The organism is Paenibacillus sp. BJ-4 (assembly GCF_020404765.1).
Taxonomy (GTDB): domain Bacteria; phylum Bacillota; class Bacilli; order Paenibacillales; family Paenibacillaceae; genus Paenibacillus.
Genome location: NZ_JAIVEM010000044.1, coordinates 1 through 57,671 on the forward strand (window position 1 = coordinate 1; position 57,671 = coordinate 57,671).

General features: G+C 46.2%; 43 protein-coding genes and 1 pseudogene (1 of these 44 running past the window's edge). 11 read left to right on the top strand and 33 right to left on the bottom strand.

Annotated features, from left to right (window positions below; translation table 11 throughout):
* Positions 1 to 283: 283 nt before the first annotated feature.
* The 11 genes from LCF57_RS08450 to LCF57_RS08500 all read right to left on the bottom strand — a co-directional run bounded on the left by LCF57_RS08450 (position 284) and on the right by LCF57_RS08500 (position 12,588).
* A complete protein-coding gene (locus LCF57_RS08450) occupies positions 284 to 1,894 on the bottom strand; it encodes an FAD-dependent oxidoreductase (protein WP_226000290.1) in 1,611 nt (536 codons plus the stop codon).
* Between the two features lie 25 nt (positions 1,895 to 1,919).
* Positions 1,920 to 2,849 carry an ROK family protein gene (locus LCF57_RS08455; protein ID WP_226000291.1) on the bottom strand — a complete coding sequence of 310 codons (930 nt, stop codon included), beginning with the start codon at positions 2,847 to 2,849 and terminating at the stop codon, positions 1,920 to 1,922.
* Positions 2,850 to 3,079: 230 nt separating this feature from the next.
* Positions 3,080 to 3,919 (bottom strand): MurR/RpiR family transcriptional regulator, encoded by an 840-nt coding sequence (locus LCF57_RS08460; protein WP_318840640.1) that lies wholly within the window; start codon positions 3,917 to 3,919, stop codon positions 3,080 to 3,082.
* Positions 3,897 to 4,616 (bottom strand): N-acetylmannosamine-6-phosphate 2-epimerase, encoded by a 720-nt coding sequence (locus LCF57_RS08465; protein WP_226000293.1) that lies wholly within the window; start codon positions 4,614 to 4,616, stop codon positions 3,897 to 3,899. The genes LCF57_RS08460 and LCF57_RS08465 overlap by 23 nt, the downstream gene beginning before the upstream one ends.
* Positions 4,617 to 4,620: 4 nt before the next feature.
* Positions 4,621 to 6,162, bottom strand: a complete 1,542-nt coding sequence (locus LCF57_RS08470; RefSeq protein ID WP_226000294.1) for a DUF4127 family protein — start codon at positions 6,160 to 6,162, stop codon at positions 4,621 to 4,623.
* Between the two features lie 94 nt (positions 6,163 to 6,256).
* Positions 6,257 to 8,083 (bottom strand): protein O-GlcNAcase, encoded by a 1,827-nt coding sequence (locus tag LCF57_RS08475; RefSeq protein ID WP_226000295.1) that lies wholly within the window; start codon positions 8,081 to 8,083, stop codon positions 6,257 to 6,259.
* Positions 8,084 to 8,135: 52 nt separating this feature from the next.
* The gene (locus LCF57_RS08480) at positions 8,136 to 9,026 is read right to left on the bottom strand and encodes a carbohydrate ABC transporter permease (RefSeq protein ID WP_226000296.1); all 891 of its coding nucleotides are present in this window, start codon (positions 9,024 to 9,026) and stop codon (positions 8,136 to 8,138) included.
* A complete protein-coding gene (locus LCF57_RS08485) occupies positions 9,026 to 9,907 on the bottom strand; it encodes a carbohydrate ABC transporter permease (protein ID WP_226000297.1) in 882 nt (293 codons plus the stop codon). Before LCF57_RS08485 ends, LCF57_RS08480 begins: the two co-directional genes overlap by 1 nt.
* 64 nt (positions 9,908 to 9,971) lie before the next feature.
* Entirely contained in the window at positions 9,972 to 11,246 is a 1,275-nt protein-coding gene (locus LCF57_RS08490; RefSeq protein ID WP_226000298.1) for an ABC transporter substrate-binding protein, read from the bottom strand.
* A 193-nt stretch (positions 11,247 to 11,439) separates the two neighbouring features.
* Positions 11,440 to 12,003 (bottom strand): DUF420 domain-containing protein, encoded by a 564-nt coding sequence (locus tag LCF57_RS08495; RefSeq protein ID WP_226000299.1) that lies wholly within the window; start codon positions 12,001 to 12,003, stop codon positions 11,440 to 11,442.
* 309 nt (positions 12,004 to 12,312) lie between these two features.
* On the bottom strand, positions 12,313 to 12,588 hold the full coding sequence (locus tag LCF57_RS08500) for a GNAT family N-acetyltransferase (protein ID WP_226000300.1): 276 nt from the start codon (positions 12,586 to 12,588) through the stop codon (positions 12,313 to 12,315).
* A 149-nt stretch (positions 12,589 to 12,737) separates the two neighbouring features.
* Here LCF57_RS08500 and LCF57_RS08505 point away from each other — a divergent pair, with 149 nt between their 5' ends.
* Both LCF57_RS08505 and LCF57_RS08510 read left to right on the top strand, forming a co-directional pair.
* Entirely contained in the window at positions 12,738 to 13,700 is a 963-nt protein-coding gene (locus tag LCF57_RS08505) for an RNA ligase family protein (RefSeq protein WP_226000301.1), read from the top strand.
* Positions 13,701 to 13,811: 111 nt separating this feature from the next.
* On the top strand, positions 13,812 to 14,354 hold the full coding sequence (locus LCF57_RS08510) for a MarR family winged helix-turn-helix transcriptional regulator (RefSeq protein ID WP_226000302.1): 543 nt from the start codon (positions 13,812 to 13,814) through the stop codon (positions 14,352 to 14,354).
* A gap of 130 nt (positions 14,355 to 14,484) precedes the next feature.
* Here LCF57_RS08510 and LCF57_RS08515 read toward each other — a convergent pair whose 3' ends face one another.
* Entirely contained in the window at positions 14,485 to 15,420 is a 936-nt protein-coding gene (locus tag LCF57_RS08515) for a manganese-dependent inorganic pyrophosphatase (RefSeq protein ID WP_269320826.1), read from the bottom strand.
* A gap of 362 nt (positions 15,421 to 15,782) precedes the next feature.
* On the opposite strand from LCF57_RS08515, the gene LCF57_RS08520 reads away from it, so the two are divergent.
* Positions 15,783 to 20,066: a S8 family serine peptidase gene (locus LCF57_RS08520; protein WP_226000303.1), complete on the top strand. Its 4,284-nt coding sequence runs from the start codon at positions 15,783 to 15,785 to the stop codon at positions 20,064 to 20,066.
* Positions 20,067 to 20,148: 82 nt separating this feature from the next.
* Here the strand turns inward: LCF57_RS08520 and LCF57_RS08525 are convergent, their stop codons facing one another.
* Entirely contained in the window at positions 20,149 to 21,639 is a 1,491-nt protein-coding gene (locus tag LCF57_RS08525) for a sensor histidine kinase (protein ID WP_226000304.1), read from the bottom strand.
* Positions 21,636 to 22,322 (bottom strand): response regulator transcription factor, encoded by a 687-nt coding sequence (locus tag LCF57_RS08530; protein WP_226000305.1) that lies wholly within the window; start codon positions 22,320 to 22,322, stop codon positions 21,636 to 21,638. Before LCF57_RS08530 ends, LCF57_RS08525 begins: the two co-directional genes overlap by 4 nt.
* A gap of 289 nt (positions 22,323 to 22,611) precedes the next feature.
* Between LCF57_RS08530 and LCF57_RS08535 the strand changes: the two genes are divergently transcribed.
* Genes LCF57_RS08535 through galU form a run of 4 tightly spaced genes read left to right on the top strand, consistent with a single transcriptional unit; the run spans position 22,612 to position 27,298 of the window.
* Positions 22,612 to 24,891: a glycosyltransferase family 39 protein gene (locus LCF57_RS08535; protein ID WP_226000306.1), complete on the top strand. Its 2,280-nt coding sequence runs from the start codon at positions 22,612 to 22,614 to the stop codon at positions 24,889 to 24,891.
* Positions 24,892 to 24,908: 17 nt separating this feature from the next.
* Entirely contained in the window at positions 24,909 to 26,000 is a 1,092-nt protein-coding gene (locus LCF57_RS08540; RefSeq protein ID WP_226000307.1) for a glycosyltransferase family 2 protein, read from the top strand.
* 3 nt (positions 26,001 to 26,003) lie between these two features.
* Positions 26,004 to 26,426: a GtrA family protein gene (locus tag LCF57_RS08545; protein WP_226000308.1), complete on the top strand. Its 423-nt coding sequence runs from the start codon at positions 26,004 to 26,006 to the stop codon at positions 26,424 to 26,426.
* Positions 26,423 to 27,298, top strand: coding sequence for a UTP--glucose-1-phosphate uridylyltransferase GalU (galU, locus tag LCF57_RS08550; protein WP_226000309.1), 876 nt, complete (start codon positions 26,423 to 26,425; stop codon positions 27,296 to 27,298). Before LCF57_RS08545 ends, galU begins: the two co-directional genes overlap by 4 nt.
* Positions 27,299 to 27,431: 133 nt before the next feature.
* Here the strand turns inward: galU and LCF57_RS08555 are convergent, their stop codons facing one another.
* From LCF57_RS08555 to LCF57_RS08605, 11 genes are all read right to left on the bottom strand, one after another.
* The gene (locus LCF57_RS08555; RefSeq protein ID WP_226000310.1) at positions 27,432 to 28,178 is read right to left on the bottom strand and encodes a glycerophosphodiester phosphodiesterase; all 747 of its coding nucleotides are present in this window, start codon (positions 28,176 to 28,178) and stop codon (positions 27,432 to 27,434) included.
* 95 nt (positions 28,179 to 28,273) lie between these two features.
* Positions 28,274 to 29,335 carry a hypothetical protein gene (locus tag LCF57_RS08560; protein ID WP_226000311.1) on the bottom strand — a complete coding sequence of 354 codons (1,062 nt, stop codon included), beginning with the start codon at positions 29,333 to 29,335 and terminating at the stop codon, positions 28,274 to 28,276.
* A gap of 24 nt (positions 29,336 to 29,359) precedes the next feature.
* The gene (locus LCF57_RS08565) at positions 29,360 to 31,252 is read right to left on the bottom strand and encodes an HSP90 family protein (protein ID WP_226000312.1); all 1,893 of its coding nucleotides are present in this window, start codon (positions 31,250 to 31,252) and stop codon (positions 29,360 to 29,362) included.
* A gap of 417 nt (positions 31,253 to 31,669) precedes the next feature.
* A complete protein-coding gene (locus tag LCF57_RS08570; protein WP_318840641.1) occupies positions 31,670 to 33,184 on the bottom strand; it encodes an alpha-N-arabinofuranosidase in 1,515 nt (504 codons plus the stop codon).
* A gap of 184 nt (positions 33,185 to 33,368) precedes the next feature.
* On the bottom strand, positions 33,369 to 34,955 hold the full coding sequence (locus LCF57_RS08575; RefSeq protein ID WP_226000313.1) for a S8 family serine peptidase: 1,587 nt from the start codon (positions 34,953 to 34,955) through the stop codon (positions 33,369 to 33,371).
* Between the two features lie 146 nt (positions 34,956 to 35,101).
* Positions 35,102 to 35,884, bottom strand: a complete 783-nt coding sequence (locus LCF57_RS08580; RefSeq protein ID WP_226000314.1) for a muscle M-line assembly protein unc-89 Uncoordinated protein 89 — start codon at positions 35,882 to 35,884, stop codon at positions 35,102 to 35,104.
* 97 nt (positions 35,885 to 35,981) lie between these two features.
* Positions 35,982 to 36,257, bottom strand: coding sequence for a peptide maturation system acyl carrier-related protein (locus tag LCF57_RS08585; RefSeq protein WP_226000315.1), 276 nt, complete (start codon positions 36,255 to 36,257; stop codon positions 35,982 to 35,984).
* Between the two features lie 13 nt (positions 36,258 to 36,270).
* A complete protein-coding gene (locus LCF57_RS08590; protein ID WP_226000316.1) occupies positions 36,271 to 37,395 on the bottom strand; it encodes a TIGR04066 family peptide maturation system protein in 1,125 nt (374 codons plus the stop codon).
* An 11-nt stretch (positions 37,396 to 37,406) separates the two neighbouring features.
* The gene (gene ccpM, locus LCF57_RS08595; RefSeq protein ID WP_226000317.1) at positions 37,407 to 38,861 is read right to left on the bottom strand and encodes a Cys-rich peptide radical SAM maturase CcpM; all 1,455 of its coding nucleotides are present in this window, start codon (positions 38,859 to 38,861) and stop codon (positions 37,407 to 37,409) included.
* A 73-nt stretch (positions 38,862 to 38,934) separates the two neighbouring features.
* A complete protein-coding gene (locus LCF57_RS08600; protein ID WP_226000318.1) occupies positions 38,935 to 39,120 on the bottom strand; it encodes a CLI_3235 family bacteriocin precursor in 186 nt (61 codons plus the stop codon).
* A gap of 104 nt (positions 39,121 to 39,224) precedes the next feature.
* Positions 39,225 to 40,967: an ABC transporter ATP-binding protein gene (locus tag LCF57_RS08605; RefSeq protein WP_226000319.1), complete on the bottom strand. Its 1,743-nt coding sequence runs from the start codon at positions 40,965 to 40,967 to the stop codon at positions 39,225 to 39,227.
* A gap of 221 nt (positions 40,968 to 41,188) precedes the next feature.
* Here LCF57_RS08605 and LCF57_RS08610 point away from each other — a divergent pair, with 221 nt between their 5' ends.
* Complete coding sequence (locus tag LCF57_RS08610; protein WP_226000320.1) at positions 41,189 to 41,776, top strand: RNA polymerase sigma factor; 588 nt, start codon at positions 41,189 to 41,191, stop codon at positions 41,774 to 41,776.
* 174 nt (positions 41,777 to 41,950) lie between these two features.
* Here LCF57_RS08610 and LCF57_RS08615 read toward each other — a convergent pair whose 3' ends face one another.
* The 5 genes from LCF57_RS08615 to papB all read right to left on the bottom strand — a co-directional run bounded on the left by LCF57_RS08615 (position 41,951) and on the right by papB (position 47,997).
* The gene (locus LCF57_RS08615) at positions 41,951 to 43,798 is read right to left on the bottom strand and encodes an ABC transporter ATP-binding protein (protein ID WP_226000321.1); all 1,848 of its coding nucleotides are present in this window, start codon (positions 43,796 to 43,798) and stop codon (positions 41,951 to 41,953) included.
* Positions 43,799 to 43,865: 67 nt separating this feature from the next.
* The gene (locus LCF57_RS08620; RefSeq protein ID WP_226000322.1) at positions 43,866 to 45,011 is read right to left on the bottom strand and encodes a hypothetical protein; all 1,146 of its coding nucleotides are present in this window, start codon (positions 45,009 to 45,011) and stop codon (positions 43,866 to 43,868) included.
* Positions 45,008 to 45,697, bottom strand: coding sequence for an ABC transporter permease (locus LCF57_RS08625; RefSeq protein ID WP_226000323.1), 690 nt, complete (start codon positions 45,695 to 45,697; stop codon positions 45,008 to 45,010). Before LCF57_RS08625 ends, LCF57_RS08620 begins: the two co-directional genes overlap by 4 nt.
* Before the next feature lie 4 nt (positions 45,698 to 45,701).
* Positions 45,702 to 46,580: an ABC transporter ATP-binding protein gene (locus tag LCF57_RS08630; protein ID WP_226000324.1), complete on the bottom strand. Its 879-nt coding sequence runs from the start codon at positions 46,578 to 46,580 to the stop codon at positions 45,702 to 45,704.
* Between the two features lie 28 nt (positions 46,581 to 46,608).
* Positions 46,609 to 47,997: a PapB family radical SAM/SPASM ranthipeptide maturase gene (papB, locus tag LCF57_RS08635; protein ID WP_226000325.1), complete on the bottom strand. Its 1,389-nt coding sequence runs from the start codon at positions 47,995 to 47,997 to the stop codon at positions 46,609 to 46,611.
* 629 nt (positions 47,998 to 48,626) lie between these two features.
* On the opposite strand from papB, the pseudogene LCF57_RS28135 reads away from it, so the two are divergent.
* Positions 48,627 to 48,814 (top strand): annotated as a pseudogene (locus LCF57_RS28135) (PD-(D/E)XK nuclease family transposase); the annotation flags it as partial.
* Between the two features lie 154 nt (positions 48,815 to 48,968).
* On the opposite strand, the gene LCF57_RS08640 reads toward LCF57_RS28135, so the two are convergent.
* Genes LCF57_RS08640 through LCF57_RS08650 form a run of 3 tightly spaced genes read right to left on the bottom strand, consistent with a single transcriptional unit; the run spans position 48,969 to position 52,016 of the window.
* Positions 48,969 to 49,823, bottom strand: coding sequence for a carbohydrate ABC transporter permease (locus LCF57_RS08640; protein WP_226000442.1), 855 nt, complete (start codon positions 49,821 to 49,823; stop codon positions 48,969 to 48,971).
* 18 nt (positions 49,824 to 49,841) lie between these two features.
* Positions 49,842 to 50,726 (bottom strand): carbohydrate ABC transporter permease, encoded by an 885-nt coding sequence (locus tag LCF57_RS08645; protein ID WP_226000326.1) that lies wholly within the window; start codon positions 50,724 to 50,726, stop codon positions 49,842 to 49,844.
* Positions 50,727 to 50,762: 36 nt separating this feature from the next.
* Positions 50,763 to 52,016, bottom strand: a complete 1,254-nt coding sequence (locus tag LCF57_RS08650; RefSeq protein ID WP_226000327.1) for an extracellular solute-binding protein — start codon at positions 52,014 to 52,016, stop codon at positions 50,763 to 50,765.
* A gap of 480 nt (positions 52,017 to 52,496) precedes the next feature.
* Here LCF57_RS08650 and bglX point away from each other — a divergent pair, with 480 nt between their 5' ends.
* Positions 52,497 to 54,671, top strand: a complete 2,175-nt coding sequence (gene bglX, locus LCF57_RS08655; protein ID WP_226000328.1) for a beta-glucosidase BglX — start codon at positions 52,497 to 52,499, stop codon at positions 54,669 to 54,671.
* 14 nt (positions 54,672 to 54,685) lie between these two features.
* Positions 54,686 to 57,671, top strand: partial view of a GH36-type glycosyl hydrolase domain-containing protein gene (locus LCF57_RS08660; protein ID WP_226000329.1) — the 5' portion only. Its footprint extends 455 nt past the window's final position; only the first 2,986 of its 3,441 coding nucleotides appear in the window; it begins with the start codon at positions 54,686 to 54,688; its stop codon lies beyond the right edge, outside the window.

Consider the following 57,671-nt stretch of genomic DNA (forward strand, 5'->3'; position numbering starts at 1 on the left):
TCAGTTTTCAAAGATCAAACATTTCTTTTTCGCCGCGTTTTTCAGCAGCTATAAGATCATATCATGTTCGTTTCAAAAATGCAAGGGTTATTTTTTTCTTTTTTTATCAAGATCATTCCGACCCAAGCTTTTCACTTTTGAAATTGCTGTTTTGTTGTCAGCTCAAATAATATATCACAAACCCAAGCAAGTTAGCAAGCACTTTTTTCGTTTTTTTATTACAAGTCCAAATACCCCTTCTCCGCCTCATTAAAATCAGCCAAGGGGCTAGTTGCCCCTCGCTTCAGCTGGTGACTCCCTCCGGTTCAAATACCTCAGCAGGCCAATGTAACTCACCCCCCTGGCGAAGAAGGCTATTTTGAAACCGTCCCAGATGTTCTGATGATTCACTCACTTCATTGGGGTATATTCCGTTAGAGACGCAGTAAGCCGCCAGACTTCCTGCTGATTCCCCTATGTTCCACTCTGTAGGATGCAGACGATAGCAGCCATTTGCGATTTGGGTCATCCCTATATTTTTGCAGGCAGGAAGCAGATTACGTACTCTTATCGGTATAAGGGAGCCTAACGGGATTTCATAAGGATAGTTGGGGATATAAAATGTCCGCTGAGATACCGTAGTCGGATGAAGATCCAAATGATAACTGCCTACACCTACACTGTCTACATACCGCTTGGGTCCCTCCTCTCCACGCAGCTCACGACTTACATCAAACTCTGTTATCGTATACTTGGCCTGAATTCGGCGTGACTCGCGAATATAAGCTGTTTTAGCCAAACCATCCGATGTGCCAAGGAAATCTCCCCGTGGCCGAATTCCGGGATAGCCGAATCCTCCATCTAACCGGGGAGCCTCAGTCTGAAGCCAATAGATTAATGAACGAGTCAACTCACGCGCTCCTTCTCGGTGTCTTTCCTGCTCCTGAACGGTGACACCGATCAACGGACCAAGGTAATAATCATTTTGCGCCCAGTTTAAAAGAGTAACCTCACCATCATTTAACGGTTCTCTCCATATAGAGGGATCTACAATACGGCGATAATCCCATAAAGATACTATGCCCTGATCGTTAGGGAATAAAGTGAACTGTTTTAGTTTACTGGTATCATCCGCGTCTGTAGCGAACCAGCTTAAAATTGGGAACCGTGAAAAGGAAGGGATATAATTTCTCCAGAAATCATATTGTTGCGGCCGCTCTATAATGAAGCTTCCTTGAGGAATATAATCCACGGCAGCCACATGTGTGATAGATTGCATATCCAAAGGATCAGCACACTTCAGTGCATGAGGCTCACCCGTCGCTTCCCGCGACTCTGCTCCACTCGTATACTCCACTCCCGCCAGCGGAAGAAGATCGCCACACTCCGTCGCATCCAGATAGAACGTTCCCCGCAGCACGCTAACTCCGCACTTATGATCAGGGCTATCGGAGGTACGAACGGTTACAGAAGCAATACAGTCCCCATCCGTCTGAGCGGCAACGGGCACGGTGTGATAATATACACGAACTCGCCCTGTGTTCAGATAGGGGGCAAGCATATCTTCAAGCACCCGCAAAGCTACTCGTGGTTCATGAGCCAGACGACTGACCCAGCCGTTGCCAGGATTAAGAATGGGATCATTATGAGCTTCTTCCGTTAACGGATAGTTCTGACGATAATAATCCCGTACACGATTGCGGAACTCACGGTACGTGGCTGTACAGCCGAACTGTTCGATCCATCGGTGCTCATCCGGGGGAACAGCCTGTGAAGTTAGCTGTCCTCCCAACCAATCCGTCTCCTCCGTCATGATGACTCTCATACCAGCCTTCGCTGCCGCAAGTGCTGCCGATGTCCCTCCCAGACCCCCGCCAATCACAACGATGTCGGTATCAAACCGATTTTGCGTCATGGTTCGTTCCCCTTTCATACTTTCGCTAAGTCTCCGTTATTTCAAAAGCAAGCCGTGCGGCCCCCATAATTCCAGCACGATTACCCAGCAACGCTCGACTCACTTCGGTTTGAACTCCCAGCAGGTGCAAATGCTTTTCCAGTAAAGGCCACCATACCTCTCCCGCGTCTGCTACTCCCCCGCCTACAATAATCGCCTCAGGATCGAGCGTCATCGAAATATTAGCCAAAAGCACAGCTAAATCTGCGGTGTATTCGTCCAGCACCCGGCTGGCCCCCAGGTTGCCGTGAGCGGCCTCCTGCATGATCTCGTTCCCCGAGCGATAGAGCTTGCCCGTATATTCCATACCTCGGCGTAGCAGGGCGGTGCCCGATACATACTGCTCGGCGCAGCCTTTTTTTCCGCAATTGCAGAGAAGACCTCCCGGGAATAAAATACTGTGTCCCCAATCACCGCCGCTCCAATGAGCCCCTCTGCACAGCAGCCCATGTTCCATAAATGCACCACCGACACCTGTTCCCAAGGTGAGCATAGCCAAGCGCTGCTTGCCCTTCCCCGCCCCCTGCCACGCCTCTCCAAGCAAAGCGGCGTTCGCATCATTATCAGCAATAGCGCGTACTGCCAGCTTTTCTCTAGCCCACGTTACCAAGGATGTGCCTTGCCAGCCAGGCAGGTTATCTGTGGCATACACGACTTCACCGCTCTCCACATTGACTCTGCCAGCGGTGGCAATCCCTAGAGCGTCAATACTAATATTCGTGCTGCTGTCTCCAATAGAACGCATCAGACCGGATACCGACTCGGACACCCGTGACAGTACCCACTCACGCCCACGGGAAGCGTCCGTATCAAGCCGGATTTCATCAAGCACAGACCCATCCCGCGCTACTACGGCGGCTTTCACCGATGTACCTCCAATGTCAATTCCAATGACTCTGTTCACAGCGTCTGCCAACACAGCGTCCTCCTCATTGCCCTACAATATAAGCACATGGACTTTTTGCGTAAATCCTCTTGCATAAACTTTCTTAATAGTAGCTGCCTTGTATTTCATTCACACGTTGGTGTTGAACCGAAATACAAAGCGAATCGTATTTACGACGCAAATACATAGTAGCAACTCATATAACAGCACAAAGCCAAGCCATGAGCCTGAGAGCGCGTACGGTACTCGACGTCAAAATCTCAATAGCTCCGCTCAATAACCGCCCTCGCTGTTTTTTCCTTCATCTGTTTGGTGTGATTGATGTGTTTGCGTGCAAGTCCTTCACAGAGGAGGTCAATTACGAAAAGCTGTGAGATTTTAGCCCCGATTGAGCCACCCTCCATCGGGGCTTCCTTGCCTGCAGTCAATAAAACGATATCTGCAATCGAGGTGATTGGCGATTTTGCATAATTCGTAATTGCAATAACTGTCGCACCGTTTTGTTTGGCCTTGTGCAGCATGTCGTTCGTATCCAGCGTACTTCCCGATACACTGATGCCGATAGCCACATCACCGGGGTTCATGGACACTGCCATCATTGACTGGATATGACCGTCTGCCACAGCCTCGGCGCGCCTCCCGATTCGTAAGAAGCGGTTTTTGGCATCCTGCGCGGAAATCCCCGAAGCGCCTACACCAAAAAATTGGACATAGCCGGCCTGATCGAGACACGCTATCGCGCGTCCAAGCTCTGAATGATCCAGGAGTCCCATGCTGGAGTGCAGAATATTGAGCATGTTGTGATACACTGTGCGGGTAATATCATGATCGTTAGCCGGATCAAAGCTTTCCCCGCCTATGTCGGTTTTACGATAAGTTTGGTTTTGCGCCAGGGACAATCGGAAATCCTGATAGCCTTTGAAACCAATCTTTCGGCAAAAACGCATGACGGTCGTCTCGCCTGTACCTGCAAAGTCAGCCAGCTCCGTTACAGAGAAATATATAATATCTGCGGGACGCTCCAGTACGCACAAGGCAACCTTTTGCTCCGATTTTGTTAATGAAGGATAATACGTGTTAATTCGGTCGTTCATCTCCATAGATGCATTTCACTGCCTTCCTTGCGGCATCGGCAAACCGCTGCGTAATCAATTGAGGTCTGGTAATCGCCGAGCCTACAACCACTGCATGTGCACCCAGCCGAAATGCTTCCTCTACCTGTGCCGGGTCATGGATTCTCCCCTCTGCAATTAAAGGAACGGGAACCAGCTCCGATGCTCTCCGAACCAGTTCCAGATCTGGACCGTCTATCTGAGTAGAGTATGGCGTATAACCAGATAATGTTGTGGATACGCAGCCTACACCAAGGGAAGCCGCATGAAGCGCCTCCTCCAGTGTCGATATATCCGCCATGGAGGTTACTCTATGCTCATGAGCATAATCTATGAGCCGCTTGAGCTTGCACCCTCCCGGGCGTGGACGCAGTGTGGCATCCAGCGCGATGATATCCGCGCCCGCCTCAACCAACTCCTCCATCTCACGAAGAGTCGGCGTAATGTAAATATCGGAATCTTCATAATCGCGCTTAATCAAACCAATGACCGGCAAAGAAAGCGCCTGTTTAATCGCACGCACATCCGCTGCACCGTTGGCGCGAATCGCTACGGCCCCGCCCTGCTGTGCGGCACGCGCCATTTTGACCATCGAATCCGCTCCATGCAGTGGTTCGTCTGGTAACGCTTGACACGATACGATCAGGCCGTGCCGTACTCTCGATAATACAGCTTCCATTTCCATGGGATCACTCTCTCTCCTCGGCATAATGCCGTACGGTCAATCCGACTTCAAAGGTGCGGTTCCACGGCATGTAGCAATCTGTAATTTTTACGCGGCCCTCCGGCCCGTTCACATACTCCTCAAGCGCCTGCTCCAGCCGCCCACGAATAACCGCAGCAACCGAACCCCTCTGTCCATCGAGCATAAACTTGGTAAAGCCCATTTGCTCCACAACTCCGCTATTCATAGCGGTGCGCACCACAGCGCAATAACAGGCGTCTTCGGCATAACGCAACGCCAGAAAATCGAGATGCTCCTCCGTAGGTCCATAGTGCGTATACAGCATCGACTGGGCAATGACGGTTCCGAGGGTATTGGAGCTTGTATTCCAGCCTGCATAACCTGACAGCTTAAAAAGCAGTCCCTTTTGCTTCAATAGTCTAAGCAGCTTGAGATCGGCGCCGTTGGCATAGCCTACATCAGCGACGGCAATGTGTTTGCCTGCATATTGCAGCATGTGAGCACCGTATTCGACCAGCTCAACTACATTCCGATGTACATCATATCCGGCCATTGCACGTTGCTGGGATGAAGCTTCTGCCATCGTGTCTCCGGGCGTGTTAGCCAACAAAATCAAATCAGCCTCCGCCGCTGAGGAAGCAATCAGCCCACCGGCCGCTAAAATCTGATATTTTAAAGTTTCATAAAAATAGCGATCCTCAAAAAGTGGAACAACGAATGCCCCTTGCAAGGCGGACAAGCGGGGATAGACTAGCGGCACAGCTTGATTCATTCGGTTAACCCAACGCGCCAGCAACGTACATCCCACTTCATCGGCCCCTGGATACATGTACACGTTTAAATCCAGTGCGAGTTCGGAAATACGACTTCTTAGTCGCTGCTGATCCTTGGCGGTATAGCCATAGGGGGCCGAATCATCCTGTGGAATAATCATAAAATCAATAACGCCCTCTGCTACCAGTTCCAGTGCCGCTTCATTCGCCTCCAAATTCACAAGACGACGACCTAAATAATCTCCCAGTATTTCTACAGGCAACCGTTGGTTGATGTCGGCTAATTCAAGCAGTTCCTCTGAGGTAGCAATCCCCAGCTCCTGACGATGCGCAATGAAGCCCTTTCTGAATATCTCACGCCCCCAATCGGCATAGTAATCCGGTTCTTCATCAGCCAAAGAGTATTGTGGACAACGCATAATCAGTTGAAAAGCATATAAAGTCAGCTGCGGATATAGCTGTTTGAGCCTACGAAGGCGATTCACCCTGTCACTGACCTGCTCACTCGTCATTTCATGCAGGCGAGAAGGTACAATTCCACCGTACAGCAACGTATCCATCGCGATAATGGCCCCATCAACAGCAGCCGCACGTTCTTCGAGCCATGCCCATAGGCTGGCCGTATCGCCAGGGGTTTTCTTTTGTCCCATCCATTCGAATGGAGGCCGTTCCATTTGCAAGTCTGTGCCCTGGGCCAGTAAATAAGGAAATTCATAATTACAGGGACGTTCATCCAGCGGCACAAAAAGCACACGGGTGTTTGGGTTCACCACACGCTCCACCTCTCCTGAAAATTACTGTTATGCTCACATCAATCATGATTTTCAGAGCAACAACGCTGTCTGGTTTCTTTCCAGCAGCCAAAGTCTATAGATTTAGTCGATACTCGCCCGATTCATCCTGATCGACGTAGCCCCACTGCTCGGCAGCACGGATGGCCGGATTGCTTCCCAGCCGAGCCTTTGCTTCCAGGCAAGCGGTAATGCGGCTTCGCAGCTCCGCTACGATTTCATTCTTCAACGGCGGTGGCTCTTGCGGATCAGCCACTTCGCTTTGCGTGCCGCTCTCCTGTGATCGGGCATCATCCCGCCGCCCGCTAACGAGCACGGCTTGTCGCAGCACTTGCCACAGACTTACGTCCAGTTCGGCACGCTCCAGCCACGGCGCAGCCTGGGACACGAACCCAGCGGCAGGATCATCGGCCGGTATGTTCCGCAGAACATTCACGGCCTGAAGCAGCCGCTCAAAGTACATATCCAGCGCAGGGATATCGTGCGCTTGCAAGGCAAAATCTACGTCCTCATACACGATACCGCCCAGGCGGCTGTTCCTGTTTTGACGGCAGAAAAACATAAATTCCTGCGCATGCACCCCAGCCAACTCACGCGCAGCCCATGCCCAAGAGAATTCTGGCATATACCGCTCACTGTTCCACATGTAATGGGACATCGTAATGAGTGTCACTTTGGAGCACTCCCACTGATTCATCGGATTGGCTACCATCCCGGTATGCCCACAGTCCGGAAGCCTGGAATACCGCCCCCGCAGTGGGTCGAGGAACAAGCGATCACGGTCACAATCATTCACCGGGATGTTATCCCACAGCCACAGCTCATGCCCAAAGAAAACATGATTCTTAGCGGCATGCTCACGACTAATCTGTGGAGCAAAAACGAAGTACCCTGTCCAAAACACCTTAATCTCCGGGTGCAGACGCTCACGGAAATCCTTTTTATATTCCGTATCCCAATAAGACCAGTACTCCGAAGGACAAACCGCTAGTGTAAACTCAGGCAATCGCTCGGTCAGCCATGCATGCACCTTGTTGGTCAAAAAGACATGAGCGTGACCCGAGCGGCCCAGCAAATGTCGGTTTTCTCCTTTTAGCACATAGTCAATATCATCCATTAAAACTGCAAAGTGCCGTACACCAATAGCCATCACAGCCGCCAGCTTTTCCGTCAGCCTATCAAAATCTTCATCACTGCCGAAGCTCAGATCATTCCCTGGACTGATACAGTAATGAAAATCAACCTCATTCCGGTCGCAGGCTTCCTTTAATTCGCGAATTTGCGCAAATGTATGCTCAGGGTACGGCTCCCGCCATAGCTCGCGATGATATGGATCATCTTTGGGAGCGTACATAAACGTATTCATGCGATGTGCAGCCATAAAAGAGACGGCATCCAGCCGATCTGCAAAGCTCCATGGCTTTCCGTAAAACCCCTCAATAATCCCTCTGACCGGAAAAGAAGGCTCATCCCGAAGAGATACGACCGGCAGAGTACAACGCTCCTGATCAACTTGGAGCAGGAGATGCAGGGCATCCATGCCGTATTTAAGTCCTCTTTTATTGGAAGCATGGATTTCAATCCGGCCCTCCTTCTGAATCTCCAGTCGATATCCGTCTGCCACGAGCGCCCCATCATACTCCAGTACCAGTTGCACGCTGCCTCGTGTTTCGGTCGGCACACCCGGTCCCGGAGGTAAAATCAGCTTGATCGGTCCCTCGGCGTCCAGCACACCTTCATACTCCTGATTCATCGCAAAGCGGGAGGACAGCTCACAGACCAGACGTGGTTCAGGTACAACCAGCTTTTCTCCGCTGTCATACGCATCACGAAAATAATATTGAATCTCCTGAGGTGTAAACCCCTCATGTGAATTAGGTCGCACTTGCTTTGACTGTTCCATTGCAATCGCCTCTCCTTCCATTCACGGGCTATCCATAGCCGAAATATCCAGCCTAGCCTTTCACCGCTCCTGCCAGACCTTCCATATAGTAGCGCTGTGTAAACAGGAACAAGATAATGATCGGCAGCACTGAAATCATCGTCCCTGCTGCTATCCAGCCGAAGTTATAGGCAAATTGACCATTGAGATAGGTGAGCGCAGCCGCTAGCGGGTATAGCTCCGTATCGTTCAAAATAACGATAGGCCACAGGAAGCTATTCCAGAACGACATGGCCTCCAGCAAAGAAATCACGGCGAGCGCCGGCTTCACCAGCGGAAGCACCAGCTGCCACCAAATTCGAAACTCCGAAGCGCCATCCATTTTGCCGGAATCACGCACATCGGTAGGAATATGAATAAACGTCTGGCGCATCAAAAAAATGTTGAACACAGAGACCGCTCCAGGCAGTACTACACCCAAATAGGTGTTGCCGAGATGAAGCTCTTGAATGGTCAGATAATGCACAATAAATGCGGTATACGAAGGAATAATCATTGTAGCAATCAGCAGCGTAAACACCAGGTTTTTACCCTTAAAACGAAATACAGCCAAGGGATATCCCGTCAAACTGGCGAGCAGCACATTGAGCACAACGCCCAGCACCGTAATAATCACGGTATTCAGCATATACTTCGGAAAATTCATAAACTGCCATACCTGAACATAATTATCAAAATCAATAAAGGTCGGGAAAATGGCGGGGGGCGATGAGAAAATGTTGCGACCCGGCATGAGCGATACGCTGAGCAGCCATAGGAACGGTCCCATTAAAAATAGAGCGAGCAGCACCAGCAGTGCATAGATCACCGTCATTCTTACAATTCGCCCCAAGCTGCGCTTGATCCGGCTGTTTTTGTTTTTCGGAAGGGGTGAGTGTAGCTTCTTGTCATTCTGTAGACTCATCAATAGGGATTGACACCACCTTTCCTATTGAATCGGAATACGATAATACTGAGCACCGCAATCACTGCGCCGACAATTAAGCCAAGCGCTGAGGCATAACCAAAGTTGAACTGCTCCATCCCTTTTTGGAAAATATACAAGCTGGAAGTCAACGTGGCCGTTCCCGGTCCACCCTTGGTTAGCACATACACCTCGTCGAATACACGAATAGCTGCCATGAGCGAAATGAGTGTGCAGAACAGGATGTAGGGTCTTAATAACGGGAGGGTTATATGAACGATCAGCCGCCAGCGGCTTGCTCCGTCTACTCTGGCGGCTTCGTACAGGTCTTGTGGAATGTTCTGTAAGCCTGCCAGATAGAGCATCATATAATACCCGAGACCCTTCCACATCGTGATGAACATAAGTACATACAAGGCTAAATTACTGTCCGATAACCAGTGTATCTCCCTGCTGATTAAGCCGACCTTCATGAGCAAATAGTTCACAACGCTGTTATTGCCCAGCAGCCAGCTCCAAATTAAGGCTACGGCTACCATGGAAGTTACGACAGGAATGTAATAGGTCGTTCGAAATATTTTAATGGCCGGTATACGGCTATTCACCAGCACGGCCATCAGGATGGAGAAAATCTGAAGAAAGGGAACAATGAGCACATACACTAATGAGTTCCAGATCGAAATGAGAAAGTTGCGGTCCTTAAATGCTGCCTCGAAATTAGCGAGACCTACATAATGGGTATCCGATATGACCGAGTAGTCCGTCAAGGCCAGCGGAATGCTGTAAATAATAGGCCAAAATACAAAGACGGCAAGCAACAACAGTCCCGGCGTCATAAAGGCCCAGGCCGTAAAGGATTCCGACCTCAACCATTTGATCATGCTGCATCACCACCCGATTTTGATAAATGAACAGGGGAGCATTCACTTCACTCCCCTGCTGAACCTATTGCTTTAATATGTCATTCACTTCCTTCTCCAAAGCAGCAAGCGTCTGCTTGGTATCCGTTCCGTTTAATAAAATATTTTGAAAAGCACGTGTAATCGCACTGTTCACGTCCTTGGCATTAGGCACACCGACCATGTAATCAGTCGCCTTATCCAGGCTTTGTGCGGATACCACTTTTGCTTGTGCCTCCAGTGATTGATCTGACTGTGTGAAGTACGGATCTTTAATGGAGTCCTTCGTGGAAGGCAGCGTATTAGCCTCTTTGGAAAACGCCGTCTGGCTCTCTGCATTCGTCAGGAAAACAGCAAACTTCACCGCTTCTTTTACATGCGCAGACTTGGTCGGTACAACCAAATCCATGGAATTGGACAACCGCACGTCAGCTTTACCTGTAGGTACAGGAACAGCGATCGTATTCTTATACACGTCCGGTGCTGCCGTTTTGATAAAATTGATAAACGTTGGGCCTGCCAGCTCGAAAGCAACCTGCTCTCCGGCATAATATTTTACTTGCTGCGAAAAATCAGCGTCTTCTTTAAGAACGACACCATCTTCCATCTGTTTTTTTAGGTTTTCAAGCATAGTGACTGCTTCCGGTGTATTGAACGCCGCTGCTGTCTTTTCTTTATTCAAAATCGGAATGCCATCTATGGCAAAAAGCTTGGATACAAGCTGCTGCGCATACCCGGCTTTACCGATTTTTCTATTGATTTGGCGGCCCCATTCCGACAGCTCTTCCCGCGTTTTGGGCGGATGGGCAGGGTTTAATCCGGCAGCCTTCACCAGCTTCGTATTCATGTAAAGCACTTCCGTGCCCGTATACCAAGGTAACGCGTAAGCCTTTCCGTTAATAACTGTGGAATTATAGATACCTTCGAAATAAGCTGCCTTCTCCTCCGGGGATAAATACTCATTCATATCAACAACAGCACCCTTGGAGCCCATTTGGCTGGCAAATTCCGTATTGAGATTGACCACATCCGGACTGCTGCCACTAGCAATACTCGTCAACAGCTTGTTGGTTACCGCATCGTAAGGGTAGTCCTTCCAGTCAATTTTGACATTGGGGTTCTTCTGCTCATAATCAGCAATCACTCGATTGAAATACGGAGTAAATGTAGGTTGTAGTGCAATCGTCCAAAATTGCAGTGTCACTTTCTCACCGTTAACGTCTCCCGGTTTTGAGCTTCCGCCACCGCAGCTGCTAAGCAGTACAACCAGTGCCAGCATAGATACAAGCAACCGCAACCTGCCTTTCGCTTTTTTTGTCACATGGTGACCCCCTTGTTCTTAGTTGATTAAGGTAAATTATAACAGAAATACCGGTAGAGAAGGAACGTTTTTTCAATAAAATAAATTTAGAAGGAATAATTTTTCTTTTATAGACATAAAAAGACGCCTCTTTGAGCAGAGACGTCTTTTTTCCTTCATTGAATTTACAGAGGGTTTACTCAGGGTGCAACTATTAATAGTACGGAGCCATGAATACGTACACGAGCACCCCGGTCAAACTTACATACAGCCAAATCGGCATGGTCCAGCGCGCGATTTTGCGGTGTTTTGCCACCTGCATGGTCCATCCCCAAACAACTGTGAATAGTGCCAGCGGTACGATAATCGCAGCCAGGATGCTATGGGAAATCAGCAGCGTAAAGTATATCGGACGAAGAATGCCTACCCCACCATATTTTGCAGTTTCCGGCGAAATGTAGTGGAAGGTCAGGTAGGAGAATAAAAATAAAACGGTACTGGCAAAGGCCAGCAGAATAAAGGCTTTATGCACCTTGATGTTCTTTTTGAAAATAGCAATCAGCGCAGCCACCAGAAAAATAAAGGTGAAGCTGTTAAAAATCGCATTTAGCCTTGGGAAAATAGTAATATCGAAGCTTACACCACCCTGGTATCCGATCGGCGAAAAGAATAGCAGTAAAATAATCACGTTGGCTATGATGGAAACGGTGATAATCAAGGCTGTGAAATTACGATTGCTTGTTGGAACGTACTGCTTGTCCTCACTCGCTTTATTCATAATAAGCGTCTCCTTCGTTTAAATTCAGGTTTTTCGTGTTTTATGTTTTCTGTCGTGGTCTTAACCATAATATATTATATAGAACACAAGGACAGCCTGTGAAGTGACAACAGTATGAACAATTTCACAGCGATCCGTCTGAAAATGTGCTTCATCATCTTAGGATAACCTTTTATCACCATACATGAACGCTAGAATGCATTCATTTTCAAGCTTTATACACACCAAAAAACACCGAAAGGTCTAATTACCTATCCGGTGTTGTGTTGACGATTGTACACCTGACTGAGCAACACCTATATCCCGCATTTACTGCTGCCAAACGTCACTGTATTCCTTATGGCGCTTGAACAAGGCCAGCGCATATGAGCAAGCTGGAACAACCTTTTTATGCTGATCCCTCGCCAAGTTCACAACCTTATCGATCAGCTCCTTGCCGATTTTTTGCCCTCGCAGTTGTTCCGATACAAATGTATGGTCAATGACCAAAGAGTGGTCATCTATGGATTTATAGCCTACTTCTGCAACCACCTGTCCATCATCCACCATGACTACCGCATGGTCCTCCTCGCGAATTTGTCTCATGAAACCGATCCCCTTTCTGCCTGAAAAAATCCTGTGCTGGATATCCTTATCATTCCCCGATTTGACGACCCGCGAAACATCTTATACATAAAAAACGACCTGGCGTCGACACTACATGTATTGTAAAAAGGCAAAAGGAGGTGTTGTATTTGCGTTCGGAATTGAAGCCCGTTATCCCATTTGAACCGGAGCAAAGCGAAAAAATTCCTGCGGATAAAAATCTTTGGCGTTACGAAATAAAATGGGACGGCACGAGAATTTTAACGTATCACGACCAAGACAGCACGCGTCTGTTCAACCGCAAACAGCATGAACGAACGCTTTTATATCCGGAGCTTGCTCCCTTCTCCTCCTATTGTCGGGCGGATTCGGTCATATTGGATGGGGAAATGATCGCACTCGGCGCCGATGGCAAGCCATCATTCCATGAAATTATGCGCCGAGATCTGATTCGCCGAACGGATCGGATTCAAGCAGCCTATGAAGCTGTGCCTGCCACCTATATGTTATTTGATATTGTTTATCTGAACGGGGAGTGGGTTCATCGCAGGCCGTTGCAAGAAAGGCTTGAGCTGCTGCATCAGATCATTATACCGAATGAACAGATTCAACTAGCCCCTGCTCATCCTGACGGACAAGCTCTATTTCAGGTCATGTGCAGCCAAGGTATGGAAGGCATCGTATGTAAAAGGCTGGACAGCCCCTACACATTGGGGGGGAAGGACGGACGTTGGATCAAGGTCAAAAATTATGGCGATATCATTGCCGTCATCGGAGGCTATACCCTGAACGGAGGCGTTATTAATGCCGTACTGCTGGGCCAGTATGACAAGCAAGGAAAGCTGCGATACATCGGACATGCAGGTACAGGTAAACTGACTCGGGAAGATTGGCGTCAGCTTACCGAGCGCCTCATGCCGCACACGATTTCGGAGCAACCTTTCGTCAATAAGCCGGACCGTCATCAAGATGCAATCTGGGTGCAGCCTATGTATACCGCCAAGGTTCAATATAGCGAGTGGCGATGGCAAGAAGGACGTACCCTTCGCCAGCCCTCCATACAAGCCTTTGTCAATCAGAACATTGAGCAGTGCATCGGCCCTTGGACGTAATGCTTAGCAGATACGCTTTCAAAAAAATGCAGAATAAAGTTTGTATAAATCATTGCAACCAGTGGTTAATTAAATTACAGTTAACTAATTAACTACATCGAGGTGAATGGCATGTTCTTTTTCTTGGACTCCGAAATTCGGCAACTGGCTTATAATTTGTTTCCGGGTGGCAATAAACCGATTGGTGTTTTAGTGGATTTGTTTTCCATAACATATGAAATACGTAAAAGTATGGAGAAACGTTCGCGTGAATTTGGTCTCTCCTACGGTCAATATATCGCGCTTTGTGTACTTTCTGCGCAAAGAGATGAAATGTCGTCTCCCTCTAGTTTGGCTGAAAAGATGGGTGTAAGCCGGGCGGCAATCAGCTCTATGGTCATTTCTCTTGAACAAGATGGATATATTAACAAGTACGATGATCCCAATGACAAACGAAGCGTATTTGTTTCCCTGAACGATAAAGGGAGAGGAAAAATCAAACAAATGGACCCCTTTTTCATAGGACTAGCTTCACGTCTGATGTCAGACTTCAGTGAATCGGAAATTAACCAGTTTCAAACCTATTTATCACATGTACGTTCGGCCTTTGAAGATGTTAAAGGTTACGGTCTAGCAGACCCCAAAATGACGGGAGACAAATGGTGTGAAGACTAAGAAAAAAATAAGCCTCTGCTTCCACCTGCTTTGATGCAGTTGGGTTCAAGAGGCTTATTTTCATAATGGCAGCTAACACGCATTGTAAGCTTGATAGTCGCGTGTAGCTTGCCATCCCGATCTATGAAATTTACAGACTGTTAAAAGCGTCTGTCAATACAGGGACGATTTGCGATTTACGGGATACGACGCCTTTCAGAACGGCTTTGTTGTCGTCCAACTGCACATTATAGGCTTTTTCAACCGCTTGTGCCTGGCTTCCCAGCGCAATACCAATGGAATCACTATTTACAATGTCCGTTACGACGAACAGGAACAAATCCAAGTTTTTGGCTTCAATCGTTTGGGACAAGGCAGCTTCCAGTTCAGCTTGACGAGATAACACGTCGTTCACGTCTACCGCATTCACTTGAGCAATTTCCACTTTGCGACCGTTCATCTGGAATTCCTTGGCATCCAGGCTTACCAGCTGCTCAATCGTGTGACCGCTCAAATCAGCACCCGCTTTAAGCAAGTCAAAACCGTAACGATCTGCATCTACACCAGCAATTTCAGCCAGTTCACGTGCAGCAGCAACGTCTTGATCCGTGCAGGTTGGGGATTTAAACAGCAGGGAATCCGAAATGATCGCAGACAACATTAAACCTGCGATTTCTTTTGGAACCGCAATACCATTTTCCTTGTAAAGCTTGTTCAAAATGGTAGCTGTGCAGCCCACAGGTTCAGCACGGAAGTATAACGGCTGGCTTGTTTCAAAGTTAGCGATCCGGTGATGGTCGATGACTTCAGTTACCGTTACTTTGTCAATATCAACAGCGCTTTGCTGGCGTTCATTATGATCGACCAGAATGACGCTGTCCGTTTCCACAGCAACCTGCTCAACCAGGCGTGGTGCGCTCACTTTAAAATAATCCAGCGCATACTGCGTTTCCCCGTTAACCTCACCCAGACGAACCGGTTCTACGTCCGCGCCCAGTTTGGTTTTCAAATCTGCATAAGCAATAGCTGAGCAAATAGTATCCGTGTCCGGATTTTTATGCCCGAAAATCAAAGTTTTTGCCAACATAATCGACTCCTTTGCATTAAGCATTCTACATCATTTTGAAATCTCAACAATTCCAATGCAGATTATATCATTAAATCTCGCATTCTCCCATTCCCCTTTCAAAGATTTCAAAAATAATCTAGTAAATTCATAACATTTCCATGGAATATATACGTGAAGTTACCCTTATTTTTTCTAAAAATATAAAAAACATATAGTAATATATCCCACCAATATGGTAAGATATGCCTCAAAACTGGCAAGTTAGTCACCAGTGGTCAATTCTATTAATTTAGCTATTAAGGGAGGCGTGAGAACAGCGGCAGTGGCTTCAAATCCTAGTATGTAGACATATCATATTTTGATTGAAAAGAGGGAAATCTTTGAAAAAGCCGAGCATTTTGAAAAAAATACCTGTCGTATCACTCGCTCTTACCTTGACGGTAAGCTTATCTCTGCCGTCCATCAGCTCTGCTGCTACCGCAGACCTGTCAATCAGTTCGTTTTTGAAAGCTCAGGAAGCATTGACGGTCGAGGCGGCTCCGGCCTTCATCTCGCCAGAGCTAAGCACGGATTCTTCCCGCCAGGTCAGAGTCATCGTACAGTTGGATGGTGAACCTCTAGCCGTGGACAAATATGAGGCACGGTCAGGTACCCAAGCTTTCACTGCTCAATCTGAGCAAAAAGCGGAATCCGCCATCGCCACGGAGCAATCAACGTTCGTGGATAAAGCCGCAGAACACGGTATTTCTCTTGAGGTGAATTACCAATACAACACAGTGCTTAACGGTTTGGAGGTCACACTGCCAGCCAATAAAATTCCAGAACTGGCTAAACTGCCAGGCGTAAAATCCATTCACGAAAACAAAACATATTATTCTATCCCCGTACAGGACCCACCAACACTTACAGCCAGTGAAGCAACCTATGACAATGCACCCTTGGATCAAATTGGTGTTCCCGAAGCCTGGGCAAAAGGTTTAACAGGTGAAGGAATCAAGGTTGGAGTTATCGATACCGGTATCGATTATGAGCATCCTGATTTGAAAGCGGCTTACAAGGGTGGATATGACTCTTTTGAACAGGATAACGATCCTTACGAGGAACCGTTACTCGATAAAGAAAATGATCCGTATGGCACGGGTTTTAGCGGAACAACACACGGTACTCACGTCTCCGGTACGATTGCCGGTCAAGCAGCGAATAAATCCTCGGAAATTGTGCAAAAAGGTATTGCTTATAAATCGGACTTATACGTTTATAAAGTGCTTGGACGCAATGCCAAGACGGGTCGTTCCTCCGGTTCCTCCGCGCAAGTGATTGACGGTATTGAGCGCGCTGTCAAAGACGGCATGAACGTTATTAACCTGTCGCTCGGCTCCGATTCCGAAAAGGACCCGAACTCACCGGACTCCATTGCCATCAATAATGCCGTGCTTTCCGGCGTAGTTGCGGTTATCGCAAATGGTAATGCTGCACAGGACGGCCCATATTTCTATTCGATGGGTTCCCCCGCAACATCCCAGCTGGCAATTTCCGTCGGTGCGGCAACTTCACCGAGTCATAGCTACTCTAATAGAGCATCGGTTAATTTTGCTACCTATGGAAATGATGGAAAGCCGGTGACAGTTACATCAGATACCTATTACAGTCTTAACACGATGAGTTGGCAAACGTTTCATGAGGATTTTGCTTCCATTTTAGGAACAGAACCATTGGAATTAGTATATGCTAATTTGGGATATCCGGACGATTTCAATTCTAAAGATGTAAAAGGTAAAGTTGTAATCGTTTCACGTGGCGTCTTGGGCTTCATAGACAAAATCGCGAACGCGCAACAAAATGGTGCGAAAGCTATTATTATTTTTAATGGTCAAGCAAAATCTGATGACAGCACCCAAGCTAATCTAAATGATACTATCCCAGGTTACGACGGTTATATTAATTCAAATCAAGGTGACGGTGTGGATTATATTCCTACCTTTGACATGTCAGGAAAGGAAGGCCGGGCACTGGCAAGACAAATCATTGAAAGCCAAAACAACAAACAAAAATTCTTTATTACTTTTGGAGCCGATTATCTTCGCACAGATAATGCAGGCAATACCATGGCCGGATTCAGCTCCCGCGGACCCAACGGAGATGAGCTGCTCAGCATCAAGCCGGATGTAAGCGCACCGGGAGTCGGCATTTTGTCAACCTATCCTGCTTTCGCCAAGTTCTATCCAGATGCATCCTATCAGTATGCTTACAAACGCAGTAACGGAACCAGTATGGCCTCTCCACATGTGGCTGGACTTGCTGTGCTGCTGAAGCAGCAGCATCCAAGCTGGACACCGTTCGATATTCGCGCTGCTCTCGCCAACACTTCGGTTACACTCTTTGATGAGGATAAAATCCAATATGATGTGTATTCTCAGGGTGCAGGTCTTGTAAACATCGCTAACGCGATTCAGACACCAGCCCTGCTGGAAACCGTTGAAAAGATAACGATTCTCGACAAAAACTTTAATCGTCAAGAGGTCGTAAATTACAATCCTTCTGCCAGCTTCGGAGTGATGCGGCCTGGTAGTGATGCGAAGCAAATTCAGCTTCAGCTCAAAAACTTATCCGGTAGCTCTGTGCAGTACGAAGCCAGCTATATTTTGCATGATAATGTAACCTCTGATCCTACAAAGCCGATTGCTACACCTGACGTAAGCAATATTGCCGTTCAACTGCAGGGTGTCGGTGCAAATGGGGCAATCTCGGCAGAGCCGGGTAAATCCCAGCCGTTCTTCCTGTCTGTACAACCCAATTCGAGTGCAGCCACAGGAGTATATGAAGGGGAAGTTATTCTGAAAAGTGCTGGATTACCAACTCTTCACCTGCCATTCGTCGTTCATGTCGGCAAAGAAAATCCAACAACAGGCTTTGGGGTGCAGGATCTGAGTGTCACCAACCCGATTATTTATCCGAGTCGTACAGGCGTTCAACGCTCAACAAATCTTACTTTCCGCCTGACTACGGATGCGACTAACCAAATTGCGCTCTATGTATACGGCGTAGATGATAAGTTAATCGGTCTGATCAATGGGATTACAACTTCCGAGGAACAAGGAACGAATGCACGCCTCAAACAAGGCTCCTACTCCTTCAATAATATCGATGGAAGTTACGTTGAATTAGATGACAATGGAAAGCCTGTTCTGGATGCCAACGGTCAACCCGTAATTCAACATTTGAAAGACGGCGTATACAAGCTGGAAGTTAGTGCTCCAGAGTTGAATGCAAAAGGCGAGGTCGAACGCGATACTGACGGCCCTAAATTCTTCACCGCCAATAAAGCTATTCGTGTGGATAATAGTGCCGCACCCGGCAGTAGTGGCGGCGGAGGTGGAGGCGGTGGCGGCAGAAGCAATACAACGCCTTCTGCAGCAACCAACATATCCACTCCTGTCTCTACCACTGCACCTTCACTTCAAACCGTAGTGAAGCAAGGACAGGCTGTGAAAGCTGTCACTACAGCCGTTGCGGTCAACAATAATGTACAGTCGCTGACAGTAGCCGATGCAGACTTACAAGCTGCTGTAACGGCAGCAGGCTCCAGCCCAACAGCTATTGTCCTGTCGGCAGCTAGCCAAGCAGGCCAAACAACCAAAGCAGCGCTCACTTCCGCTCAGCTGGCAACGCTGGGCAAGGCTCCAGCAGGAAGCAGCCTGATTGTGAGCAATACAGGTTCTTCCCTGGCTTTGCCAATATCCGCTCTGAAAAATGCTCCTGCAGGTGCAGGCATTGAAGTGGTCATCAGCAGCCAGTCGCAAGATAGCAGTACGTTTACAGGCAAACTCAAAGGCTCAGCTGTGATCGGTACACCAGTAGGGTTCGAAGCTAACGTTGTCACTGGCGGCAAGAGTCAACCACTCAAAGTTGCTCCAGGACAGTTTATCACCCGCTCTTTTACCGTCCCTGGACAAATTGATTCGAATACAGCTGGTGTACTCTATACGGCGAACGGAAATGTCTATCCGGTTCCATCCGTCTTTACCAAGCAGGCAGATGGATCTACCGTTGTCAAGGTAAGCCGTCCGGGCTTCTCGACGTATGCGGCAGCAACGCGTCCGGTTAGCTTCGAAGACATTTCAACGTCGTATGCCCAATCCGAAATTCAATCATTAGCGAATAAGCTGCTGATTAACGGCACAACCGACACAACCTTCTCACCGAAGAAGAACGTGACACGTGCAGAATTTGCGGCTCTGGTAACCCGGGCGCTTGGCCTGACACCAGGTACGGCTGCACCATTCAGTGATATTCCTGCAGGCAGCTGGTATACCGGTGATGTGGCAGCTGCTTATGAAGCCGGATTGATTACAGGCCGCAACAGCGACAAGTTTGATCCGAACGCTCATATCAGCCGTCAGGAAATTGCTGTTATACTGGGTAAAGCTGTAGACCTGCTTCAAATTAAGGCAGCTGTCGATGGCCCTACACGCACACCGTATCATGATGCTTCATCCTTTGCAGGCTATGCCAAGGACAGCATTGAAAAAGTGAGTGCAGCAGGTATTATCAATGGAGAAACGATTCAAAGCTCCTCCTACTTTAAGCCGAATGCACCTACAACACGCGAGGCATCCGCCAAAGTGCTGCATGTGCTTTTACAAAAAGCTGCACTGATTAACTAACAACTCAAAAGCCTCCCGAGCCGTGTAACAAGCAAAGCTGCGGTTCGGGGGGCTATTTTTATGTTCTCCATCATGTGCAATGCTATACCGTTCCTGATAAAGGCAGCGTTACTTTAAATACACTGCCAATTTCTAGTGTACTTTCGGCTGTGATGTTTCCGCCGTGCGCTTCCACGATAGACTCGGTAATAGCCAAGCCCAGACCCGCTCCGCCTGAGCTACGTGTACGTGATTCATCTCCACGATAAAATCGCTCAAATATCCGCTTCAGCTGTTCTTGACTCATGCCTGGTCCATTATCACGAATTTGGATATCTGCCAACTTCTTGCCGGCGGACAAATTCACATGGATCACACCTTGTTCCAGGTCCGTATGCTGAATAGCATTGTGAAACAGATTGAGCAGCACCTGCTTGATTTTATCCCCCTCTGCCAGCACCCGCACACCTGCCGTCATATCAAAAACCACCTTACGTGTGCCTGCCAGCATTAGAAGCTGCGGTTTCATTTCCAGCAGCAACTCATCCAGTGATATGTCTTCTAGCTTCAACTCTGGTGTTCGGTCCAGCTTAGCCAGCAACAATAAATCAGAAACAAGTTTATTCATCCGCTTGGATTCACCATACATACTCTCTAGTGCGGACTGAAGCTGCTTGGGATTGGATGCTGCTCCGCGAAGCAATACCTCCAAAAATCCGTGGATAGACGTGAGCGGGGTGCGCAGCTCATGAGAAGCATCCGCTATAAATCGTCTCATTTGCATTTGCAATTCCCGTTCAGCAGCAAAAGAATGCTCTAGCCGTTCCAGCATTCCGTTAAATGAAACCGCCAAGCGATCCACTTCATACTGCCCCTGATCAGCGTCGAAGCGCTCGGCCAGATTGCCGGCATCAATACGTTTGACCGCCTCGACCATCCTCGAAAGGGGTACCAACGTGCGGCGCAGCACAGGAAGCATGAGCGCCAGACCAATGGCAAGCGCAATCAGCGACAATAAAATAAAAGTACGAAGCTGATTAATCAGCTGCTCCTGCATGGAAGTCGTGGATACACCCATTTGAAGTAAACCTGACGAACGGTCAGGTGGACCAAGCGGGCGGAACACAACCAGTTGCTCATTCCCCTGATCATCCGTGATCAATTGATAGCCATGACGCATGCGCTTGCTTTGCTGCATCGCTTGATACTGCTGAGTCGTAAGACGCGGTGGGTTAAGTCCGTTTTCACTGGACAAGCTCCGAAAGGTTCCGTCTGTGTCTATAGATGCGAGCGACATATCCGGCCAAAACAAAAACGGCCCCGGTCGACTATCCCCCCAATTGATTCCTTCCTGGGGAGCAGTTCCTCCGTTCTGCTCTTCGGAGTCCCTGATCAATAAATCAGCAGGAATCGAGTTTAACTGCGTCCCCATAGCGTCTGCCCGACTGCGATACAGAAAATCCTTCATCAGAAAATATTGTAGAAAACCGATCAATACGAGCAGCAGAGCCAAAACGAGTAAGGTTCTGGCCAAAAGCTGGGACCGGAGAGAACGGAGAGCATATTTCCTCCGATTTTTGCCCTTGGTCTTCATAGCAAGTCCACCCGGTACCCAACACCGCGTAGCGTACGAATGACTCGGTGTTCTTTGTCTTTAAGTTTTTCACGCAACGAGCGGATATACACTTCAACAATATTATCCTCGCCTCCAAAATCGTAGCCCCACACCCGGTCCAAAATGCGACTTTTACTTAAAACAACGCCGTGGTTCAGCACCAGAAACTTCAATAGTTCATATTCGGTAGGCGACAGCTCCAGCACCTGACTCTGATAGCGAATCTCCTTACGTCGGTCATCCACTTGAAAGGGCCCATGAATCACTTCCCCCAGTAGGTCAGGGAACTGATTGCGCAAACGCGCTTCAATGCGGGCCAGTAGCTCATTAAAACTGAAGGGCTTTACGACATAATCATCCGCGCCGAGTTTTAAGCCTTTGACCCGATCATCTACATCATCCTTGGCCGTCAGCATAATGACCGCAATGTTATCCTCCGTCTCCTTGAGACTTTGGCATACCTCGAATCCGTTCATTTCAGGCATCATAACATCCAGCACCGCTACATGCGGACGAAACTCCCTTGCCAGATCAACCGCATCACTTCCATTCCCGGCGGTTTTGACTTCATATCCTTCATTAATAAGTCCAAGCTCTAAAAATTGCAAAATATGAGGCTCATCGTCAGCCAGCATAATTTTAACTCCGTGGATTGGATTCATGATTCATCTTCCCTTTCATAACATCGCATTTTTCCCTCTATAAAAAGTCGGTTTATGTTTGCCTGTATCTAATATACCTGAATCCCACCGCAAAAAAAGTACCTCTGATAAGCTTTCAGCTAACGTTCAGGGAGCGCTCATAACCAATTAAGGTACGTCTGGCATGATAATAGCAAGCCGGTAGTTCACCGGGCCAAGATCAGAAGCGACTGGTCATTCCGCAGTCCTGAAGATAGCGGCTAGAACAACAGAATAAATACAAAGAATTTTCACAGGGAGTGGAATGTACATGATTAAAAAATGGTTTAAAAGCAGGGCGGATATCCCCCTGATCATCATGTTGATATCTGCATTTTTGAATGGATACAACATCTGGCAAGACAAATACGTCAACACCTACTACACAACGGCCGTAGCGAGCATGCTAGAGAACTTTCACAACTTCTTCTTCGCCTCACTCGATTCTGCCGGATCGGTAACGGTAGACAAACCGCCTATCGTGTTCTGGATTCAGACCGCGAGCGCCTATATATTCGGGCTTCACGGCTGGAGCGTTATTCTGCCGCAAGCACTGGCTCAGGTCGGGTCGGTATTGCTCGTATACCTGCTCGTGAAACCGAGCTTCGGTACAATAGCCGCTCGTTTGGCCGCCTTCGCCATGGCAACTACACCGATAGCAGTAGCGGTTAGCCGCACGAATAACATCGACGCTATGCTGGTATTCACCTTGCTGCTTGCTACATGGCTTCTGTTCAGAGGCATTAAAAATAGCAAAACCGGGCTAATCCTCGCAGCTTTCGCAGTCGTAGGCATCGCCTTTAATGAAAAAATGCTACAAGCCTATATGATCGTTCCCGCTTTGGGACTGTTTTATCTGCTGGCCTCCAAGTTTAACTGGAAGCGAAAAGCGGTAACCCTGGCAGGATCGGCCATTGTTCTTCTGATCGTGTCGCTCTCTTGGGCAGTTGTGGTGGACTCCACTCCGGCAAGCCAACGCCCTTATATGGGGAGCAGCGGTACAAACTCTGTACTGAATTTGGCCTTTGGCTATAACGGTCTGTCCCGTTTGACAGGGGATCGGGGAACAGGCGGTGGACGTGGCGACCAAAGCTCGGAGTGGAAACAAAACGCCTCAACGAATAGTAGCAATACAACTTCGGATCAGACGCAGACAGCTACATCATCGGACGGTACTACAGCAACTGGCGACACTGGTACCAACAACATGGCAGCAGGCGGATTCGGTGCAGGTGGCCAAATGCCGCCGGGCGGATTTGGTGACAACGGTCAGGGCGGTCCTGGCGGCGGGCAAGATGGCCCTGGTGGTGGACCTGGCGGGAATTTCGGTGGTGGTATGTTCGGCACCGGTGAAAAGGGACCTTTACGGTTATTCCAATCTGCCTTGTCAGGTCAGGCTAGCTGGCTGCTCCCATTCGCATTGATTGCTTCGATTGGCCTATTTGCAAGCATTCGCCGTCGCAATATCACACAAAAGCACAAAGAGGTCATCTTCTGGCTCGCCTGGTTGCTTCCCGTTGCTGCATTTTTCAGCGTAGCAGGATTCTTTCATCATTATTACCTGATTATGCTTGCTCCACCGATCTCAGCGCTCTTCGGAGCCGGATTCGTAGAATTGTGGCAGCAGTATCGTGAGCGCTCCAATTGGCTCTCCTGGTTGTTACCCGCAGCAGTATTGGTAACCTCGGTATTTAGCTGGTTTGTTTTGCAAAATTACAACGATACCATTGGCAGCGGTTGGTCCATCGCGGTATTGATCCTGGGGATCATCGGCACGGCACTGCTGGTAGTAGCACGAATGAAATCGGAGAAGTTCACAAGATATGCCATCATTGCAAGTGTACTCGCTATGTTTATCGGCCCTGTGTACTGGGCCTTGACACCGATCACCTACGGGGGGAACAGCATGATTCCACAAGCCGGACCGACTCAATCTGGCGGCGGTGGTGGCGGAATGCCAGGAGGTAATTTTGACAACCGAGGCCAAAGCGCTAATGGACAACAAACTGAAGGTACTCAAACAAGCACAGACACGGAACAGAGATCTTCTACCCGCTCCAGAGGAATGGGTGGACCGAACGGAAGTCAAAGCTTGGACCAAAAGACGCTGAGCTATTTGCAAAAGCATAACACAGGTGAAACCTACCTTTTCGCAGCAAGCAATTATTCAACAGCCGCTCCTTATATGATTGAAGCCGGACAAAAAGTGATTATTATGAACGGCTTTGTATCCTCCGATCCGGTGTATACCGTCGATAAGATCAAGACGCTGGTCGAAAGCGGTCAAGTAAAATACTTCATGATCTCTGGTGGAGGCGGCGGTGGACCGGATAGCGGTAACTCCGAGGTCACTGCATGGATCAAAGAACACGGCAAAGTAATTCCTACAGATGAGTGGAAAACAACAACTGGCGAAGCAAGTACAGACGTTCAAGCATCCGACAGCGGAAACGACAAAACGAGCAGTAATTCGAATGCTCAGGATGGTCAAGGTGGACCTGGCGGAGACGAACGTGGCGGAAGCGGTACTTTATACGAAATTACATTATAAATAGGGAGGAATTACTCATGAGTGAACAAATTCGTTATTCCATTGTTATTCCGATGTACAACGAGGAAGCCGTCATTACAGAAACCTATCGGCGGCTAAAACAAGTCATGGGCTCGATGGGAGAGCCCTACGAGCTGATCTTCGTAAACGATGGGAGTTCGGACCGCAGCGTCCAGCTCATCAAGGAATTCAATCTCAGAGATGACACCATTGTATTGATTGATTTTTCCCGCAATTTCGGTCATCAGCTGGCCATTACCGCCGGGATGGATTATGCGGTGGGAGAGGCGGTCGTCGTCATTGACGCCGATCTCCAGGATCCGCCGGAGCTGATTGTTGAGATGGCTAACAAATGGAAGGAAGGCTATGAAGTCGTCTACGCCAAGCGGCTAAAACGCAATGGCGAGACTCGCTTCAAGAAATGGTCGGCCAGCCTCTTCTACCGTGTGCTCAAAGCATCCACGGATATCAATATCCCGGTGGACACCGGGGACTTCCGCCTGATGGACCGCAAGGTTATAGATGAATTAAAGCGACTGCCGGAAAATAACCGATTTGTCCGTGGACTGGTCAGCTGGATCGGCTTCAAACAAACGGCTGTTGAATATGAGCGCGACGAGCGGCTCGCAGGCGAAACCAAGTATCCGCTGAAACGTATGATCAAGCTCAGTCTGGACGGGATCACATCCTTTTCGATTAAACCGCTCAAGCTGGCGGGTTATATTGGAGCACTTCTGTCGATGTCCGGCTTCCTGTATCTGATGTACGTGTTATTCCTCAATGTATTCACCGATTCCTACGTGATGAAGGGCTGGTCGTCCATGATTAGCATCAGTCTGATCTTTGACGGTGTGATCCTGATTATTCTCGGTATTATGGGTGAATATGTAGGAAGAATATATGACGAAACCAAAGCCCGTCCGCTCTACATTGTCCGTGAGCACTTGGGCGGACAATACGAAAACGGACCAACCCATGCCAAAAAGGTTCCTGAACAACGTGACTCCTTGTACATGCAAGGAGCCCGGGACAGTCTGATCTCTGCCGGACGCACAGTACGCGGCAACAGTGCAGTATATACCGGACCCAACTCTGGTCATGGAGCATAATTCATGAAAAGTCGCATAGCCCCGCTGCTTCCTATAATCCGTTTTGGCATGGTAGGACTGGTCAATACGGGTGTAGATTATGTCATTTTTATGCTACTGGCCTGGGCTGGGGTTCCGGTCCTGGTGGCGCAGACCATTTCGTATAGCTGCGGCACAGCCAACAGTTATATTTTAAATAGCAGATGGACATTCAACAAACAACGATCAAACGACACACATAAAAGTCAATTACCCAAATTTATCGTCATCAACCTGATCATATTGGGTCTAACCACCTTATTATTGCAACTGCTTCACACTGGAACCGAGCTGCCCCTTGCCTTATGCAAGCTGATCGCTACCGCAGGCGGAATGATCATTAATTATATTGGGAGCCGATACTGGGTATTTGGTTCCCAATCCCGAAAGGAAAGTGAATCGCTATGAGAAAAATTACAAAAGCCGTTATTCCAGCCGCCGGACTAGGAACCCGTTTCCTGCCTGCTACCAAAGCATTACCTAAAGAGATGCTTCCAATAGTCGACAAACCGGCTATTCAATATATCGTAGAAGAAGCCATCAAATCCGGGATTGAAAGCATCATTATCGTCACGGGTCGCAATAAAAAAGCCATCGAGGATCATTTTGACAAGTCTGTGGAATTGGAGCAAGTGCTGGAGAGTAAAGGTAAGTACGACCTTCTGCGCGAGGTTCAAAGCATCGGGGGCAAAGCAGTCATTCACTATATCCGTCAAAAAGAACCCCTCGGCTTGGGACATGCGGTACGCTGTGCCCGTCAGTTTATTGGCGATGAGCCCTTCGCTGTATTGTTGGGCGATGATATTATGAATTCCTTCACCCCGGCAATTCGTCAAATGATGGATGTTTACGAAACGACTGGCAAGCAAGTGGTCGGTGTGCGCACGGTGGAAGAACAGGATGTGAGTAAATACGGCATTATTGATTCCACCCACCAGAACGGTCTTATTCACGAGGTCGGCGGACTTGTTGAAAAACCATCCCCTGCAGATGCTCCTTCGCAGCAGGCAGTCATTGGACGGTATGTATTGGAGCCTTCTATTTTCTCCATATTGGAAAACATGTCCACCGGGGCGGGTGGTGAATATCAACTGACAGACGCCCTCCATCAGGTAGCATTACAGAACCAGCTGCTCGCACTAGAACTGGAAGGCACACGCTATGATATTGGTGATAAGGCTGGATATCTGGAAGCCGTACTCCACATGGGCATGCAGCGCGAGGATTTGCGCCCAATGCTTGACTCCATGATGCGCGAGTGGGCGCTTGCTTCACGATGAAACAGGGGAAACCTCCTCTCAAGGCCATCATGACTATACATTTTTCGACCCCAGCTAAAAAAAGACTCTCCTTCGCCTCGTAATCACGAGTGCGAATAGGAGAGTCTTTCCACTTCAGTCCAGTCTGCTTTGTTTAGGAAGAGTGGACAGCTAAAATGTGCGCCAACCGATCAGGATAGTCCGTGATAATGCCGCTGACCCCAGCCTCCAGCAGACGCTTCATTTCCTCGGGCTCATTCACTGTCCATGGATGGTAGACTACGCCTACCGCCAAAGCCTCAGCTACGGCTTCTGGTGTAACAGCATTCTTGTGGGCATGAAGTGCTGTGACCCCGAATTGAGCTGCATACTCCGATGGACGAACCATAATCTCGACATAAAGCGCACCCGTCCTAATTTCAGGAGCGAGCTGCGCACAGAGCGCCAGCGATTCGTGATTGAAGCTGGACAGGACCACCCGCTCTTCCAACCCGAAGCGCTTCACGGCAGCAATGACCTCTTCCTCCATACCGGGATAGCGATAAATGCTATTTTTCAATTCAATATTAATCACTGTATCGGTGGACTGCGCCAGCTCCAGCAGCTCATCCAGCAACGGCACCCGCTCGCCCCGGAATTTGTCGCCAAACCAGCTGCCCGCATCCAGCGTATTCAGCTCTTGCAGCGTGATATCCCTTACATCCAGCGGTGAGCCTGTCGTACGCTCCAGCGATTCATCGTGAATCAGCACCAGATGTCCATCTTTGGTACGCTGCACATCCGTTTCGATACCTGTTGCTCCCAGCTCCAGCGCGTGACGGAACGCCGCCATCGTATTTTCAGGACATACCCCCGAAGCTCCGCGATGTGCAAAATTAATCACCTTTTCGGTCACAGTCACGACATCATCCCTCCTGTCAATGCAAACAAGGACATTATACTCATTCATTGTTTGGGCTGTATAAAATAGGGTTTACTAACAAGCCACTCTACTTCTTAAGCTGTTTGCAAAATTCGGCCAATCCAGTCGGAATAAAACGTGTTCCCGTTCCGCCGATCAAACGCTGCTGCCGCCGACTCCGCCAGAGGTCTGAAATACGCAATCATTTCTTCTAGTGTGCGCTCCTCTTTGCCCCATTCAAAAGCTGTGGGTATCCGGACCAAACGAAGTTTTTTCGAAGCATCCAGCTTTTGCAGCAGCCCCACCATCGCTGCGTAAAAATACATTTGCTCCAGTCCGCTCTCATAGTCCAACGCCATGTGCAAATGACGCTCCACCACTCCGATTCCCTCCACCGGGTTCGCGATCGTCAAATACTCAATATGCTCCGCTATCGTTTTCAGGAAGTCACGGTCATCGCGAACCAGGCGATATCCTTTACGATGCTGGTCCTTCGCCTGCTCGACCTCCCCCTGACGATATAGCGGCAATAGCACCTGCGAGAGCGTCACATGCGGCACTTCCGCACATCTCATCCGTCCCGACAAAATCGGTTTGGCCACGGCAAGCGCCTGCTCGTCTTCTCCGGTCAAGTAATAGAACCGCACCATCTGGCTTTGCTCACAGGCTTCACAATCGCTCATACTGTCTGACTCAATCTGGCGGAACGTATCCAGATACCGCCGTGCTTCATCCAGTTCACCCATGTCCATCGCGATACGGAACTTATAATAGTAATATGGACGCTCATTATACCCGTATTCGGCATATCGTTTGCGCATATCCTCCGCCAGATCTTCTATTTGAGTCCTCGGTATATTGGAAAAGCTGCACACTTTACCGAGTATCCATTTGTAATTCCACAATAGCGTATCTGCGTCGTATTCCTCTGGATTTTGATCAAATCGACCCAATTGCCATGAAAAAGCGACTAGTGCTTTTAATGGATACCCATTAAAAATGGCGCATTCCAAAATCTCTCCCCGAATTTCATAGGCGAGCTCCTGCAACCCGGAAGTATCCGCCAAGCGAGCAGCTTCTTCCAGGATCGCAAGCTTTGCCGCCCCTCCCGGCAGATCCTCCGCCTGTTCCATCAAATCATGTATCGTATCTTCCATGTGGATCCTCCTATAATTATGAAATTACGTATTTTGTCCGTTTCCTAATCCCCAATTAATAAAATGCAGAACACTCCGGTTCATCAATCCCAGCTCATTGCGACTCATCGGGTAATGGCCCATCATGAGCGCATTCACATACATCATTTCTGTAGCAGCCGTGACCATCTGCGTATCGACAGCTTCAAAAATACGCGCCACCACCGGGTTGTTCAGATTAAAATACAAGGTCGAGTAGCCCGCATTCTGCTGGACTCCCGCTTTCAGGCTATCAAGCACGTTGGACAATAGCGCCGTTGTCTCTTCGACCGTGTTTTCCATGGAGCGCAAGGTCAGTGCATCCTGCGAAATGGTATACAGCACAGGCAAGCTCGCAGGCTCAAAACGCTTCAATTCGCTGCGACAGCGCATCGGCTGCAAAGCAGCGTCCATCACACGCAGCACACTGTAATACTTATCGTGCTCTTCCTGCGTCAGCCCGGTAAATGAAAGAGATACATCCTCGGGACTAAGCCGCTCTGTTTGCAGCTCAGGGTCAATCCAGTGCAGCTTTTCCAGGATTTCCGAATCATAAATGTAGCCGCCATTGACCACCAGCATGGATTGCGCTGCCGCTACATGCGTAATTTGACGATACTCATCCACGGTCGCTGTGTAATGCAGCGGACGTCCGCCTGCCTCGCGGATCAGTTCACTCAGCTCACGCCGCCCAAATGTGCTTTCAAAGGAAAACCAGCGATGCATAATGCGCAGAAATTCATCATCCTCGACCGCGAGCGTCTTCATGGACAGCTCATGCAAACGAATCCAGTGTTGCAGGCGATCCGGCTCATATTCTGCCATTCGTAACAGTTCTTCACGAATGCAGGTTCCCAGTTCAGAGCGAACAGCATCAAGCTGCTCATTTTCATAAAAATATTCGCGAGATGCCGTTGGCTGCAATTCATCTGTCCAAATCAGGCTTTTAATGAAAAATGCCCATTCCGGCAGTACATTCTCCGCTTTGTCGGACACGAGCATATGCTTCAGATACACCCGATGCAGCCGCTTGCTATTCAGATTAACGCTGCGAGGCAAAATAAACGCAATCCCACCTGTTCTGCCCGATGCCGTCCGTAGCGGGATAAAATCACTGAAGCGCTCACCCATCAGACGATATCCCAGATCCAGCACCTCACTGCGCCGACTGCGTAATTGCTCAGGTTCCTGCATCCAACTCGTCGACGGAAGATTAACCCGCTCAGTCTTTCCAGCTACAGACAGCAGGACGGGATACGGCAGCAAAGCCCCATAATAAAATAAGGACTCCTTCACCTGCGCCGGCTCATAATAAAACTCGCTCCCCGGCTTGCAGCGCAAATAAATTTGCGTTCCTGTCGGCAGCTCTGTTTCCAAGCGGCGGATCGTATACGTCCCGTCCGGCTTCCCTCTCCATTCCATAGAGATGCCTTCCTTTACCGAGCGCGTTAGCACCACAATTTCATCGCTCACCATAAAGCAAGACAGCAAACCAATCCCAAAGCGTCCGATAAAAGAAGTCTCCGAGGTCAGCAAATCGGCTCCCTTTTTGGAGGATTGGCCGATAATGGACAGAAAACGGTGAATGTCTTCTTCCGATAGTCCAATGCCGTTATCCTGAATCATCAAAACCTGCTGCTCTCCGGAGCCAGATAACTCCACCGTCACTTTACCCTCAAAATCTTGATCTTCTAAAGCTGTATCTTTTAGAGCCTGTTCTTCCAATACATTGCTTGCAGCAGCAGTCTTCCGCAGCTCCTTGCGAGCCGTAATGGCATCTGTTGCATTTTGTAAGATCTCACGTATAAACACCCGTGGACTGCTATATAAATGATTGGCCAAAATATCAATCATACCGCCCAAATTCACCTGAAAACGATATTCGTCCGTCTGACTCATACACATCATTCCTTTCTCGAAATGCCACAACCATCATCTAATGTTGAATTAACATCTTTTAAAGTATAACGTGGATTCAGACCAGATTACACATGCTGCATTTCAGATATCAATACATTGACAACGATAGAATAGGGTCTTTTTTCACCTTGAAGACCCGACATTGGGACTAAGTAACTTCATAAAAATGTATGCAGCATGAGTTTTTAGTTAATAAGGATCAACTTCACCTAGTTGAATTTAGTAATTAAAATAATATTTATATAAAAGTTTGCTCTTTCTTCTAACACCATTTTTACTAAGGGACAAAGGACTCATTTTATACAAAAAGCCCGCACTTCTTCTCTTGTACGTCATTACAAGAGAGAATGCGAGCTTATTTAGCTACAAATGAGGCCTACCTATTGCAGAAGAGAATTAATGAGACTTAGCGAGACGAATGACGTTCCACGATGCCTTGCCCAAGTGGGCTTTTACAATTCCATCCTCGAGCTTGGCATTGCCGCCAGTATGAGGCGTAACCTCTTCCCCTGCCGGGCCGTTGGTCGCCTTGAGATCGTCATGCTCCAGTACCGTATGCTCCACAATGCGGTAGCCTGCGAAGCTGCGCACATCCACCGTCAGCTCCAGCGACTCGGACAAGTGACGGTTAACCGCAAAAATGGTCAGAGCGTCTTCCTCTTCATCATAGACCACAGCGCTATCCAGATAAGGAATGTCTGTGAAATCCTTGGAATCGTATTTTTCGGAGTCTACCACAGGCATCAACGATATTCCACGACCATAACGGGACGCATGCAGGTACGGATAGAAAATTGTTTGCTTCCACGCTTTTCCGTTATTTTCGGTCATGATTGGCGCAATAACGTTGACCAGTTGGGCCAGACAAGCCATCTTCACACGATCCGCGTGACGCAGGAATGTAATCAGCATGCTGCCCACCAATAGCGCATCCTCGAAGTTGTAGATATCTTCAAGTTGTGGCGGTGCCACAGACCACGGATCAATTTTTTTGTCCGCGTCGTTGGAGTGGTACCACACATTCCATTCGTCAAAGCTGAGCATCATCTTTTTCTTGCTGCGTTTCTTCGCTTTAATATAGTCGCAGGTCGAAATGACCGTTTGAATAAAATGGTCCATATCCATCGAACGCGCCAGATAATTAGCCGTATCATTGTCGTGGTTGCCATAGTATTGGTGCAGGGAAATATAGTCGGCCACCTCATAGGTATGATCCAGCGTCGTCGCTTCCCATTCCGGGAACGTCGGCATCGTGGAGCTGGAGCTGCCACAGGATACCAGCTCAATATCAGGATCAATCAGCTTCATGGCTTTGGCAGACTCTACAGCCAGACGACCATACTCTTCCGCTGTCTTATGTCCAATCTGCCAAGGACCATCCATTTCGTTGCCAAGACACCATGTTTTGATCTTGTGTGGTTGCTCTACCCCGTGACTGCGACGTAGATCACTCCAGTAGGAGCCGCCCGGATGGTTGCAATATTCAACCAGATTACGCGCCGCATCGATTCCGCGCGTACCCAGATTTACCGCCATCATAACTTCGGAACCAACATCCTTGGCCCATTTAAAAAATTCATTTGTACCCACTTCATTGGGCTCAACTGTTCTCCACGCCAGCTCCAGCTGTCTAGGTCTGGACGCAACCGGACCGACACCATCCTCCCAATTGTAGCCGGAAACAAAGTTACCGCCTGGATAACGTATAATAGGAACATCAAGCTGTTTTACCAACTCTTTCACATCATTTCGGAAACCGCTTTCATCACTAGTCGAATGAGTAGGCTCGTAAATACCGCCATATACCGCACGCCCGAGATGCTCTACAAAAGAACCATAAATGCGTTTATCGACTTCAGCAATACGAAAAGACTTGTCTACAATCATTTTTGCTTTTACAGCTGCTGCCACCTAAACCATCCTCTCTGAATGCGAAAATAAAATCCGTTGTACCTCTAAGAATAACAAGCCGTTTTATTTACGATTTCAATATAACACACCATAATTACCATGGTCAATATTATCATTAAATATTTAATATAATTATTAACAATAATAATAAACGATAAGCAATTGGTTACGCACTTAATAAATATCAGTTGACCAGCAGTTGTTCTAAACCTGTATAAAAACGATCTATATCCTCCGCGTTTAAATTTAGAAAGAACCATTCTTTCAAAAATTCCTGCTCTGTCCGTAAAGATATTTGAATGCATTCACCTTCCGCTATCTCCATCAAAGAAAGCTCAATATCAACGCCTGATAACATTTGTTCTTGGGTGCAATCCGTAATATCCAGAGCCTCTACACACAAAATGACAATATCCGCATACGCGCTATAAGCCATTGTACCAGCAACGGTTATCAGCTTCTGTAATCCATGGATCGCAGCGGAAGGGGACAAATACTCCATGTCATACAGCACTGCCGCAGACTGGTCCGCCGCGATCCAGCTTTGGTATCCATCCCGGGCAAAGGACTCTCTCAACACATGCAAAAAATAAAGAATGTCAACGTCCTTGTAATAATAAATACAAATAAGCGGAATGTGAGAATCCTCGATTGCAATAGTCTCCTCCTGGTTCATAAAGAAACGCTCCTCTTGCTGCCACCAACGCAAATGGCGAGATGAAAAATTCAGCATGGGGATGTGACATTGTTTTTTAGAGATATAGACGACATGTTTTCCATAACGTATAGCCAATTGCTCCACTTCCTGCAAATCTACCGGCTCCATTTCCCCTAGCAAGACCATCGTATCTGTCAGGTCATCTATCCTTTTTCCAGCTTTATTCGTTGCATTCTGTGGTTCTTGCTCCCGCAGGATTGCTTGTTCGATAACCGTAGCAACTTTAGCACAAGGTAGTTGAGCTTCATATGGAGTCTGAAAATAATAAGGCGCCGCCGATTCAACTACGGAGTCCTGTTTAAACACATATGCGCTTCGTATCCAATCCGGATGTATGTATCCCATTACAGGTAATACCGTATCCTGTATTGGGCGATAACTATTCTTATGCAAAATATGTTTTAGCTTTTCTATGGAAGGAACACGCTTGGACTGCTGCAAGACTTTGCACACCTGTGCTGTAACGAATGGAGCGGCATAGCTGTTGCTGTTGGGACATTGTACAACCTCTCCAGTTGCACCCACCAGCTCATGTCTTGCAAAAGCGGTAAATTCGATACCGCTTGAGAATGCTGTATCAGCATTATACGTATATTGGCCTGCTGCGAGTATGCCGCTACGATCACAGCGTACTCCAATCACATTAGCAAAAGAGGCCGGATAAGTAAGAAGTCCTCCGTTTTGTGCAGCACATACCATAATTAATCCCGCCATAGCTGCATCATTTACAGCTCCCCGCAGCATGCCTCGATCCCGATAATTTATACTTCCCAGGCTGATATTCGCTACCTGTACACCGTGCTTTACACACCAATCCAGCGCGGCACATAGCTGCACTGCATTTCCTTTTCTATGGTTCATTATTTTCACACTGCTGATGACCACATCTGGAAAATACGTTTGTACAATAGCCGCACATAGCGTGCCGTGATTTAAGATACGTCCATCTTCTACGCCTCCATGAGCTATCTCGACGTTATATAATAAATGGGTGTTTAAAAAGCCAGTATTAACCCCGTCGTCAATAATGGCTGCATGGATCTTGGCATTCATTTTTTCTCCCCCTGTCCCTTCGGATCGCGAATGAATCTCACGGCTCTATTCGTTCTATTAGAGTAAGCAAAGGGTGCTTCTGCGAACGATAGCGTTCGTCTGAAAGCACCCTCCTGATTTAGCAAACCATACACATAATAGCCGGATTAAACTGCAATATTTACCTTCGTACCTGCAGTCTTCGCCCCGTCTTTAGCTGAGTCCAGATAGGCATTGAGCTCTTGTTCAGTCCACACCCTGTCAGCCTCTGTATTTGTTTCCTTCTCATCCTTTGGTTTATCCCGATCTGTAATCGTGGGTTCGTTATTCACTGCTTCACCGATACGCTCATTGACATTTGCAGCGATCTCCATGATCTTTCCATCAAGTCCTTCTGCCTTTTCACGCAAAGCCGCTGATTTTGCAGGGTTCGTGCCTTCCCAACCCTTAGCCTCGCTTGTCAATGTGATTTGTGCCATTTTGGTTATTTTGGCATTCTTCAGCTCATTGTTTGCAGATACAACACTATGCATTGTATAGGTGATCAGATCTTGCTTCTGTTCCTCTACAGTCTTGGGCGTATATTGTTCCTGTTTACCTGCCTGAGCTTCCTTTTTACTTTCCTCATCCATGCCTAAAGCTTTCTTTTGTTCTTCCAGTGTCTGCTTTTGAATGTTCTCATCAATTTGCTGAATCTGCTTATCTATCTCCTCCATTTCAGCCTTTACAGCCTCAGGACCGAGACCACGCTTGAGAGCATTACTTACATAGTCCGAACGCCTCTCCATCAAATTTTGCTTTTGCTCTGTCAATTGTTGAATAATCTTGTTTTGTGGCTTGCCTATACTCTTCCTTTCAGCCTGAGCGGAAATGGGATGCCGTAGTTCAAGTCGGTTGTTATCTGTGGTGCGGAACGGCGATTGGTGAGATGATGTAAACGATACATTCATCCTAAAACCTCCAATTCTCTTCTAATAAGTGATTCTAGAGGTATATCGGATTTTTTTGTATGTTTTTGTATGTTTTATCATCATTTTCACAAATCCTTCATTCCTTTTCCACTGTTAAACAGTTCTTTATCGTCTCATACAAGCTGTTATATGTAAGCAACCCCCCTCCCAATATACGCTCTTCTGGAATTCGGATAGCGAAGCTTTGTTCAACCTCAAATAATAGATACACCAGATCTCTGGGAAACAACTTCATATCGGGACCCAGTAAAGCAGCCTCTTTATTGATCTCCCCCGCTTTTATGTTAAAAAGTTTCCAAAATATATTTTCCAGTTTTACTCCTGTTCCTGTTACATCCTGAGTAAAGTTCATGTTCTTCCCTCCATTACAACTGAACTACATGATGCTCAACCGAAAAATAATGTAAAATATCGTTCGCCAGCTTGCTCATATCTTCATCGTTAGACGGATTGAGTATTGGCACAGAATAATTAGAAAACTCTTGTTTTTTCTCTTCCACGAAACGATTATCAACAGAAGCATATTGCATGTTCACCGTGGAAGAAGAGTAACTGTCGAATACATTATTACACAAGGCGTATCCCAACAATGAAGAGGAAAAACGGTTTTCCATATACTGTTGCACATGCTCCAAATATTTTAAATTGTAGCTATCGTAATGGAGACAACAGATTAGACCGTCCGGTCTGACAGCACGAGATACCAAAAATGAAGTTACTCCAAAATAATTCGTGAACGTATTATTAAAGGGGACAATCCCACCAGGGATACCTACGAGTATCAGGTCAGGTTTTTCGCTCTGCTCTATTTTTTTCAAATATCGATTAAACATGATAATCTTCTGCGCTTCGGTCATACCGCCCTCAAACATAAACTGTGGAAATGAATGTGCGCCTATCAGCTCTCCGCATCCATTAGATGTGATTTGCGATACCCGATATCCTTGCGCCTCAAGCTTTTGCCGAATGTTAAGCTGCAAATTAAGCTTATGGGTTCGCTCGTTCAGACCTAGTACAAACAGAACTGGTGTAAAAAAATCATGGATAGCGGAGCTTGGATCTGGCGGCGAAATATGTTCCGTGCGTACATCAAATGTATTTTTTAAAATCAGCTTGTGATCATGATCCTCACAAGGCTGGATGAGCTCCATACACGGGTCTGGCAAAGTAAAATTGCACATGACTTTTTTGCCAAGTTGTCCAGCCTTCATGATCACCGGCAGATAAACCTCTGCGATATCCAGCTTGAAATTGGATTGTACCAGTAATATGGCATCACAGTGCTCTATTTCTTGCTCCAGACAAGACTCCGGCTTCACTATGAATCCTGTTACTTCACCCTTGTCCGCTACACAGGCATCTTTCCCGATCATACCCGATCCTTGAAAAGAAATAAGCACAACTTCCCCATAACTTCCTAATAAGTTCAAATTCCTAACCAGAGCTATCGTTTCATAATCAAACGGAAAAATGATTAATTTATTCGTCATGGAGACACCCCTCATGCTTTTTCAAAGTCAAGGATCGTATCCTCAGAGAAATCATATCCCAGCTCATTCATCATGCAAAAATCAAGCAAAGTATGTCTGATATCATTTTTAACTACGGAGCAGTGACTCATCTTCTTTTCTTTGGACAAGGTATGCAAATCATCTGCTACAGCAACACATAGCGTACAAAAACGGAAATTCCAGCAGCTTTTACACGCATCCTCCGTGATGGTCCCTACATTTAAAATTCGGCTGATTTTATCCACCTCAAAGCCAGTGTCCACCTTTCCAATCTGCACCACCTCCGACTGCTCACTCACCCGTTCACACGGAAACAGATTTCCATGTACATCTGCAAACAAACGCTGAACACCAGGCACACAGGGTCCGCCATGATGCGCTTCTATCGGCATCCCCGCAGAAGGCTTTCTATAATGAAACATTCGGAAATATAACTGAATATAATAGTCCTTAATCAGCTTGGAGACATGACTTTCATCCACTCTTCCAAACTTGGAGAGCATCATTTTAAAAACCTCATAGCCTCTCTGCTCAATAAATGCATTCCTGTATAAAATTTCATCCTTCACATAAGCATCGTTAATGTAGGATGACCTTACACTGTACAGACTTTCGAATGTTTCATAATTCGTATAAAAATCATTGATGCAACCAAAATCATTGCGGGTATCCAGCACCACATTAAAATTAATCCATTCAAAAAGGGCCGGGTAATTCCTTTTAATTTTGTCCACATTGGCAATGATCGTATCGAAGGAGCCCCGCCCGTTAACAGCAAACCGTCTGTTTCTGTCATGATTCTCCTGATCTCCGTCCAGACTGATGGTAAGCACAAAACGATGTTCATCCAGAAAGGCCAAAATATCGTCATTAAGCAACGTACCATTGGTCGTCAAATGAAAGCCTACATCTCTATACACTACCTGCTCCTTGATATATTCCACACATTGCTTGATCAACGGAAAATTAATGAGCGGCTCTCCCCCATAAAAACCAAAATCCAAACGGTCACTGTCTACTGACCGATCAATGACAAAATCAATACACTTGCGTGCTGTCTCAAAATCCATCATCAGACTGGTATGACCTCGATTTTCATATCCTCCTGAATACACGCAATAAGAACATCTAAGATTGCAATTTTGAGTTACCTGCAAGGTGAGGGTCTTAAGCTGATGCTGCAGCATATGCTCCAAATGCTTCGTCTTGGGATGAATCACAATCTGCGGACGCTGTGAAGATAAAAATCCGTTATCCAACAAATCACGGATATACTGCTGCAATTCCGGTGCAGCATCCATCTGATCCAGATCGAAGCTGGAATGCGAATTCAGAAAATGATAAGCCTCCTCTTTAATCCGCAGGATCAAGTTGGTATTGACATCATATACATAATGGTGGAGTCTCGTCTGAAATGTGTATATAAAGGGTTGGCAAATGTTCATAATTCACACCTACTCTGTTTTGATGTGGACAGAAGAGCCTGAAATTCCCAGGCCCCTCCATACAGATACAAGCTTAATAATTGCCAATTCCAGTTCCATTATCTCTGCGATAAGAGCCGTCACTTTCTCGCTGAGTATTGGAGCTTCGAGTCAGACTGCCTGCGCAATAACAGGAGCAAGGACAATAACAGGAACAACCACAGCCAAATGCCTCAATCGTGTCGCCTACAGTTGCACTTCTTTTCACAAGCTTACGCATGTTAAACTACTCCTCCCATTCATAATATGATGTAAAAGGGTGTTCACCTATACTAATTCCTTGCATGGTGTTAAATCACACTGTGAAAGCGTTTGTTTTTTTCATCATTTTATTGCAGCCTCTTCATGCTCGAATACCCATTCTCTGTAACCGGCATGACCGTTCATAAAATAGGAATGTGACCCTATTTGAGCTGGCTCGCCTTTCTCCAGCAAAATGACTTTATCGACATGTGCTAATACCTCGCTCCGATGTGTAACGATCATTACGGTCTTGTCACGTAAACGGGTCTTCAACAATTGCTGGACATTTAGCCTGGCTGCCGTATCCAAATTGGAGGTCACCTCATCAAAAATAAACAATGGCGCTTCCCTGACCAAGGCCCGAGCCATGGCAATTTTCTGTCTTTGACCACCCGACAACCTGGAGCCATTCGAGCCTATTGGGAAATCATCTGCCAAGCTCTGAACCAATTCTTCCAAACCAACCTCCGCGATAATAGCCTCTATTTCATCATTCTTGACTTCTGCGCCCAAGCGGATATTATCAAAAATAGTAGTATCAAATAAATACACCTGCTGACTGACCAAGGCTATTTGATTTCGATACTCATCTATTTCATAGCTTTGAACGTCAATACCGTCATAAGTGATCATTCCTTGGTCAGGCTGGGCGAATCTCATCATCAGATCCAGCAGCGTAGACTTCCCTGCTCCATTTGCCCCAATGATCGCTACCTTTTCCCCCCGGGCAATCCTAAAATTCAAGTGACACAGGACGGGTTCGTCCTTACTATAGGAAAAAGAGACATTATGAAATGCAATGTGATCTTCGAGTGACGGCTCAGATAGGACAGACGCTGGAGTGACCGAATTAGATGTCTCTTCCTCTGCCCAATCCAAAAACTGATAATATCGAATGGCGGAAGGAACCACTTCAGCCAGCATGTAACCAATATTTAAAATAGCGAAAACAGGTGTGGTAACATAGGCACTGTAAGAAACAAAGGCAAAAATACCGCCTACACTGAGCTGTAAACGAAAAATAAGATTAGCTCCAACAACATACAGAAGCATCATGAGGAGTTGAACTAAAATTGATTCCGAAGCCATATTCCACGCGTCCAGAAGTGATAACTTCCGTTCCGAATCTACAATTCGACGCTGCTTGGATGAGAACTGCTGGTGCCTATGTGGAATAAGACCAAACATTCGCTGCTCCTTCATGCCTCCGATAGATTCCCCAAACCACTGGGCAAAATCACTACTGCCTTCAATTAAATCTCCCACTAGTCTTTTTCTGCGCTTCACAAAGTACTTCACAACAACATATTTGATAGGTAAAAAAAAGAGCACAATTACAGTCATCTTCCAGTTAATAAGCAGCAATCCGCATAAACCACCAATCATGCTGAACGCCTGCATAATGATAAAAAATATTCCGCTATCCGTGATCCTCGATACATTGCCTACATCTGTACTAATTTGGTTTAGCAGTTCAGCTTCATTGGTTCGGTTAAAATAACTCATTCGGATTCTTGTCAGATGCAGATACGCCTTTTCAAATAAAGAGAAGGTAACCTGTGCGCTTAAGCCTGCCCGAAAGGTTTCTTTACACACGTTCAGCAGCTTGTCCAAGCAAACGATTAAAAACGCAGCAGAAGTGTACAGGATTACAGCCTGCATATTCCCTTTCAGGAGACCCTGGTCCACAATCATTTTGCTTGTCAAAGGCAATAATATATTCAAGCCCGCTGATACGATTAGACATGCCAAAATGATAGTGATCGTCTTCAGATAAGGTCTAAATGTTGCCGCCAAACGTTTGTATACTATGGATTCTTTCATCCTTTTCCCCCTTCCAACTAATGCATCATCCACTCTCCAATTAACTAATTCCATATCAGAATCAAAATCACCTTAAAATGTCTCTTAACTGTTCTAGTAATTCCACATTTTACGAGATTAAATATGATTTTTGTCATTCTTGAAAATTGGTATTAATGTATATGATTGGAACGAACAAAGATCATTTATTCTTTTTATCCGTCCAAAGGGGGCTTGAATAAATGCCGACCACGATGGTTATCGACTGTTGCAAAGAGGATCAGTGCAGAGGTAGTTCCAGATGCTTTTACAGAAAAATTTGCGAACTTTATCTGAGCGAGGTATATCGTTTCTGTATGCATTTAATCAAGAATCAGTCTTGCTTTAAATTTATGGCAGAAGAATGTACACAAGATACTTTTGTAGCGGCGAGACAGCAATTGGTCAAGCTCAAACATCACCCTAATGTAAAGGGTTGGCTGTACCTTACGGCTAAAAATCTCATATATAAATCACTTAGGTGCTACTATACACAAAAAAAGCATGAAACTACGCTTGAATGTGAGAAGATATGTAGTTTTTCAAATTCGGTAGAAGAAGAGTGGGAGAATCGAAGGCTGGGAGATGTAGATACAATTATCGTTAACATACTGATGCAGCTTTCCAAAAATGAATATACGCTCTATCAGGACTACTTTTGTCAACAACTGCCTGTGCCCTTCCTCGCTGTTAAGTATAATATTTCGGTTACGGCGACAACGACTCGTATCTACAGATTGAAAAGAAAAATTCGTACATTATCCCATCAATATTGTCTGACTCATATATAAATATGCTCATGTGAAGCAAAAAAAGAAGCAGAGCCTCTCTTTCAAAGAGAAGCTCTGCTGTTTGTATTGTGACTTTGATTAGTATTCACGAGATACTCTACATAGTCTACTTCTCGTAAGGTAAAAAACATTATTGTTCACATTCCAACTGTTTGGCGGAATCTCTATACACAGTTAACGTGCATCATTAGTAACTAGCGCTTCTTGGAATGTATTAATTTCATCAGAAAATAAGTCATAGTAAAGCCCTCGACTTTTAATTAGTTCTTGGTGGGTTCCTTCTTCTACAATCTGGCCCTTGTCCAGAACTAAAATTTTACCTGCATATAAAACAGAGGTATAGCGATGAGAAATGTAGAGGCATAGTCTATCATTTACAAATTTTTGAAATTGGCGAAATACTTGTTTTTCTGATTCTGGATCAAGAAATGAACTGGGCTCATCTAATACATAAACGTCAGCATCTTTGAAGAGCGCTCTGGATATCGCCATTTTTTGCCATTGACCTCCTGAAAGCTGTATACCTCCTTCAAAGTTTCTTCCTAGCTGTTGTTCTAATTGATTAGGCAAATCTCGTATTACCTTATCTACTCCAGTATGTTGTGCCGATTCCCATATCCTGGTATCAAGTTCAAGATGTCCTATACTGCCAAAGCCTATATTTTCTCTTACTGAAAAATCGAATTGAACAAAATCTTGAAATATAACGCCTATTCTGTCGTAAAGCGTTTCTTTGTTATAATTCCGAATCGAGATAGAATTGATTAAAATATCTCCTTTAAAATCTTCATATAATCCCGTTAAAAGCTTTATTACTGTTGTCTTTCCTGATCCGTTTCTGCCCACTAGAGCAAGGGATTCTCCACGCTTCATTTTAAAGCTTACATCTTTGAGAGCTAATTCTTTTTGATCTGGGTAGGCAAATGAAACTTTTTTAAATTCTATGCATTCTATTGTTGCATTAGCTCGTACACCTGATTCTCTTAGTAGCATACCAGAATTCTCTTGTTTATGATTTATGTTAAAAAAAGCGAATAATTCATCTAGATACAGATTATGATCACACAATGAAATCAACCCTTGAGATACCGTATTTATATTTTGATTAGTTAATAATACTGCTTGAACTAATGCATAAATACTGCCAACAAGTAATTTTTCTTGCCATGATATTTGTATGATCATTATCAAAGCAATGGCTATAAATAATGTACTTATTACTTGAAAAGACAAATATAAATAGATACGTTTTTTTGCTAAATACTTATCCTCTTTATAGAAAATATCAAAAATGCTCTTATATTTTGCTGTAAAGTAATCACTAAGTTGATACAATACGATTTCTTTAAAAGACTTTTCATTAGTTAACAAGTAATTTATATACCTGGATTTGCGTTGTAAAGGAGCCCGTTTCTTCTTGGCTATATATTGGATTTGTGTGAACCTCAGTAAAGAATAAAATGATGCTAGGGGGGGAACGATGAGAATGAGTAAAATCCACCATCTGAACGCTATTAAAATGGCAATGCTAGAGCATAACGTGACCATGGAACTTAAGAAATTAATGAGTTCTTTATAGATCTGGATAGGCCTATCTATCGAGTCGTTCTGTACTCTTTTGAGTTGATTATGTACTTGCGGATTTTCAAAATCCGCAAGATTAAATGTTGATGTTTGTAATACTATTAATGTTTGCAATTGATTTATCAGAGCGATCTGGAATAGTTTATCAGAATACTCAATTAAACTTGAAATGAGCAGACCACAAAACATCACGAGAATTAAGGGGAACACTGCGCTTATTTGAAGCGTATGCGATAATGATTTGGTCTCAATTTCAGAAACCAGATACTGTATGGAAAGAAGGTTGGCAATCGGGAGTATTCCTTTTAGAAGATAACCAATAATGATGATAATAAAATAGGTAGGTTCTGTACTCCATAATAATTTAGATAACTTCGGCCAATATTGGAATGAATGAAATATAGCTCTTGTATTCAAATGGTCTGCCTCACGTTCCATGCATTCCATCCCTTTCTTTTATATCTACTATATATCGGTTCTTCACGAATTCTCGCTATTTTAGCTCTCAGTCGCCCTGAAGTGTATAGACATGCGCGGGATTTCTTCTGCGAACTTCCAGAACAATGTCACTTTTGATGTGCCTAAAAGCTTCAACTTGCTCATTGGACAAGTGGGGTGATTGCGGCAAAATGTAATCAATCCACTTACTGGCCCAATCCATCCCGAAATTGAACTCTAAAAGCTTATTTGAATAAATATTAATTTGAAGTTTATTATGATTTTGCACTATTATTTCCGGTTCGAGCGATGACATGGAGTGCATTCGGGTGATTTCCAAGGTATAGCGAACCGGGTGTGTCTCCTTTTTCTTAGCCACTTGATACAGTGTTTCAAAGAGGGTGGCAAATTGCTTCGCCTGATACGAACTAATCCCCTTATACTCTACTTGTGTTTGTCCCACAGTTATTTTTTGAAACGATGATGTCTGTACATTCTCATTAAATAGCCCCTCATATCCCCACACGCCAATCAGCAGGCTACAGGCAAGGACAGTACTGATCCAAGGGATTATAGACTTTTTGCCGCCTCCGCGCCGACTGGATAACAATGTGCCTAATCCGTAAAATAATAAACTACAGCCTAAGAGTCCAAAGAGATTTCGCCAGTTGATCATATAGGGGTTGAATATATTCACTACAGGAGATATGTAACGAAACTTTTCATTAAAAGACCAGGAAACTAAACCTATAGGAAGGTAAAAAGCAAGGAGAAAGGTGAAGGCCAACCCATAATGCTTTACTACCTGCCCCAACAGGAGACCCAACATCGACGAAAAAACACTAGAAAAAAATACAATGATAACCAAATTCCATAATGATACATCAGCGAATGATTTCCATAAAAGTCCTACCATCATGAGCAAGAGAGGAAATGAAAGAATTAAAGAAACATAAAGCTGGTAAGTGATTAGACGGTAATTAGGAAAGACAGAAATATATATATACGGCTCTGTATGATTACGATTATGTATACTCGCAATCTGTAAAGAAAAAAAAGCTACAAATAACAAGTTAACACTATAAGTTATTGCAATACCTTCATTCATTATTAAATTGAATAAAATAACCACACTAAAGGAAACGAGCAAGGTTACTGCTTGTTCTCTTCGGAGTAAAAGCTGTAGCCAGAAACGAACTATAATTCCATTCATTCTTGTACCCTCGCCATCCATAGATGATTACTGACTTTCATCAATACCCACATAAGCAAAAATAGAAATATTCGCCCGAAAGCAAACGACCATGTGAAAAAGTTAGAAGTAATCCAATCCGGATTAAACCAGATGGATATGTAGGGCAAATTAATAGTAATACTGGTTAAAAGGTAGACGAGCATTACAATGTTCACATACAGTTGTTTACGTAAGAGCAAGTTCAATATGACGGTAACTTGAACAGAATATCCCATAGTTGCTACACCCGCTACTGTTAGAGGAAGCAGTGTCAAGAATGGAGCCTTACCATGAGTCGTCCATTGAACTACACAAATCATAGCTAAAGCGACAAACTGAAATAAGCAAACCACTCCCCATAATACACAACTCTTACAATAAAAATATTGAGCTCCTGTATGCAATTTAGGCATAATAACAGAAGAGATCATTTTTTGCTTTTCGTCATCATAAAGAACAGAATACATTAACGGCATTAGTAATATGGTAAAGAACATTTGTCCATGATGCAAAAATATCCATAACTCGTTATTCTTATTCCCTGCTCCTAGATATAGAAATAAAGGAATTAAAAAACAAGAGAACGTTAGTGCTATAAAAAACACTACACTTTTCTTCATAAGCAAAACTTCAAATTGAACTAGGGCTCTGATTACTTGTCCCATTCTGCTAACTCTCCTCCGGATCGGAAATGTACAGATACGCATCCTCAAGATTAGCCGTTTCGGGTGTGACTTCTGTACAACAATCTGGAGGGTGGTTACACAATAATCGAGCCTGAATTCTTCCTTCCTTCCGCACAATGGAGATGATTCGAGCTTGTTGGCTTAATTGTTCCAATTGACGCTTGCCAACATCAACCAACCATACTTTACCCTCGACAGTTCGAATCATATCGTCTATAGCCCCTTGATACAGACAACGGCCTTCTTTTAAAACGAGTAGTTTGTCACATGTGCTTGAAACGTCAGGAACAATATGAGTAGATAACAATATAATCCGGTCTTCTCCATAATTCTGAAGCAAATTTCGAAAAGCAATTCGTTCTTTGGGATCCAGTCCAACCGTAGGCTCATCAACAATTAACAACTTAGGCTGTCCTAACATAGCTTGGGCAATTCCTAAGCGCTGTTTCATTCCCCCAGACAGCTGTTTTATTTTTTTATGAACTTGATCGATAAGTCCCACCTCAATTAATCGCTGTGATGTCTCCTCTTGAATATGACGCTTACCTTGAATACCTTTTAAAGCCGCCAAATAGTTCATAGATTCCAAAATGGTTACATTTGAAAAAAAATCAAAATGCTGCGGCAAGTAACCCAGTAAAGAACGAATAGCATCCGGTTCTTTTTTCAAAGAATGTCCGAATATTTCAACTTCCCCTCGGTCGAATCTAAGTAAAGTGGCAAGAATTTTCATTAAAGTGGTCTTACCCGCCCCATTGTCTCCGAGCAGCCCGAATATACCATTATCAATGTGAAAATGAAGCTCGTTGAGTACTTGGTGAGAACCATATGACTTACTTAAAGCTCGAATATCAATTGTCAAATGACACATCCTCCAATAGTTGTTCTTGCTACCGCTTAGCAGAGAACAGGTTTTTCTTGTCTTCTTTAGTTAATCGTAAATACAATTTCATACAATCCATTATTGCACTGCGAGTAAAATTACAATATCTATCCACTGGCTCATTAATCGAACCACTAAGCACCATATTCTCTTGAGGACAACCTCCACCACATAGATTCTTAGCCCAACATTCTCCGCATACAGTTCTCTTTTCTAAACGCATCTCGCTAAGCATGCCACTCTTCTTTCTTACATTCACCCCTTCTCTTACATTCCCTAAAGAATAATTCTTTTCATTAACAAATCGTTGACAAGGATAAAGATTACCATGCACATCAACGGCAAGCATATGCGAGACCGCCCCACAAAAATAATCTCGCTTAGAAGAAGAATGAATCATCTTCAAGTATTTTAGAATGTTCGATATTTGACGTGCTTCCCCATATTTTTTAGCCTGAAGCAAAGATTCAAAATGAACAACCAATTTGGTGAATTCTTGTGCATACTTCTCAAAGTCTTCCTCACTAAGCATTTCGACTGCAGGATACATCGCAACATGGCGAATACCAATCCCCATTAAATGTGTAAGTGTATGTGTTATATCCAATTGTACTGGTGAAATCGTAGCTCTTGCTGTTATGACACCTTTTTTTCTTAAACTTTCTGTTCTGTTTAAAATGATTTCATAGGTTCCTTTTCTGTTCTGATAATATCGATTGAAATCGTGCGTCATTTGATCACCATCTAGACTTATCTGAATAGAAACATGATGATCTAATAAGAAATTTTCAATTTCTTTGGAAATCAAGGTACCGTTCGTTGTCATACTATATGTAACACGTTTATTTGATTCTTTTTGTTTTAGCTTAGTGTAGGCTACAACTTCTCTAATAACTTCAATGTTCAGAAGTGGCTCCCCTCCAAAAAAGCAAATATTCAGTTCTTCTTCTTCGCCAGAATGATCAAACAGATAATCAACTGCTTTTAATGCTGTCTCCGTGTCCATTCGTCCTCGATCATTATATTCTCCGTCTCCTCCATAACAGTAAGAGCATCTTAGATTACACTCTTGAACCAGCATAAGAATTATAGATGATAGACTTACTTGCTCATCATTGCAACTTTTACATTCCTTTTGAATAGACGAATCTTTATTATGATATATAACCGATGCTTCTTCTAGACTGGCTAATAACCTATCTACCTCTGCTCTACTGGAACGATGCTTAAGTAATTCAAATATTTCCTCAATTTCTTTACCTTCGCTATTACATATATCTACTACGACATCATCAATCTGAAAAAGCCCATTTGTTTTTATATTGTATAAGTATAAATTTTTATTTTCTTCTATGATTTTGACGGGATTTATTTCAAATGGAACACTAATCACCATTAATCATCCTCTCAAAGTTACAAAATAGGAGGAAGTCCAAGAAAATTAGTTCCCAGACCTCCTAATTGACTGACCCGTGTTTGAAAGCCCTATCGTTGCGAGTTTTACTTCAATTAATCGCTATCATTATTAGTACACCAATGACCACTTTCTTTGCTACAAAACCAATCGGTAGCATCACAACCTACACAACGATCACGTGTATCACAAAAAACACACGTCATAGGAGAAACACTTCCTTCAGCTGCTTGGTTAACAGGATCGAACAATTTTATTCACCTCATTTTTTATATATTTTTCATTTCTTTTCCAATATAATCAGTTTTCCATTGCACTTCTATACTTTTTTTGAAATATTTATGTAAAATTTGTTAACGCACTATTAGGCAAAATCCTGATGCAGCCGCCTGTGCCATTTCTTGCTGCCAAATATAATATTTCCATTACAGCTACAACGACTTGAATATACAGATTAAAAAGAAAAATTCGAACATTATGATGCTAGACTAAAAAGTGGACACCGAGATACGAGAATGCAAGAATAAAATCAAACTCATTTGAAGTGGCCAATGAGCAAAAAATATGATAAAGCGTTCAAATTCAAACCATTCAAATGATTCAAGAAGAAGCATTTTCTGGAACTGCTGAAGCTGGATGAGCAAGCCGTATCCTTCGAACAAGGAGGACTCGCCGACTGGCTATTGTTTCTCAAAGGCGCAGATCCATCCAAATGGGAGGTTTTGAAAATGAACGAGCCAGGACTGGAAAAAGCCATGGACACACTGCAATTCTTAGTCAGGATTCAGAAGCAAGGCGTTAAATCTATTCAAATATGAGGATTTCTACGTAGGGTGCCATTATAGTGGTACTCTTTTTATATGCTAGCACAAAAAAAACGGCGGAGCTCCCTTGGTTTAAAACCAGGAAACTCCGCCTTTACTATGTGCAACCTATAATCCACCACTACATTACTACTTAATACCCGAAATTGTATAATTCTCGATAATATACTTTTGAAAAACAATGAAGATAATCATAATCGGCAAGACCATAAAAGTTGAGCCTGCCATCTGGAGCGCGAATTGACTCTCGTTCTGTCCCTTGAGCAGTGACAGACCAACGGACAAGGTGTACAGCTTCTCATCGTTCGCAATAATGAGCGGCCACAAGAAGCTGTTCCATCCGCCGATGAAGGTCAGGATGGCCTGTACCGCGATAATTGGCGTCGAAATGGGCAGCACGATTTGTAAAAAGGTGCGGAACTCGCCTGCTCCGTCCAGACGCGTCGCCTCCAGCAATTCTTCGGGAATATCCGACATGAACTGCCGGAACAGGAAGATGGCGAATGCTCCTACCAAACCAGGAAGGACGATCCCCATCATGGTATTGGTCAACCCCATCTGGTTCAGAATCAAATACACCGGAATCATCGTTACCTGCCCTGGAATCATCATCGTGGCCAGCACCAGATAGAATAGAAAACCTCTGCCCTTAAATTTGAATTTGGCAAACCCGTAGCCTGCCATGGCGTTGAGGAATAATCCGAAAAAGGAAGCTAATACAATCACCAGCGTATTGGTCAAATAAGTGCCAAAAGCCATGCTATCAAATAGTATTTTGAAATTTTCCAATGTGAAATGCTCTGGCCAGATGGTCGGAGGAATTTTGGTTACCTCGCCCTCAGTTTTAAAGGAGGATAAAATCATCCACGCAAAAGGCAGCACCATCAACAGACCTCCCACGGTCAGGAGAATCGCCACGAACCATTGAAATGTTTTTTCACCACTGCGCGAATTGGCGCGGGCTTGCTGAACAGCTGTTTTCACGTTCATCACCTCTCTCTATCAGGACTCCGCTTTATTTTGCAAACGGAACTGAATCAGCGTTACCGCGATGATCGCGAAGAACAGAATGAATGATCCCGCCGCGGCATAACCGAATTTACTAAATTGGAAGCCGTTATTGTAAATGAACAGGGAGGCCGTCAGCGTGCCGTCAAGCGGTTTCCCTTTGGTCATGACAAAAGGTTCCTCGAAAAATTGCAGCCAGCCAATCATCGTCGTGATGGACACGAAGAAAATAGCGTAACGGAGCTGCGGAAGGGTAATATAACGAATTTGCTGCCATGTGCTGGCTCCGTCAAGCTGAGCCGCTTCATAGTAAGAGCCCGGAATCCCTTTAATGGCCGCAATAAAAATAATCATATTCAAGCCGATGCCCCGCCAAACTGCCAACACAATCAGCGAAATTTTCGCCACTGTCGGATCGGTCAGCCATGGAACGGGGCCTAAATTGATCAGACCAAGTACATAGTTGAATAATCCGAGCGTCGGATTATACAGATAGCTCCAAACGACCGCGACCGCAACCACATTCGTTACGGACGGCAGATAGAACACGACGCGGAATATTTTGAAAGCACGTGATTTTCCCATATTAATCAGGATCGCAATACTGAGGGAAAATATCAGCACCAACGGAACACCGATAATGACGAAGAACAGGGTATTACCCATAGACTTTAAAAAAGAAGGGTCTAGTAGTACATTCTTATAATTTTCCAGCCCTATAAAGCGAATACTATCATAATTAACGAGTCCTGACAGATCCATATCCGTGAAGCTGATCACGAGCGCCAGTAAAATCGGCAACAGCGAAAACAGCGCAAGTAGGATGATGGAGGGACCGATAAACAAGTATGGCGCAAGCTTCTGCGAGCTTCCTTTCATGCCTTCACTCCCTTTGACAATGACGGATACGGATCATTATTTTTTCATAATACTTGCAGCTTGCTGATTAAAGTCATCCATTTCCTTCTGGACGTCGGCTTGACCACGGTAAATGCGTTCGAAGCTCTTGATGAATTGCTGAGAAACCTCTTCCCATGCTGCCAGCTGCGGTAATGCCGCGGAATGATCAAGCTGTTTACGAATCGTTTGCAGCATCGGATCACTCTTCAGCTTGGCATCGTCCCATGACTTGGTAGCAGCAGGCAGGGTACTGGACAGCTCCATCCATTTCAGCTGCGTTTCCGGTTTACTCATGAAAGCCAGGAATTTGGCCGATTCCTCTGGGTGCTTGCTAAACTGCATAATCGAAAGGTTCGACCCGCCCAAAACAGACAGGTTGTTCACTTTGCCCGGCAGTTCGGCTACATTCCATTTGCCTTCCAGTTCCGGTGCTTTGCTCTTGATTTCTCTAATCATAAAAGGACCGCTGATAAACATCGGAACGATACCATCACCTTGCAATCCCTGAACGGAATCTATCCCAAGATCGAGGGCATTGGAGCCGTTTTGGAAAAAGGTGTTCAAATACTTCACAGCCTCTACAAACGGCGGCTGGTTGAACAGCGGATTGCCCTGCTCATCAATCAGCTTGGAGCCATTCTGAAGTGCGAACATAAAGCCCAGAGACTGCTCTTTCGCATTAATGGCAATACCGTATTTTCCCTTGCCACGCGCTGCCAGCTTTTGCGCAGCGTCAGAGAGCTCTTCCCACGTTTTAGGTGCTTCATTATATCCGACTTGTTTCAATAGATCTGAACGGTAGAACAAAATTTTCGTTTCCGTATACCAAGGAACACCTACAGGTTTTCCTTCAAATTTTGTCGTATCCACAGCACCCGGAAAGAAATTTTTCGATTCCAGCTCAGGATATTTGCTGATATAGGGGGTGATGTCCGTCAATGCACCCGCAGACGCAAGCTCAGGAACCCATGATGTGCCCAACTGGACCACATCCGGACCGGATTTGGAAGCAACTGCCGTCAGCAGCTTATCGTGAGCGTTATCCCAAGGCAGTGCCTGCACCTCTACATGAATATCGGGATTTTCTTTTTCAAAATCCTTTACAATCTCAGGCAGTAGCTTTCCTTCTGCCCCCATACCCCATAGGGTGATGGTTGTTTTTCCGTTCGCGTCCTTGCCAGATGACTCATCCTTGGAAGAACAGCCAGCCAGTGCGCCCCCCAGTAATAAGGTGCTTGCCAAAATGATCCCCAACGTTCTTTTCATCATACGAATTCCTCCCGTGATGACCGGTTTACCGATCACGCAATATGATAACGGATTAAATAGAAGTAAATACATGCAGTGGTTACATCATACCTTTATAGCAATAATATTCCAAAATCTAAGGACCATACTCATCAATAGAAACGTTTCGATAGTCATTATAGAACAAATTGAAACCGTATTCAATAGGAATATTATTCTTTATTCAGCCAAAATCGCACCTTTATTTCATTTGTTTCATCTTAAATACGTTACTCCCCTCGTAAAATAACCTCCAACATGGATTTGACTCTCGAATTGAAAGCGTATATAATCCAACTGAGTTCAATAATAGAAACGTTTCGATTAATAATACAACCGAATATTATGCATCTATACTAAGCTATTAGCCTATTCAGCACTTTTATGAAACCATTTTCGCCAAAAAATCTCATGAATCTGAAAAAGAAAGCTGTCTACCAATGCAGCTTACGGAGGATTATGATGGAACAACAGCTAAATTCCTATTTGCAAAGCATGACGCTTGAAGAAAAGGTCGACCAGCTGCTTCAGCTTGTGGGCGCCTTTTTTGAAGATGCTGGGACAGAAGGCCAAATTACCGGGCCTATGGCTTCTCTTGGTATCACCGAGGAAACCGTCCACAACGTCGGTTCCGTGCTTGGCCTCGCAGGAGCCAAGGAAGTGATTCGTGTTCAGCAGGCCCATTTGAGTAAGAACCGGCTGGGCATTCCGCTTCTAATTATGGCAGACATTGTACACGGCTTCAAAACGATTTTTCCGATACCGCTTGCTATGGGTTGCTCATGGGATATGCGACTTGCGGAAGAGAGCGCTACCATTGCTGCGAGAGAGGCAGCTGTGTCGGGGATACATGTTACTTTTGCACCGATGGTCGATTTGGTACGTGACCCGCGCTGGGGTCGTGTCATGGAATCTACAGGAGAAGATCCATACCTTAACAGCGAATTTGCCCGCGCGTTTGTGCGTGGCTTCCAAGGCAAAGATCTGACGAACGATACAGACCGAGTGGCCGCGTGTGTCAAGCATTTTGCCGCATATGGGGCAGGTGAAGGCGGACGGGATTACAATACCGTCGATCTATCCGCATGGCAGCTGCGAGAGTATTATCTCCCCTCCTACAAAGCCGCGCTGGATGAAGGCTGCGAAATGGTGATGACATCCTTCAATACTGTAGAGGGCGTAGCCGCAACGGGCAATAAACGCCTGATGCGCGATTTGCTCCGCGACGAATGGGGCTTTGATGGTGTACTCATCTCGGATTGGGCTGCCATCAAGGAGCTTATCCCCCACGGCATCGCCGAGGATGAGCGCGAGGCAGCACAGAAAGCATTGCTGGCAGGCGTGGATATCGAAATGATGACCTCCTGCTACAACGGGCATCTGCCTGAGCTGGTTCGCAGCGGACAGCTGGACGAAGCACTCGTCGATGAAGCGGTGATGCGCGTGTTGAAGCTCAAGCACAAGCTGGGCTTGTTCGACAATCCGCTGCGCGGCGCGGACCCTGAGCGGGAACGTGAGGTTGTGTTCTGCGATGCTCACCGAGCGGTTGCCAAGGAATTAGCGATCAAATCGTGTGTACTGCTCAAAAATAATTCCGTTCTTCCATTGAAGCGCAGTCAGCATATTGCGTTGATCGGACCGTTTGCACAGAGCGGTGATATCCTTGGCTCTTGGTCTTGGAGCGGCTCGCAGGACGAAGCGATTCGTGTCGTTGACGGATTCCAATCGAAAATAGCTTCCTCGCTGCTCACAGTAGCGACAGGCTGCTCTATAGAAGACATGACTGAGGAGCAATATGCAGAAGCTCTGCAAGCCGCCAGTCAAGCAGAGGTTATCGTGCTGGCGCTTGGTGAGCGCTCGGATATGAGTGGTGAAGCAGGCAGTCGTTCGAATATTCGCCTGCCACAAGCCCAGCTGGAGCTGGTAAAGCGTCTGAAAACGCTGAATAAGCCTATGGTAGCCGTCCTTTTCAATGGTCGCCCATTGGACCTGCACGGTGTTATTGAAGAAGCAGACGCCATACTGGAGGCCTGGTTCCCCGGTGGCGAAGGCGGCGCAGCTATTGCCGATTTGCTGTACGGCGATGCAGAGCCTACGGGCCGTCTGACGATGTCCTTCCCGCAATCGGTCGGACAAGTGCCTGTATATTACAATCACTTTAATACAGGACGTCCACAGTTAGATCCGAATACAAAGGAACGCTACGTGTCCCAATACCTGGACGTACCGAACGAACCTTTATTCCCGTTTGGCTATGGCCTGAGCTACACCGAAGTAGCCTATGACAGCGTACAGCTTTCCGGCGAGACCCTTGTACCCGGTCAGGAGCTGACGGTTAAGGTGCGGGTAACAAACACAGGGACTCGTCCAGTCGAAGAAACCGTTCAGTTCTATGTCCGTGACATCAGCGGAGATACGGTTCGCCCGATGAAGGAACTAAAAGATTTCCGCAAAGTCCTGCTTGCGCCAGGCGAAAGCCGGGAAGTGGAATTTGTATTGACCGAGTCTCAATTGCGCTATCATCATGCAGACCTGAGCTTTAGCAGTGATAGCGGTGAATTTGCCGTCTTTACAGGACCTAACAGCCGAGATACTACCGAAGGACGATTTCGGTTAGTCAAAGAAACAGGAAAGTGAGGTGCTTCCCTTTGATGAATACAAGTCTGGATCAAAATATTCTGCTGCGGGCAGGCGACCTGTCCTTTACCTTCTTAAGCAGTGGAGATGTGTACAAAATCGCTCACGGCTCAACCATGATCAATCAGCTGCTGACCAATTCGGTCGACGGTTCCCTGAACAATCTGTACTTGAGACTGTACCGTCCGTCCGGTGTGACTATCACTCCCCTACTTGGAGTTCGTTCACCCGGAGTAATCCGCCAGACGGATCGGCAAATTATTTGGGAAGGTTTCACCGCTGGTGTAGGCTATCAGGTGGCTTTCACACTAAGCAGTCTTGGAGTATGGTTCTGGGATGTAATCCTACAGGGCGATGATGTTGAAGCAGATATCGTGTACGGTCAGGATGTCGGGATTGCGGATACCGCTGCTGTACGCAGTAATGAAGCTTATTTATCTCAATATATTGACCATACCGTCTACCATGACGAACAAAGAGGCTACACGGTTTGCTCGCGTCAAAATCAGCCGCAAAGTCAGGCATTCCCTTACATCCAGCAAGGCTCGCTAACCCGCACCGTCGGCTACTCGACGGATGGATTTCAGTTCTTTGGACTTTCGTACAAGGAAACGAATGAGCCGGAAGCCCTTCGCCACGACTCGCTCGCCAATGAAGTGTACCAATACGAATTCGCCTATACAGCATTGCAATCCGAGCGGGTGAAGCTTGCCGGGGAAGCACGCTTTACCTTTTACGGTCTGTTCCAGCCGAATCATCCCACGGCGGTGACGAAGCCGGAGTATCAGGAGCTGGTGACAAAAGCACGCGAAGAAGTCGCTGCCATTCTGGCTACCGCTTCCGACGCCACCATTCCGGTACGTGCCGCGAGTGGTGTACAGGCTGGGCGTGTAGCTCCAGCCCAAGTCATCGGTGAGCCGCTCTACACACTGGACATGACCGATGCCGAAGTGGAACAGCTTTTCCCGAAACGGCAGGAAGAAGAACGAGATGGCGATGCACTACTTTCCTTTTTCACGGACAGCTATGAGCATGTCGTACTCAAATCCAAAGAGCTTCGTGTAGAACGTCCTCACGGGCATATTTTAATGGGTTGCCATTACACGGGAGGCAAGGAAGAAACCATTACCACCACCTCCTATATGTATGGAGTGTTCAATTCCCAGCTCGTTATCGGGAACACAAATTTCAACAAAATGATCACAAACGTGCGTAATGCGCTTAACATTCCCAAAACATCCGGACAGCGTATCTATGTCGGAATCGAAGGGAAATACCGTCTGCTCACGATGCCTTCCCTGTTCGAAATCGGCTTTAACTATGTACGTTGGTATTACAAGACCACTGACGATACGCTCATCATTACAAACCATACGAACGCCGATACGCCGGAAGTACGGCTGCACATGCGCTCTGCAAGCGGCAAAGCCTATCCGTTCCTCGTGACTCAGCAGCTATCCATGCATGTGAACGAATATGAGCTTCCATTTCATATGAAACGCGAAGGTGACGCCCTGCTCTTCCGGGCAGATTCCGCTTCACTGAGCGCCGAAGCCTATCCGGACCTGCTGTACCGTATGCAGGTAGAAGGTGCTCGGCTACAGCAAGTGAGCGACGCTCGCGCACTGCTGCAGGGTGCTGTCTGCCCCGATCCATCTCTGGTCGTACTGGAGCTGGGCGACAGCAGCGAATGGACCTGCACCGTGCAGGGCTGGCTGCATGGCCGCTCAGTCGGGAAAGACCAGGCGCGCAGGGAGCGCCACGAGTCCTTTGAGGACGAGCGCGAGCGCTATAGGCAATACTTTGCCGAGCTTATGAACGGCTTCCATCTGACACAGGGCGGTCAGGAAACCAGCGAGCTATTCCGTGTGAATGCGGTGGCCTGGTGGTATACCCACAATATGCTCGTCCACTATTCCGTGCCTCATGGTCTGGAGCAATATGGCGGTGCAGCATGGGGAACGCGAGACGTATGTCAGGGACCGGTGGAATATTTCTCTGCCGTACAAAAGTATGATGAGGTCCGTTCCATTCTGTTGACTGTATTTAGCCATCAGTACGAGGATAGCGGTAACTGGCCGCAATGGTTTATGTTCGACAACTATACTCGCGTACAGCAGGAAGAAAGCCACGGCGATATTATCGTCTGGCCGCTCAAGGTACTCGGTGATTATTTGACCGCGACCCGGGATTACAGTATTCTGGGAGAAAATGTACCCTACACCCATCGGCATTCTTTCGATTTTACCAAGCAGACCGCGACCCTCATGGAGCATGCGAAGAAGGAAATCGAGTATATTCGGGCGAATTTCCTTCATGACACGCATCTGTCGGCCTACGGCGACGGCGATTGGGATGACACGCTCCAGCCAGCCAACGCCCAGTTGAAGCAATACATGGCGAGCAGTTGGACGGTTGCCCTCACCTATCAGGTGATTAGCAACTTTGCTGCTGCTTTGGAAGAGGCGCCGGCAGGTGCCATCAACGAAGCAGATACAATTGCCCAGGATCTGCATCAAATGGCCGAAGGTATCCGGAAGGATTTTAACCGCTATATGCTGGAAAGCGGTATCATCCCAGGCTTCGTGTATATGGATGAGCCTGGCCAGCCCAAGCTGATGCTTCATCCGTCCGACACCGAGACGGGCATTCACTACCGCTTGCTGCCGATGACACGCAGCATGATCAGCCAACTGCTCACGCCCGAGCAAGCATTGGCTCACGAACAGCTCATCCGCGAGCAGTTCCTCTGCCCGGATGGCGTGCGCCTGATGAACCGCCCAGCGCAATACGATGGTGGTGTTAGCTCGCATTTCAAGCGCGCAGAGCAAGCGGCCAACTTCGGCCGTGAGGTCGGGCTGCAATATGTGCATGCCCATATCCGCTTCGTGGAGGCGATGGCCAAGCTGGGTCGCAAAGATGACGCCTGGCACAGCCTGAAGCTCATCAATCCGGTAGGCATCCGCACGTCCGTACCGAACGCTGAATGGCGTCAAAGCA

What these genes read in the sequence shown, in the direction of transcription:
- LCF57_RS08450 (WP_226000290.1), bottom strand. Translation starts at nt 1,894, where the DNA reads ATGACGCAAAATCGGTTTGATACCGACATCGTTGTGATTGGCGGGGGT.
- LCF57_RS08460 (WP_318840640.1), bottom strand. Translation starts at nt 3,919, where the DNA reads ATGGAGATGAACGACCGAATTAACACGTATTATCCTTCATTAACAAAA.
- LCF57_RS08465 (WP_226000293.1), bottom strand. Translation starts at nt 4,616, where the DNA reads ATGGAAATGGAAGCTGTATTATCGAGAGTACGGCACGGCCTGATCGTA.
- LCF57_RS08475 (WP_226000295.1), bottom strand. Translation starts at nt 8,083, where the DNA reads ATGGAACAGTCAAAGCAAGTGCGACCTAATTCACATGAGGGGTTTACA.
- LCF57_RS08480 (WP_226000296.1), bottom strand. Translation starts at nt 9,026, where the DNA reads ATGAGTCTACAGAATGACAAGAAGCTACACTCACCCCTTCCGAAAAAC.
- LCF57_RS08485 (WP_226000297.1), bottom strand. Translation starts at nt 9,907, where the DNA reads ATGATCAAATGGTTGAGGTCGGAATCCTTTACGGCCTGGGCCTTTATG.
- LCF57_RS08495 (WP_226000299.1), bottom strand. Translation starts at nt 12,003, where the DNA reads ATGAATAAAGCGAGTGAGGACAAGCAGTACGTTCCAACAAGCAATCGT.
- LCF57_RS08500 (WP_226000300.1), bottom strand. Translation starts at nt 12,588, where the DNA reads ATGAGACAAATTCGCGAGGAGGACCATGCGGTAGTCATGGTGGATGAT.
- LCF57_RS08510 (WP_226000302.1), top strand. Translation starts at nt 13,812, where the DNA reads ATGTTCTTTTTCTTGGACTCCGAAATTCGGCAACTGGCTTATAATTTG.
- LCF57_RS08515 (WP_269320826.1), bottom strand. Translation starts at nt 15,420, where the DNA reads ATGTTGGCAAAAACTTTGATTTTCGGGCATAAAAATCCGGACACGGAT.
- LCF57_RS08525 (WP_226000304.1), bottom strand. Translation starts at nt 21,639, where the DNA reads ATGAAGACCAAGGGCAAAAATCGGAGGAAATATGCTCTCCGTTCTCTC.
- LCF57_RS08530 (WP_226000305.1), bottom strand. Translation starts at nt 22,322, where the DNA reads ATGAATCCAATCCACGGAGTTAAAATTATGCTGGCTGACGATGAGCCT.
- LCF57_RS08535 (WP_226000306.1), top strand. Translation starts at nt 22,612, where the DNA reads ATGATTAAAAAATGGTTTAAAAGCAGGGCGGATATCCCCCTGATCATC.
- LCF57_RS08540 (WP_226000307.1), top strand. Translation starts at nt 24,909, where the DNA reads ATGAGTGAACAAATTCGTTATTCCATTGTTATTCCGATGTACAACGAG.
- LCF57_RS08545 (WP_226000308.1), top strand. Translation starts at nt 26,004, where the DNA reads ATGAAAAGTCGCATAGCCCCGCTGCTTCCTATAATCCGTTTTGGCATG.
- galU (WP_226000309.1), top strand. Translation starts at nt 26,423, where the DNA reads ATGAGAAAAATTACAAAAGCCGTTATTCCAGCCGCCGGACTAGGAACC.
- LCF57_RS08560 (WP_226000311.1), bottom strand. Translation starts at nt 29,335, where the DNA reads ATGGAAGATACGATACATGATTTGATGGAACAGGCGGAGGATCTGCCG.
- LCF57_RS08565 (WP_226000312.1), bottom strand. Translation starts at nt 31,252, where the DNA reads ATGAGTCAGACGGACGAATATCGTTTTCAGGTGAATTTGGGCGGTATG.
- LCF57_RS08575 (WP_226000313.1), bottom strand. Translation starts at nt 34,955, where the DNA reads ATGAATGCCAAGATCCATGCAGCCATTATTGACGACGGGGTTAATACT.
- LCF57_RS08580 (WP_226000314.1), bottom strand. Translation starts at nt 35,884, where the DNA reads ATGAATGTATCGTTTACATCATCTCACCAATCGCCGTTCCGCACCACA.
- LCF57_RS08585 (WP_226000315.1), bottom strand. Translation starts at nt 36,257, where the DNA reads ATGAACTTTACTCAGGATGTAACAGGAACAGGAGTAAAACTGGAAAAT.
- LCF57_RS08590 (WP_226000316.1), bottom strand. Translation starts at nt 37,395, where the DNA reads ATGACGAATAAATTAATCATTTTTCCGTTTGATTATGAAACGATAGCT.
- ccpM (WP_226000317.1), bottom strand. Translation starts at nt 38,861, where the DNA reads ATGAACATTTGCCAACCCTTTATATACACATTTCAGACGAGACTCCAC.
- LCF57_RS08600 (WP_226000318.1), bottom strand. Translation starts at nt 39,120, where the DNA reads ATGCGTAAGCTTGTGAAAAGAAGTGCAACTGTAGGCGACACGATTGAG.
- LCF57_RS08605 (WP_226000319.1), bottom strand. Translation starts at nt 40,967, where the DNA reads ATGAAAGAATCCATAGTATACAAACGTTTGGCGGCAACATTTAGACCT.
- LCF57_RS08610 (WP_226000320.1), top strand. Translation starts at nt 41,189, where the DNA reads ATGCCGACCACGATGGTTATCGACTGTTGCAAAGAGGATCAGTGCAGA.
- LCF57_RS08615 (WP_226000321.1), bottom strand. Translation starts at nt 43,798, where the DNA reads ATGGAACGTGAGGCAGACCATTTGAATACAAGAGCTATATTTCATTCA.
- LCF57_RS08620 (WP_226000322.1), bottom strand. Translation starts at nt 45,011, where the DNA reads ATGAATGGAATTATAGTTCGTTTCTGGCTACAGCTTTTACTCCGAAGA.
- LCF57_RS08625 (WP_226000323.1), bottom strand. Translation starts at nt 45,697, where the DNA reads ATGGGACAAGTAATCAGAGCCCTAGTTCAATTTGAAGTTTTGCTTATG.
- papB (WP_226000325.1), bottom strand. Translation starts at nt 47,997, where the DNA reads ATGGTGATTAGTGTTCCATTTGAAATAAATCCCGTCAAAATCATAGAA.
- LCF57_RS08645 (WP_226000326.1), bottom strand. Translation starts at nt 50,726, where the DNA reads ATGAAAGGAAGCTCGCAGAAGCTTGCGCCATACTTGTTTATCGGTCCC.
- LCF57_RS08650 (WP_226000327.1), bottom strand. Translation starts at nt 52,016, where the DNA reads ATGATGAAAAGAACGTTGGGGATCATTTTGGCAAGCACCTTATTACTG.
- bglX (WP_226000328.1), top strand. Translation starts at nt 52,497, where the DNA reads ATGGAACAACAGCTAAATTCCTATTTGCAAAGCATGACGCTTGAAGAA.